The 57,671-nt window shown below is 33.0% G+C and carries 56 protein-coding genes (1 of these 56 running past the window's edge); 10 read left to right on the plus strand and 46 right to left on the minus strand.

Annotated elements, in window-relative coordinates; translation table 11 throughout:
* Positions 1–12 precede the first annotated feature (12 nt).
* The 13 genes from HMPREF9402_RS04610 to HMPREF9402_RS04670 all read right to left on the minus strand — a co-directional run bounded on the left by HMPREF9402_RS04610 (position 13) and on the right by HMPREF9402_RS04670 (position 14,296).
* Positions 13–609, minus strand: coding sequence for an HD domain-containing protein (locus HMPREF9402_RS04610; RefSeq protein WP_006784848.1), 597 nt, complete (start codon positions 607–609; stop codon positions 13–15).
* A gap of 462 nt (positions 610–1,071) precedes the next feature.
* Positions 1,072–2,487 carry a 6-phospho-beta-glucosidase gene (locus tag HMPREF9402_RS04615; protein ID WP_009606673.1) on the minus strand — a complete coding sequence of 472 codons (1,416 nt, stop codon included), beginning with the start codon at positions 2,485–2,487 and terminating at the stop codon, positions 1,072–1,074.
* 19 nt (positions 2,488–2,506) lie between these two features.
* Positions 2,507–4,351, minus strand: coding sequence for a beta-glucoside-specific PTS transporter subunit IIABC (locus HMPREF9402_RS04620; RefSeq protein WP_039930835.1), 1,845 nt, complete (start codon positions 4,349–4,351; stop codon positions 2,507–2,509).
* Between the two features lie 102 nt (positions 4,352–4,453).
* Positions 4,454–5,350, minus strand: coding sequence for an ROK family protein (locus HMPREF9402_RS04625; RefSeq protein ID WP_009606680.1), 897 nt, complete (start codon positions 5,348–5,350; stop codon positions 4,454–4,456).
* Positions 5,351–5,582: 232 nt separating this feature from the next.
* Positions 5,583–6,422: a BglG family transcription antiterminator LicT gene (gene licT / locus HMPREF9402_RS04630; RefSeq protein ID WP_009606675.1), complete on the minus strand. Its 840-nt coding sequence runs from the start codon at positions 6,420–6,422 to the stop codon at positions 5,583–5,585.
* Positions 6,423–6,505: 83 nt separating this feature from the next.
* Positions 6,506–7,894 carry a sensor histidine kinase gene (locus HMPREF9402_RS04635; protein ID WP_009606682.1) on the minus strand — a complete coding sequence of 463 codons (1,389 nt, stop codon included), beginning with the start codon at positions 7,892–7,894 and terminating at the stop codon, positions 6,506–6,508.
* 19 nt (positions 7,895–7,913) lie between these two features.
* Positions 7,914–8,594 (minus strand): response regulator transcription factor, encoded by a 681-nt coding sequence (locus HMPREF9402_RS04640; protein WP_006784840.1) that lies wholly within the window; start codon positions 8,592–8,594, stop codon positions 7,914–7,916.
* Between the two features lie 9 nt (positions 8,595–8,603).
* Complete coding sequence (locus HMPREF9402_RS04645; protein ID WP_009606651.1) at positions 8,604–9,377, minus strand: ABC transporter permease; 774 nt, start codon at positions 9,375–9,377, stop codon at positions 8,604–8,606.
* Between the two features lie 13 nt (positions 9,378–9,390).
* The gene (locus HMPREF9402_RS04650; RefSeq protein ID WP_006784838.1) at positions 9,391–10,215 is read right to left on the minus strand and encodes an ABC transporter permease; all 825 of its coding nucleotides are present in this window, start codon (positions 10,213–10,215) and stop codon (positions 9,391–9,393) included.
* A 9-nt stretch (positions 10,216–10,224) separates the two neighbouring features.
* Positions 10,225–10,959: an ABC transporter ATP-binding protein gene (locus tag HMPREF9402_RS04655; protein ID WP_229059740.1), complete on the minus strand. Its 735-nt coding sequence runs from the start codon at positions 10,957–10,959 to the stop codon at positions 10,225–10,227.
* A 139-nt stretch (positions 10,960–11,098) separates the two neighbouring features.
* Positions 11,099–11,401 (minus strand): hypothetical protein, encoded by a 303-nt coding sequence (locus HMPREF9402_RS04660; protein ID WP_229059741.1) that lies wholly within the window; start codon positions 11,399–11,401, stop codon positions 11,099–11,101.
* Between the two features lie 128 nt (positions 11,402–11,529).
* The gene (locus HMPREF9402_RS04665) at positions 11,530–13,539 is read right to left on the minus strand and encodes an ABC transporter permease (RefSeq protein WP_009606667.1); all 2,010 of its coding nucleotides are present in this window, start codon (positions 13,537–13,539) and stop codon (positions 11,530–11,532) included.
* Complete coding sequence (locus tag HMPREF9402_RS04670; protein WP_009606666.1) at positions 13,529–14,296, minus strand: ABC transporter ATP-binding protein; 768 nt, start codon at positions 14,294–14,296, stop codon at positions 13,529–13,531. The genes HMPREF9402_RS04665 and HMPREF9402_RS04670 overlap by 11 nt, the downstream gene beginning before the upstream one ends.
* A gap of 187 nt (positions 14,297–14,483) precedes the next feature.
* Between HMPREF9402_RS04670 and HMPREF9402_RS04675 the strand changes: the two genes are divergently transcribed.
* The gene (locus HMPREF9402_RS04675; RefSeq protein ID WP_039930836.1) at positions 14,484–14,837 is read left to right on the plus strand and encodes a DUF5658 family protein; all 354 of its coding nucleotides are present in this window, start codon (positions 14,484–14,486) and stop codon (positions 14,835–14,837) included.
* 45 nt (positions 14,838–14,882) lie between these two features.
* Here the strand turns inward: HMPREF9402_RS04675 and HMPREF9402_RS04680 are convergent, their stop codons facing one another.
* The 12 genes from HMPREF9402_RS04680 to HMPREF9402_RS04730 all read right to left on the minus strand — a co-directional run bounded on the left by HMPREF9402_RS04680 (position 14,883) and on the right by HMPREF9402_RS04730 (position 26,793).
* On the minus strand, positions 14,883–15,086 hold the full coding sequence (locus HMPREF9402_RS04680; protein ID WP_009606657.1) for a heavy-metal-associated domain-containing protein: 204 nt from the start codon (positions 15,084–15,086) through the stop codon (positions 14,883–14,885).
* Positions 15,087–15,106: 20 nt separating this feature from the next.
* Positions 15,107–17,536: a heavy metal translocating P-type ATPase gene (locus HMPREF9402_RS04685; RefSeq protein ID WP_009606661.1), complete on the minus strand. Its 2,430-nt coding sequence runs from the start codon at positions 17,534–17,536 to the stop codon at positions 15,107–15,109.
* 14 nt (positions 17,537–17,550) lie between these two features.
* Positions 17,551–17,817, minus strand: a complete 267-nt coding sequence (locus tag HMPREF9402_RS04690; RefSeq protein WP_006784829.1) for a metal-sensing transcriptional repressor — start codon at positions 17,815–17,817, stop codon at positions 17,551–17,553.
* A 115-nt stretch (positions 17,818–17,932) separates the two neighbouring features.
* On the minus strand, positions 17,933–19,195 hold the full coding sequence (locus HMPREF9402_RS04695; protein WP_009606701.1) for an urease accessory protein UreH domain-containing protein: 1,263 nt from the start codon (positions 19,193–19,195) through the stop codon (positions 17,933–17,935).
* Between the two features lie 57 nt (positions 19,196–19,252).
* Complete coding sequence (locus HMPREF9402_RS04700; protein WP_009606683.1) at positions 19,253–20,608, minus strand: sensor histidine kinase; 1,356 nt, start codon at positions 20,606–20,608, stop codon at positions 19,253–19,255.
* Positions 20,601–21,287 (minus strand): response regulator transcription factor, encoded by a 687-nt coding sequence (locus tag HMPREF9402_RS04705; protein WP_009606658.1) that lies wholly within the window; start codon positions 21,285–21,287, stop codon positions 20,601–20,603. The genes HMPREF9402_RS04700 and HMPREF9402_RS04705 overlap by 8 nt, the downstream gene beginning before the upstream one ends.
* Positions 21,288–21,598: 311 nt before the next feature.
* The gene (locus HMPREF9402_RS04710) at positions 21,599–22,864 is read right to left on the minus strand and encodes an MATE family efflux transporter (protein ID WP_009606662.1); all 1,266 of its coding nucleotides are present in this window, start codon (positions 22,862–22,864) and stop codon (positions 21,599–21,601) included.
* A gap of 71 nt (positions 22,865–22,935) precedes the next feature.
* The gene (locus HMPREF9402_RS04715) at positions 22,936–23,724 is read right to left on the minus strand and encodes a hypothetical protein (protein ID WP_009606687.1); all 789 of its coding nucleotides are present in this window, start codon (positions 23,722–23,724) and stop codon (positions 22,936–22,938) included.
* Positions 23,725–23,789: 65 nt separating this feature from the next.
* Complete coding sequence (locus HMPREF9402_RS13965) at positions 23,790–24,158, minus strand: phytoene desaturase family protein (RefSeq protein WP_050780855.1); 369 nt, start codon at positions 24,156–24,158, stop codon at positions 23,790–23,792.
* 36 nt (positions 24,159–24,194) lie between these two features.
* Positions 24,195–25,247 carry a phytoene desaturase family protein gene (locus HMPREF9402_RS04720; protein WP_009606663.1) on the minus strand — a complete coding sequence of 351 codons (1,053 nt, stop codon included), beginning with the start codon at positions 25,245–25,247 and terminating at the stop codon, positions 24,195–24,197.
* An 11-nt stretch (positions 25,248–25,258) separates the two neighbouring features.
* Complete coding sequence (locus tag HMPREF9402_RS04725; RefSeq protein WP_006784822.1) at positions 25,259–25,747, minus strand: DUF2726 domain-containing protein; 489 nt, start codon at positions 25,745–25,747, stop codon at positions 25,259–25,261.
* A 146-nt stretch (positions 25,748–25,893) separates the two neighbouring features.
* Entirely contained in the window at positions 25,894–26,793 is a 900-nt protein-coding gene (locus HMPREF9402_RS04730) for an alpha/beta hydrolase (protein WP_009606659.1), read from the minus strand.
* Between HMPREF9402_RS04730 and HMPREF9402_RS04735 the strand changes: the two genes are divergently transcribed.
* A complete protein-coding gene (locus HMPREF9402_RS04735) occupies positions 26,774–27,247 on the plus strand; it encodes a LysR family transcriptional regulator substrate-binding protein (protein ID WP_009606653.1) in 474 nt (157 codons plus the stop codon). The genes HMPREF9402_RS04730 and HMPREF9402_RS04735 overlap by 20 nt on opposite strands.
* 153 nt (positions 27,248–27,400) lie before the next feature.
* On the opposite strand, the gene HMPREF9402_RS04740 is transcribed toward HMPREF9402_RS04735, so the two are convergent.
* From HMPREF9402_RS04740 to HMPREF9402_RS04770, 7 genes are all read right to left on the minus strand, one after another.
* Entirely contained in the window at positions 27,401–27,883 is a 483-nt protein-coding gene (locus HMPREF9402_RS04740; RefSeq protein ID WP_009606691.1) for a VanZ family protein, read from the minus strand.
* Between the two features lie 12 nt (positions 27,884–27,895).
* Positions 27,896–28,774, minus strand: coding sequence for a ribokinase (locus HMPREF9402_RS04745; protein WP_009606655.1), 879 nt, complete (start codon positions 28,772–28,774; stop codon positions 27,896–27,898).
* Positions 28,771–29,895: a VanZ family protein gene (locus HMPREF9402_RS04750; RefSeq protein WP_006784816.1), complete on the minus strand. Its 1,125-nt coding sequence runs from the start codon at positions 29,893–29,895 to the stop codon at positions 28,771–28,773. Before HMPREF9402_RS04750 ends, HMPREF9402_RS04745 begins: the two co-directional genes overlap by 4 nt.
* 83 nt (positions 29,896–29,978) lie before the next feature.
* Positions 29,979–32,198, minus strand: coding sequence for a sensor histidine kinase (locus HMPREF9402_RS04755; protein WP_009606652.1), 2,220 nt, complete (start codon positions 32,196–32,198; stop codon positions 29,979–29,981).
* Positions 32,173–32,871 (minus strand): response regulator transcription factor, encoded by a 699-nt coding sequence (locus HMPREF9402_RS04760; protein WP_006784814.1) that lies wholly within the window; start codon positions 32,869–32,871, stop codon positions 32,173–32,175. Before HMPREF9402_RS04760 ends, HMPREF9402_RS04755 begins: the two co-directional genes overlap by 26 nt.
* 577 nt (positions 32,872–33,448) lie before the next feature.
* Complete coding sequence (locus HMPREF9402_RS04765) at positions 33,449–35,884, minus strand: heavy metal translocating P-type ATPase (RefSeq protein ID WP_009606678.1); 2,436 nt, start codon at positions 35,882–35,884, stop codon at positions 33,449–33,451.
* 111 nt (positions 35,885–35,995) lie between these two features.
* Positions 35,996–36,634: a Crp/Fnr family transcriptional regulator gene (locus HMPREF9402_RS04770; RefSeq protein ID WP_006784812.1), complete on the minus strand. Its 639-nt coding sequence runs from the start codon at positions 36,632–36,634 to the stop codon at positions 35,996–35,998.
* 92 nt (positions 36,635–36,726) lie between these two features.
* Between HMPREF9402_RS04770 and HMPREF9402_RS04775 the strand changes: the two genes are divergently transcribed.
* From HMPREF9402_RS04775 to HMPREF9402_RS04790, 4 genes are all read left to right on the plus strand, one after another.
* Positions 36,727–38,067, plus strand: a complete 1,341-nt coding sequence (locus tag HMPREF9402_RS04775) for an MATE family efflux transporter (RefSeq protein WP_006784811.1) — start codon at positions 36,727–36,729, stop codon at positions 38,065–38,067.
* A gap of 214 nt (positions 38,068–38,281) precedes the next feature.
* A complete protein-coding gene (locus HMPREF9402_RS04780) occupies positions 38,282–39,442 on the plus strand; it encodes an AI-2E family transporter (protein ID WP_009606693.1) in 1,161 nt (386 codons plus the stop codon).
* Positions 39,443–39,650: 208 nt separating this feature from the next.
* The gene (fba, locus tag HMPREF9402_RS04785) at positions 39,651–40,514 is read left to right on the plus strand and encodes a class II fructose-1,6-bisphosphate aldolase (protein ID WP_006784809.1); all 864 of its coding nucleotides are present in this window, start codon (positions 39,651–39,653) and stop codon (positions 40,512–40,514) included.
* Between the two features lie 112 nt (positions 40,515–40,626).
* Entirely contained in the window at positions 40,627–41,199 is a 573-nt protein-coding gene (locus tag HMPREF9402_RS04790) for a lipofamily protein (RefSeq protein ID WP_229040185.1), read from the plus strand.
* 27 nt (positions 41,200–41,226) lie between these two features.
* Here the strand turns inward: HMPREF9402_RS04790 and HMPREF9402_RS04795 are convergent, their stop codons facing one another.
* From HMPREF9402_RS04795 to HMPREF9402_RS04805, 3 genes are all read right to left on the minus strand, one after another.
* On the minus strand, positions 41,227–42,633 hold the full coding sequence (locus tag HMPREF9402_RS04795) for a flotillin family protein (RefSeq protein ID WP_006784807.1): 1,407 nt from the start codon (positions 42,631–42,633) through the stop codon (positions 41,227–41,229).
* Between the two features lie 99 nt (positions 42,634–42,732).
* Positions 42,733–44,013 (minus strand): L-cysteine desulfidase family protein, encoded by a 1,281-nt coding sequence (locus HMPREF9402_RS04800; RefSeq protein ID WP_006784806.1) that lies wholly within the window; start codon positions 44,011–44,013, stop codon positions 42,733–42,735.
* A gap of 323 nt (positions 44,014–44,336) precedes the next feature.
* Complete coding sequence (locus HMPREF9402_RS04805; protein WP_009606665.1) at positions 44,337–44,912, minus strand: DUF1836 domain-containing protein; 576 nt, start codon at positions 44,910–44,912, stop codon at positions 44,337–44,339.
* Positions 44,913–45,079: 167 nt separating this feature from the next.
* Between HMPREF9402_RS04805 and trhA the strand changes: the two genes are divergently transcribed.
* The gene (gene trhA, locus HMPREF9402_RS04810) at positions 45,080–45,727 is read left to right on the plus strand and encodes a PAQR family membrane homeostasis protein TrhA (RefSeq protein WP_009606654.1); all 648 of its coding nucleotides are present in this window, start codon (positions 45,080–45,082) and stop codon (positions 45,725–45,727) included.
* A gap of 101 nt (positions 45,728–45,828) precedes the next feature.
* Here the strand turns inward: trhA and HMPREF9402_RS04815 are convergent, their stop codons facing one another.
* The 3 genes from HMPREF9402_RS04815 to HMPREF9402_RS14865 form a co-directional block, all read right to left on the minus strand.
* A complete protein-coding gene (locus HMPREF9402_RS04815; RefSeq protein ID WP_009606697.1) occupies positions 45,829–46,509 on the minus strand; it encodes a hypothetical protein in 681 nt (226 codons plus the stop codon).
* Between the two features lie 50 nt (positions 46,510–46,559).
* On the minus strand, positions 46,560–46,820 hold the full coding sequence (locus HMPREF9402_RS04820; protein ID WP_009606699.1) for a hypothetical protein: 261 nt from the start codon (positions 46,818–46,820) through the stop codon (positions 46,560–46,562).
* Between the two features lie 224 nt (positions 46,821–47,044).
* Positions 47,045–47,176 carry a hypothetical protein gene (locus HMPREF9402_RS14865; protein WP_006785225.1) on the minus strand — a complete coding sequence of 44 codons (132 nt, stop codon included), beginning with the start codon at positions 47,174–47,176 and terminating at the stop codon, positions 47,045–47,047.
* Between the two features lie 150 nt (positions 47,177–47,326).
* Here HMPREF9402_RS14865 and HMPREF9402_RS04825 point away from each other — a divergent pair, with 150 nt between their 5' ends.
* On the plus strand, positions 47,327–48,235 hold the full coding sequence (locus HMPREF9402_RS04825; protein WP_006785224.1) for a helix-turn-helix domain-containing protein: 909 nt from the start codon (positions 47,327–47,329) through the stop codon (positions 48,233–48,235).
* Positions 48,236–48,256: 21 nt separating this feature from the next.
* Here HMPREF9402_RS04825 and HMPREF9402_RS04830 read toward each other — a convergent pair whose 3' ends face one another.
* From HMPREF9402_RS04830 to pdxS, 3 genes are all read right to left on the minus strand, one after another.
* Positions 48,257–48,655 carry a rhodanese-like domain-containing protein gene (locus HMPREF9402_RS04830; protein ID WP_006785223.1) on the minus strand — a complete coding sequence of 133 codons (399 nt, stop codon included), beginning with the start codon at positions 48,653–48,655 and terminating at the stop codon, positions 48,257–48,259.
* 85 nt (positions 48,656–48,740) lie between these two features.
* Positions 48,741–49,316 (minus strand): pyridoxal 5'-phosphate synthase glutaminase subunit PdxT, encoded by a 576-nt coding sequence (gene pdxT / locus HMPREF9402_RS04835; RefSeq protein ID WP_006785222.1) that lies wholly within the window; start codon positions 49,314–49,316, stop codon positions 48,741–48,743.
* Position 49,317: 1 nt separating this feature from the next.
* Positions 49,318–50,196, minus strand: a complete 879-nt coding sequence (pdxS, locus tag HMPREF9402_RS04840) for a pyridoxal 5'-phosphate synthase lyase subunit PdxS (RefSeq protein ID WP_006785221.1) — start codon at positions 50,194–50,196, stop codon at positions 49,318–49,320.
* Positions 50,197–50,337: 141 nt separating this feature from the next.
* On the opposite strand from pdxS, the gene pdxR reads away from it, so the two are divergent.
* Positions 50,338–51,810, plus strand: coding sequence for a MocR-like pyridoxine biosynthesis transcription factor PdxR (gene pdxR, locus HMPREF9402_RS04845; RefSeq protein ID WP_009606671.1), 1,473 nt, complete (start codon positions 50,338–50,340; stop codon positions 51,808–51,810).
* A gap of 304 nt (positions 51,811–52,114) precedes the next feature.
* Here the strand turns inward: pdxR and HMPREF9402_RS04850 are convergent, their stop codons facing one another.
* Positions 52,115–52,513 (minus strand): GtrA family protein, encoded by a 399-nt coding sequence (locus HMPREF9402_RS04850; protein ID WP_006785219.1) that lies wholly within the window; start codon positions 52,511–52,513, stop codon positions 52,115–52,117.
* A 158-nt stretch (positions 52,514–52,671) separates the two neighbouring features.
* Between HMPREF9402_RS04850 and HMPREF9402_RS04855 the strand changes: the two genes are divergently transcribed.
* Positions 52,672–53,922, plus strand: a complete 1,251-nt coding sequence (locus tag HMPREF9402_RS04855; RefSeq protein ID WP_009606664.1) for an HD domain-containing phosphohydrolase — start codon at positions 52,672–52,674, stop codon at positions 53,920–53,922.
* 38 nt (positions 53,923–53,960) lie between these two features.
* Here HMPREF9402_RS04855 and surE read toward each other — a convergent pair whose 3' ends face one another.
* The 4 genes from surE to HMPREF9402_RS04875 form a co-directional block, all read right to left on the minus strand.
* Positions 53,961–54,677, minus strand: coding sequence for a 5'/3'-nucleotidase SurE (surE, locus tag HMPREF9402_RS04860; protein ID WP_006785217.1), 717 nt, complete (start codon positions 54,675–54,677; stop codon positions 53,961–53,963).
* 12 nt (positions 54,678–54,689) lie between these two features.
* A complete protein-coding gene (locus tag HMPREF9402_RS04865; protein ID WP_006785216.1) occupies positions 54,690–55,631 on the minus strand; it encodes a DHH family phosphoesterase in 942 nt (313 codons plus the stop codon).
* A 117-nt stretch (positions 55,632–55,748) separates the two neighbouring features.
* Positions 55,749–57,068, minus strand: coding sequence for an ABC transporter substrate-binding protein (locus tag HMPREF9402_RS04870; protein ID WP_006785215.1), 1,320 nt, complete (start codon positions 57,066–57,068; stop codon positions 55,749–55,751).
* A 111-nt stretch (positions 57,069–57,179) separates the two neighbouring features.
* Positions 57,180–57,671, minus strand: partial view of a carbohydrate ABC transporter permease gene (locus tag HMPREF9402_RS04875; RefSeq protein WP_006785214.1) — the 3' portion only. Its footprint extends 351 nt past the window's final position; only the last 492 of its 843 coding nucleotides appear in the window; its start codon lies beyond the right edge, outside the window; its stop codon occupies positions 57,180–57,182.

Below are 57,671 nucleotides of genomic sequence, written 5' to 3' on the forward strand. Positions count from 1 at the left end.
CTATCATTTTTTTTATTTGGTTGACTTAATATAACCTTTTTCAACAAAGTCAGTGACAACTTCATGAATAAAATCAATAAACTCTTGTGGGCCTTTATCTAATGTAATCTGATTACGTTTATAAACTTGCTCATCTGTAATTTGGTGCACCTTCCAGGTCCCACCTTCATGAAGATAATTCATAATAAAAGGATGTAAACGATCAAGCATGGCAGCATACTGTGCTTCCTCTGTTTCACAAGCCTCAAATTCATCCCATAAACGACGTAACTCTTGACCTTGGTCTGATTCTAAAATTCCAAAAATTTTATCTGCAGATAACTGTTCTCTTTCTTCCTTATCCTCATACCCAGTTTCATCAAATGCAAATGTATCTCCTGCATAGATTTCAACTAAATCGTGAATTAGAACCATCTTAATTACCTTCAAAATATCTGTGTGAGGCATATATTCGTGAAATAATAAGGCCATCATTGCAAGTGACCATGAATGCTCAGCATCATTTTCACGACGGCTTCCATCTGCAATGGATGTCATACGTAAAATATTTTTAACTTTATCAATTTCAATTAAAAAATCTAACTGCTTCTTAAAGCGATTTGACGTCATAAAAAATATCCTCCTTCTCAATACTTTTAAAAAGTATAACATAAATTGGTCCTCTCTTACAGAACCGCGGCCTTTTTGTAAGATATAAAAATGACATTCTTATATTCTAATTAATATAATGCAACTATAATTAAGGTTTATCCTAGAGAAGTAATAATGAAAAACACTTTTTAACTTTTAATATAATTGTATTCTTCCTTCTTGACCTATTTATTATGTTAATTAAAGTTTCACCTATTGCTAGAGACAGATATACTATGCATAAAGAAGCTATACTGGCTCAAATTCTTGAAGATAAAATCAAAGAAGTAAAAAATGATAAACACTATATATAAGTTCAGATATGTCGTTCACACTAGTATAAAAAAACTATATCAAAAGAGATAGTTCTACAGGCGAACTATCTCTTTTTTGTTTGAAAGATATTAGAAGTTTAATTTATATACGTTTAATGAAGATATTTTATAGTTCCTCTCCATTCGTTGCGATGACTTTTTTGTACCACTCAAAGCTTTTTTTCTTAGAACGTTCTAGTGTTCCGTTACCTTCATTATCACGGTCAACATAAATAAATCCATAACGTTTTTTCATCTCACCTGTTCCGTTACTAATAAGATCAATACATCCCCAAGGTGTATATCCAATTAATTCAACACCATCAATTTCAACTGCTTTTTTCATTTCAATGATATGTTGTTTTAAGTATTCAATACGATAATCGTCGTTAATTGAACCATCTTCTTCAATCACATCATGTGCTCCAAATCCATTTTCAACAATGAATAATGGAATTTGGTAACGATCATGTAATAACTTTAGGGTTAAGCGTAGCCCTACTGGATCAATTTGCCATCCCCAGTCACTGGCTTTTAAATATGGATTCTTAACTGATGCGATTCCATTTCCACTTACCGTTTCTCCTGCTTCTGATGAGGCAACAAATGACATGTAATAGCTAAATCCAATATAATCCATTGTTCCTTCTTTAATAACCTCTAAATCGCCATCTTCCATGACAACATTAATTCCCTCGCGTTCATAGCGAAGTAAGGCTGATTTTGGATAATAACCTCGAACGACAACATCTGTAAACATTAATGTCTCATCCATGAATGCTTCACGTTCAATCGAATCTAATGGATTACATGTATTCGGATATGTATATCCCATGATAACCATACATCCCATTTTCATTTCTGGATTGATTTCACGTGCCATTTTTACCGTTTTAGCACTCGCGACAAATTGATGATGCGCTGCTTGAGCAAAGACTTGCTTTTTATCCTCTCCATCTTGGATTTGAATTCCTGCTGTGACCCAAGGCATATGAGGAATTCCGTTCATTTCATTGAAAGTCATCCAATACTTTACTTTATCTTTATAACGTTTCAAAACAGCCTCTGCATAACGTGTATAGAAATCAACTAATTGACGGTTACGCCATGAACCATATTCTTTTACTAAATGATATGGCATTTCATAATGAGATAATGTAATAACAGGCTCAATTCCATATTTTAATAATTCATCAAATAAATCATCATAAAATTGTAATCCCGCTTCATTTGGCTCTAACTCATCACCCTGTGGAAAAATTCGTGTCCACGCAATAGACGTACGGAAACATTTGAATCCCATTTCAGCAAATAACTTAATATCCTCTTTATAACGGTGATAGAAATCAATCCCGACATGGTTTGGATAGTATACTCCATCTAAAACTCCATCTGTAACTTCACGAAATTTATCTACAGCTCCTGCCGTATAAACATCTGCGATGCTAACTCCTTTTCCATCTTCATTCCAAGCTCCCTCTAATTGATTCGCCGCAACTGCGCCTCCCCATAAGAACTCTTTTTGAAATACACCTGATAACATAAAAACTCATCCTTTCTACCTATAATATAGTTAATAACTCCTCACCTTTTAAAATTAAGCCTTCTTTCATTGGAATAATATCACTATAAGTAGGTGTATTAGTGATGATTACCGGTGTTACCACTTCGTATCCAGCAACCTTAATCGCTTCAATATCAAATTCCACTAATAAATCACCTGCTTTGATTTTATCGCCATTTTGGATATACGCTTTATAATGTTCTCCATTTAATTGAACTGTGTCGATTCCAACATGAATTAATACTTCTACACCCTCATCAGATGTTAATCCAATCGCATGTTTCGTGTGAAATAGAGCAGTAACAGTTCCATCGAATGGTGCTACGACTTGACCAACAGTCGGTTCAATTGCAATTCCTTTTCCCATAATTTCTTGTGAGAATGTTGCATCATTAACGTCTGATAACGGTACAATATTTCCTTCCATTGGACTCATCACTTTTACTTTTTTATTTAATGGTACAATTTCTTTTTCTTCTTCGGCTGCTTCTACTTCAACCGGTTCATCCTCAAATCCAATCATCCATGTTGCAATGAATGAAACAACTAACGCAATGACTAATGTAATGATGGCATGTAAAATATTTTTAGAGAATTGCCCTTCTCCAATAAACATTGCAAGTGAAGCTAATCCTGGTGTTGCCATTGCGAATGCTTTTAAAACAACAACTCCAGCATAAATAGCAGCAACCGTCGCTCCAATTGTCGCTCCTAACATTGGTTTTTTAAATCTTAAGTTAACCCCAAATAACGCTGGTTCTGTTACACCAAATACCGCTGTAATCCCTGCTGATGTCGCTAACTGCTTAATCTCAGGATTTTTAGATTTAAACCCTACGGCTAAGGCTGCTCCACCTTGTGCAATATTTGAACATAAACTTGCAGGGAAAGTAATTGGATCATATCCATATTTAGCAAAAGCAGACATTGTTAACGGTGTAAATCCATGGTGCATACCTGTCATGACAATCCAAGGACAAAGTGCCGCCATAACCGGTAAAGCTAACCAACCTAAGTTTTCTGACATCCATAAGAACACATAGGCTAATCCATTACCAATCATCATGCCTAGAGGGCCGATAACCATTAATGTAATTGGTGCAACAATTAAAATTGTTAATAATGGCTTCACAAAGAAGCTAACGACTTTAGGCGTCACTTTTTCAGCAAATTTTTCAACATAAGACATTAACCACACAGCTAAAATAATCGGAATAACAGATGTTCCGTATCCCACTAACTGAACTGGTAATCCAATGAATGAGAAGGGCTCTCCCGCTCCAACAATTCCTGCAAATGTTGGATGTAATAAAACTCCCGCAATTGTAATGGCTAAGAAGGCATTTGTATTAAATTTCTTAGCTGATGTGACGGCTAACATCATAGGTAAGAAGTAAAAGGCAGCATCTGCAATAAATTCTAAGGCAATATACGTTTGACTCGTTGGGGAAACAACGTTTAAAGCTGTTAGTAAAACTAACAGAGCTTTCATCATTCCTGCTCCCGTAATAGCTGGTAAAATCGGATTAAAGATACCTGATATTGTATCTAAAACTTTTCCTTTTTCCTTCTTTGAAGCCCCAGCTCCCATTCCAGCGAAGTTTCCTAATTTCAATAATTCACGGTGTGCTTTCGCAACATCTTGACCGATAATGACTTGGAATTGCCCACCTTTGTTAGACACTCCCATGACACCTTTTACTTTTTTTACTTTTGCTTCATCTACGATTGAATCATCTTTTAAATTAAATCGTAAACGTGTTGCACAATGAGTGACATCCTTAACATTTTGCTTTCCACCCATTAAATCCAATAATTCTTTTGCAAGTTTTGCATAATCCATCATTTTTTCCTCCATTGTTTTGAAATTTAACATGAAGGTCTTGCCTGCTTTACCAGTAACAATCCAATATATATCTAAAGGCATTTAGCCTAGATAACGTCATTAATTATTTTTTGTTAAGAAACTATATAATGCTCCAATTAAGTTTGCATCATTTCTAAATTCACAAGGTACCACTCTAACTGAAGGCTTGTAGAATCCGAAGTTTTCTTCCATTGAGTCTAGATGCTTTTGAATCAATTCAATTAACAATGGCTGAGCACTAATTCCTCCACCAATTGCTACTAACTCAGGATCAATTAGACACTGAATATCAATAATTTGCATCGCAATCCATCTTGTGAACTCATCTAAGACTGTTAATATTTTTGCATCTCCTGAATTCGCCAATTCAAAAATGAACAATCCGTTCACCTCTTCAACAGGTATACCTTTGATGTTAGCCACTGTTTCTGCTAGTGCAGGCGCACCATTTTTCAAACCCCAAACGTGGTTCATCGCATCAATCTCGTTGCAATTCATACGCATAAAACTAAATTCTCCTGCAAATGAATGACTCCCTTTGTGAACTTTACCATCAATGATAATCCCACCACCAACACCAGTTCCTAGTACAATAACTGCCGCATCCTTACATCCCTTTAAGCTTCCAAAACCAAGTTCAGCCGATGCTGCACATTTCGCATCATTCTCAATAGCAATCACTGTGTTACAACGTTTTTTTAATACTTCAATAATATTTTGTCCACTATTGTATTTTAACCATCCACCGCTATACGCATAACCTGTATCTGAATCTAAAACACCTGGCATACTAATAGCCATTCCTTCAATCTCAAATTTATAATCATCATAAATTTGACCAATGATTTCAACTAAACTTTCAATACAATCAAGCGGTGTTTTAACACTGCCTTTACTTAAAAACTCCGCCGATTCATTCATCATAGCATATTTAATTGAGCTTCCACCTATATCAAGGACTAAATATTTTTTCATTTAGATTCATCTCCCTTTTAAGTAACAAAAAAGACCTAAAATGAGCATACGGGGTCCAATGGATAGTTTCGTCCCATATAACTCAAATTAGGTCTTGCCTGCTTTACCAGTCACAATCCTGATTATTTTGAACATAAATAACAAAAAGACCTAAGAAGGGCATACTAATAGCTATACTCATAGCGTATTTCCCAAACTTAGGTCTTGCCTGCCTTACCAGTCACAATCCTGATTATTTATGTTTTTCTACCACCCGTTCAATGTGGATGATGAGATAAAGTTCTTCTTCATGTGTCAGTTTGTAATTATACTCAAGTTCTAAAAACTTGTCAATTTTTTTTGCGCATTCATAAGCATCCTTGTATTTTAACTTCACAATATTATACAATTCATCATCTTCTTGACTCACATATTTTTTATTGTTAAAAAGGCGTTGTGCAAAAAATTTTAAGTGTGTTACAAATCGACTGTAAGCTAAAGATTCCTCGTCCAACTCCATTCGATAATGGTATTTAACGATGTTCAAAATCTCTTGCGTCATTTTCGTCATATTCATGACAATTGGGATTTCTTCATTAAGTCTTGCATTGACAATATGAGTCGCAATATAAGCTGCCTCATCTTCAGGGAATTCAATGCCAACTTCTTCTTGAATCACTTTTAATGCATATAACCCTACTTCAAATTCCTCTTTATACAGACGTTTAATGTCCCAAAGCAATCCGTTTTTAAGGACAACTCCACCTTTAAATCTTAACGCAGAGTTATAGATATGATCCGTAATTGACAGATAGACAATATCCTTAATCGGTTTGTTAAACTTCTCTTCTGTATACTTAATAATTCGATCCGTAATGGTCATATATTCCATTGGAACTTCATCTAAAAGTTGTTGGAACTTTCCAATCATCATCTGATCTTCTAGTACAAAAACCTTCTCAACTTTAGACTTATTAACGATATCATTAGGTTTCTTTTGAAAGGCAATACCACAGCCCATTACAATAATTTCTTGTCCTTTTCCATCAAGAGAAACGACAACATTATTGTTTAATACTCGTTTTATCTTCATAGCTGGCCCCTTAATGTATACGTTTTATAAAACCTATAATACCACTCGCATTTTTTATTGTCAACCAAGCAATCTAAATAAAATCAATCCTGTAACGGTAAATAAACTACAACTTTGGCGCCCCCACTTTCTTGATTAGAAAGCACGATTTCTCCTCCATGCAACTTCATAATTCGTTGACAAATATAAAGCCCTAGACCCGAGCCTCCATCTTTAGAACGGGCTTTATTTCCTCGATAAAACTTTTCAAGTCCATACTTTAAATCCTCCTCCGAAAATCCATTTCCTTGATCTGTAATCTCACAAATCACTGCCTTATTTTTCTGATACACTAAGACACCAATATCAGAGGACGTAGGCGCATATCGACAGGCATTCATCAGAATATTATCGAGCACTCTTGATAATCTAAGCGGATCACACTTCATTATGAGTGTTGGATTTAACAAATCTAAATCAGTCCTCAAGTTTAATTGATATTTCAGACAAATATCCTCATATGATTCAAGTTCAGTTGAAAAATATTGAAGCACATTAACATTTTCTTGTTGGAAAATAAAATCTAGTTGATCAAGTTGAGATAATAAATTTAAATCCTCTACTAACACGATTGATCGATTCGTTGCCCCTTCTAAGACATTTAAATACTTTAAACATCTCGCTTCATTTTGATAAGCACCATCTTGCAATAATTCAACATGACCTTTTATAACAGTCAAAGGACTTCTTAAATCATGGGCAAGTGCTGAAATTAATTCTTTTTGTTGCTGTTCAATTTGCCATTGTTTTGTTAACGTTTCTTTTAATGTTTTTCTCATTTTTTCAAATGAGACGATTACTTCATTAAACTCATTATTATAGTCTTCATGCAACTCAAAATCTAAATCTTGATTCTCAATTTTTTGCGATGCCCATTTCAACTTTTGAAGAGGAATCATCACATTAATTTTTAACTTTTTCCCGAAGAACCACATATAAAAAATCAAAAATAGAAATGGTAAACTAAAGACTCCGATAAACATGATTAAATAGACAAACTGCCGATTTTCTAATGGCATTAATCGAAGGGGATATGTATAGCTAAGGCATCCTTTTAACGTTCCTTTACTATCCGTAAGCGGAATATACTTTGTATAATTTCCATTTCCATCAGATTGTGTTGTATTTAATTTTGAGATTAAATCTGATTCACCTTCCGTATCAAAGTTAACGATTTGATACGTGACTTTACTCAAATCAAAGGTCCTTTCAAATTCTTCTTTTCCTTCCCCTATTAACAATGAACTTGAATGTTGATTCACATAATCCACAATCATTGGAAGTTGTTGTTCATAATGATTAGCAGGATACGCTACATACTGAGCTACTACTAAAAATAAAAAAATTATCACAACGGTACTCACAAAGGTGCAACTCAAAATCCCAAGAAAACTTAAATTAATTTGAGTTGATAATGAACGTTCTTTTAGCATCTAATTTTGCTCCTTCTTATTACACATCCCACTTATATCCGACACCCCAAACAGTTTTTAAATAATTGAAATCAGTTTGAATTGTTTGAAATTTAGAACGAACTTTCTTAACATGTTCTGCTACCGTCGCACAATCACCTTCAGCATCTAACCCCCATACCAATTCATAGATTTGTTCCTTTGAAAAAACCTGATTTTTATTTAAGGCTAGCAATTCCACAATCTCATATTCTCGCTTCGTCAGCGGTACGCATTCATCGAAATATAAAACAGTTCTGCTCTGTAAATTAATTTTTAAATGTTGAAAAATTAAAAAACTTTGCTCCCTTGAACTTTGACGTTCATTTCGGCGAAGATGCGCCGCAACTCGCGCCCTTAATTCTCGTAAACTAAATGGCTTTGTTAGATAATCATCTCCCCCAATGGCGAATCCCTGAATTAAATCTGATTCTGAAACTTTCGCCGTTAGAAAAATAATGGGGCAACTCACGACTGAGCGAATTTCCTTACAAAACTCAAATCCATCCTGACCTGGCATCATGACGTCCAAAATCATCAAATCAGGATTTACTTTGAGCTGACTTCTAGCCTCAAAACTATTTGATGCTTTATACACAAGATAACCTTCATCATTTAACGCATCATATAACATTTCCAAAATTTCTAAATCATCGTCTACCACTAATATTTTTTGACTCATCGTTCACCTCTAAGATAAATAGTCGTTACGTCTAAACAATGCATAGGAACCTCCAATTCCAATTCCTAAAATAACCAATACATATAGTATAACATTTCCGCTACTTCCCATTCCAAGTAATAAATCAAAAATAGAGCGTGTTGAACTTACTAAAAACTCAAATACTGGCATTCCGAATCCAACAAGACATAACACGAACACTGATCCTAAGAATGCTAAAATCGTATTTGGTAATAGAAGTGAGATCAGACTGATGACTCCCATCACACTGATTAAGATAACATATTCTACAATGTAAAATTTTAGACTAAATAGGATTGCTTCAGTGCTCGTATATAAGGTCTGTGATTCAAAGAATGACGTGTTCATTACCTTAGGTAACATCAGCTGAGCAAATATATTTGCCATCATCCACAATATGATTGAAAATACCCCCATAACAATCGCAAGCGTCAATATTTTAGCAACATAAAGTTGCACTCTTGAATAAGGACGAATCATCACCATTCGGTACTCTCCACTATAACGTTCACGATTAAACGTTTCTACCACTAATAGCGGGCACAAAATCAGAACTAAATAAAAATGATAGTCACGTAAAATAAAAGGTGTAAAATTTAAAGAATCTAAATTAGCGGTCACGAATGGATCATAAAATCCAACTCCAAACGTTGAATTAAAAAATGCTATAAATATAAATGCTAATAGACTGATGATTAAAATAATAGCTGTTCGACGTCTCATCACAAGACGCGATAGCTCGCTTTGAATTAATTGTTTCATTCTCTTCACCTCATTAAATAAATTGGTCCTGACGACCTGTCAGATAATAACTTGATCCCATAAACAATATAAAATAGCTTCCTAAAATCGTAAGGCTCTGATGCAGGCTAGTCGTATGTCCCGCTACAATTTGATAAGCCCCCTTTAATTGCATCAGTGGTAACGCAAGTAAATTTAATTGATTGATATCTATTCCACTGATGTACCGTCCCACTAATTGTGTGACCATATAAAATCCAAATGATGCCACGACTATTAATAATCCAATGACTGTTGTACTAATAACTGACTTTGTAAACATCGCAAAAAAAGCAATGACCATAGCAAAGACTGCTAAAATTAAAAATAGGAGCCCATAGTACTTAAGGGTCATCAGAAACACTTGAACTGACGTTAAATCGTCAAAACTTAAAAAGCTTGAAATAACAGTCTGATGTTCAAATATCACGGATGCTACTAAATAGGAACAGGCAACATAGCCGACGATAAAAATAAATAGCGCCAATACGATCATCATGAGTTTCACGAAAAAGACTTGTCGTGTACTATATCCTCTAATGAGTACCATTCGAATTTCACTTTTTTCATACTCACTTGCGATTGTCGTTACAACAAGTAAGATGACCACTGCAAATAAATAAAACGTAAAAATTTTATGCAGTGGCGTGTATAAAGCAAACGTATTAAAACTTGCCACTCTATCCAGTGTCACGATTTGGTTTGCTTTAAGGCTTTGTGAAGCCATCAAAGCAATCATAAATGGAATTGAACCTAAAACACCCAACCATGATTTTTTAGAAAAGTATCGTTTGAATTCACTGTGAATTAATTGTTTCATGTCATCCTCCTACTGAATTAACTTAATGAAGACTTCTTCAAGCGTTGCGTCTTGATTACCTAGGGCTAAGAAATCGTCTTTAGCCCCCTGCCAAGCGATAGTCCCGCTTTTAATAATGACAAGCTTGTTACAAATTTTTTGAAGTTCATCTAGTAGATGACTTGAGATAAAGAACGTAATCCCCTGCTCCGTATTTAGTTTCAAGATTAATTCACGGAGTTCTACCATTCCAAGTGGATCGAGTCCATTCGCAGGCTCATCTAAAATAATGATTTGAGGGTCATTAAGTAAAGCCTGTGCAATCCCTAGTCGTTGCTTCATTCCAAGAGAATACGTTGAAACTTTATCTTTTTTCCGATCACTTAGTCCTACAACCTCTAGCACTTCTAAAACCTTTGCAAGGCGCTCTGACTTTGTTTTATTTGGGATTAATAACGCTAGGTTCATCAAGACTTCCTCCCCACTCATATGGGAAAAGAATATTGGCGACTCAACAATTGCTCCAAGATTTTGCAAAGCCTCTTTACGCTGTGTGACGACATCATAACCATTTAATTGAATCTGTCCCGATGTCGGTTTAACAAGTGAGGTTAACATTCTAATAATCGTTGTTTTTCCCGCTCCATTAGGACCGATAAATCCACAAATATCACCTTTACCTACCGTAAAACTCACATCCTTTATAATCTCACGTCGTCTGATTTTTTTATTTAAGTTATCCACAAACAATACGGTTTCCATCATTTATCGCACTCCTTTAATTTCTTAACTGAGTGTATCTTATGATAAAATTTTAAAGATTTTATAAAGATTTTAATACTTATCAAAAAAGCGACCTTCCTCTCTACCTAATCGAGAATAAAAGTCGCTTTTTTATAAACTATTACTTCTTACTCATTAATTCTAAATAATTCTTTTTCAAAGCCACCTTGACGATGACGAATTCAAGAACCATCATTGCTGTTACAAGTAACCACATGAAATTAATATCAAGAATTCCTATGATTGCTATAACGAATAATAAAATACTCACTTGATAAATTCGAATTATCGGATACAAACTAGTATCTTTCACTTGATATGAATGATTACTAATATAAAATAACTTATTATTTTTATTTATCATAAGATAAATAAAATCAACACACACAATCATTAAAATTAAACATTTATAAAAAATAATCATTCCCCTACCATCCCTCTCAATATAACTTAAATTATATAAGATATCTTTATCAAAATCATATGTTAATTTCAAAAAGGATGCCTTTTTGCATCCTTTTCTTAGTGATGAATCATTGTAAACAACTTTAATTATTTAGCATTTTTGATGATTGATTTGTAACCCACATACGTTGTGAGGAAATACCCTCCATAAATAACGATAATCCCCATCATCGTCATAATCGATGAAACTAATATATCGGACTGCCCATATAGTGATGTTAAATCTTTATTAACTACATAAATACCAAATACTGCATGAATCATTCCCAGTACAAGTGGTAAGGCGAAGTAGATTAATGTTTGAATAAAGATTGTTTTATTAATCATTTTTTGAGTGGCGCCGATTTTTCGTAATGATTTGTAACGTTCGATACTATCACTAGCTTCCGATAATTGTTGCAGTGCTAAGACTGCTGCACTAGATAATAAAAAGACAATTCCTAAATAAAGTCCTACATATAAAACTACTGTCGACGTTGCACGACTATTTTCATAGATTTGTTGTTTTGTATAACCGATGAGAAAAATCCCATCTTTACTACCTTCTTCAAAAAAACTATTTAAGTAATCACCAAAATAAGACTCAGCTTCTACTTTATCTTGTGCTGTATACTGAATGTTCATATAAGTCATAGTTGGCTCTAGGCTAGAAACTACCTTATCTGGAACAATCAAAGTTAATATATTATCAGCTAAAGCAGAATTATAAGTTGCGTCAGTCATTACGTCTTTATTTTTGATTTCGAATGTTTCACCATTTATTTTAATCTCTGAATTATTTTTCAAATACACCTTTAGCGGTTCTAGGAATTTTGAGAAATTTGAAGTCACTAAAATTTGATGATCATTTAAGGTAATTGAATCCTTTCCTAATAAATGTTGAATTTTATTATAGTCTGAAATTTTAATAGCATTAATAGAATTCCAATAACCATTCTCTAATTGATCTTTTAATGTTCCCGTTACGTAAGGTAAAATAAGGTCTCCTGTAGATATCCCCTCTAATCTATATGCTTCAAAAAACATATGCTCATTTCCCTTAAAATCAAAATTTAGTTTTTCAACAACTTGTTGCATGGTTTTGATTTCATCTTCATCATCCACATACATATAGGCCGAAGCATCAAAAGGAGCCACAATTCCATTTTCAATAGATGTCTTCATACTTAAACCTGTTGATAACCCACCGATTGTAATAAATAACATTAAACAGATGAGCGAAACAGATAGGAAATTTGTATTGATATTACTATGGATTTGACGAACTACAAAGATATTTAATTTCTTTAAGTAGATATTTTGACTACGTTGGATCATCGCTAATAAAAATCCTGCTCCACCATAGAAAAATCCTAAGGTCCCAATAATTCCAAGTACAATTGAAAGATTAAAGAGACTGCTCATCTCATTTAGTCCGACTTTTAGCACAATGCCATACGCAGTTATTAGCATAATAACTGCTACTAAAAAGATGAGAAGTGAAAGGATTGGATTTTTAACTTTAATTGTTTCTGATTTTTTAGAAGCATTTAATAAGTCAATCAATTTATATTTTGAAATAATGATTGTATTAAAAAACATCACAAATAAGAAAATCAACCCAAAATAAATGATTGTTTTTATAATCGCACTAAATGAAATAACAAATCGAAATTGTGTCATACCTACTTCGAATAATTTTGCAGTAAACACAGAAAGTCCTTGTGATAAAAGAATTCCTACTCCTAGTCCAACGACTAATGATAAAATTCCAACAATAAAAGTTTCTAAGACTAATATTTTCGAAATTTTACTTTTCCCCATTCCCAGCGTCATGTAAACACCTAGTTCTTTTTTACGCTTTTTGATGAGGAAGTTGTTCGCATATAGAATAAGTCCACCTAATATAAACACAACGAAAACAGAGACCATTGATAGAAGTTGATTAATACTTTCCATATAACCGGCTTGTGAGGCACTCATATCAAGAACTGCTTTTTGTGACTCAATCGAATTAAAACAATAAAAAATACAGACTGCAAAAGTTAAGGTTAGGAAATAAATAGCGTAATCTTTAAAACTTTTGCGGACATTTCCAAGCGCAATTTTAGAATACATTATTGATGTCACCTCCGAGAATGGTCATGACTTCAATAATTCGATTAAAGAATTCTTTACGTGAATCATTGCCTCGAATTAACTCATTAAAGATTTTACCATCTTTAATAAATAAAATACGATGTGCATAACTTGCTGTAAACGCATCATGCGTCACCATTAAAATAGTTGCTTCTAATTCTTGATTTAATTTTTCAAATGATTCAAGCAATAGACGAGAAGATTTTGAATCAAGTGCACCTGTCGGTTCATCCGCTAAAATAATCGATGGGTCTGTGACAATTGCCCTTGCTGAAGCTACACGTTGCTTTTGTCCCCCTGACATTTGATATGGATATTTTGATAGGACTTGGGTAATTTCAAGTTTGCTAGCAACTGCTTGAATAAGCGGATCAATTTCTTTTACTTTACATCCTTGGATTGTTAATGCGAGTGCAATATTTTCATAAGCTGTTAGCGTGTCAAGAAGATTGAAATCTTGGAAAATGAATCCTAATTCATCACGACGAAAATTTTCTAATACTTTAGATTTCATCGTCGTGATATCTTGATTATTAATTAAAATATGACCTGTTGTTACTTTATCAATCGTAGAAATACAATTTAATAAAGTTGTTTTTCCACTTCCTGATGGTCCCATGATGCCAACAAATTCTCCTTTATCAACTTTAAAACTAATTTGATCAATAGCTTTTGTGACATTATCTTTATTTCCATAATACTTTTCTACTTTTTCAACACTTAAAATGGTACTCATCTATAACAACTCCTTTATCTTTAATACCTATTCAAATATTATTATTGTTAATCCAACCTTACTCATTATACAAAGTCCGTCTTACATTACCTATTGAACTGTCTTACAAATTTGTAAGATACAAGAATATAACATCCCTTACCGTCCTATATTAAAGATAGAAGGACCTTGAAAGGTAGGGAGATACATGTTTCAATTTATTAAACAAACTAGTTTAAGTCATATTAAAGTCAAGCTTATCCTTTTATACATTTTAAATGTTAGTGATATTCTTCTAACGTTACTTTTAATTCGAACTGGACTCATTTTAGAAGCTAATCCTTTGATGGCATCTATGATAAAAAACAACTTTGCTACTTTTTGGGTAAAGGGAATTATTCCAGCTCTTTTATTTATCTATCTTTATTACCGACTTCAATCAGCAACTCCTAAAATGATAAAGTTAACAAATCGGTGTATTTTTGTCTTATTGGGGTTCTATTTCATTATTAATTGTCTGCATCTTCTATGGTTTATCTTATTACCTTATTTCGGATATTAAAAAAGCTATGCACACAAAGTGTGCATAGCTTTTTATTAATTCCTATTAGTCAATTGATACAACTGTATAACCAGCATCATCAATCGCTTGACGAATTAATTCATCAGTTGCTCCTGTTTCAACAAGTACTGACTGTGTTCCTAATTCAACTTGGATATCTGTTGTATTTTCTAATGTTTCTAATGCTTCTTTAACATGTGCCACACAATGTCCACAGCTCATACCATCTAATTGAATTTTCTTTTTCATCTTTAATTCCTCCTTAACTTTTAAGCATTAAAATTACGTAATCTTAATGCATTTAATAAAACTGAAACAGAACTTAAACTCATGGCAGCCGCTGCAATCATTGGATTTAATAACGGCCCTCCAAAGATATGTAATATTCCCATCGCAACTGGAATTCCTAAAATATTATATCCAAATGCCCAGAATAAGTTCTGTTTAATATTACGAATCGTTGCTTTACTTAATTTAATCGCTGTCGAAACGTCCATTAAGTCGCTTCTCATTAAGACGATATCTGCTGATTCAATTGCAACGTCAGTTCCACTTCCAATCGCAATTCCAACATTAGCTTGTGCTAAAGCCGGTGCATCATTAATTCCATCACCAACCATGGCAACTAAATCACCATTAGCTTGAAGTTTTTTTACTTCATTTGCTTTATCAGCAGGTAAAACATCTGCTAAAACAATGTCTATTTTCACTTGCTTGGCAATAGCTTCGGCCGTTTTTTTATTATCACCTGTAATCATCGCTACTTTGATTCCCATCGCATGTAGCGTTTCAATTGCCTTTTGGCTACTTGGTTTCACCGTATCAGCTACAGCAATAATTCCGGCTAACTTATTATCAACTGCAATATACATGGGTGTTTTTCCATCTGTTGCTAATTGATCTGCTTGGAGATTAACAGAACTAATATCAATATTTTTCTCATTCATTAATTTTTTATTACCTAATAAAATATCTCTTTTATCAATTAAAACTTCAATCCCGTGTCCTGGAATCGCATTAAATTGACTAATACTTCTAAATGATAAGTTACGTTCTTCTGCTGCGCGTACAATAGCTTCTCCAAGTGGATGTTCTGATCCTTTTTCCGCGCTTGCTGCTAACGCTAAAATCTCATCTTCTAATGTATCAATAGTAATAATATCTGTTACTTTTGGTTTACCTTCTGTAATTGTTCCTGTTTTATCAAAGACAACGGTATTTAATTTATACGTTGTCTCTAATGCTTCTCCACCTTTGATTAAGACCCCATATTCAGCACCTTTTCCGGTTCCAACCATAATGGCAGTTGGGGTTGCCAGTCCTAAAGCACAAGGACAGGCAATAACTAAAACAGCAATGAAGATTGATAATGCAAAGACTCCTGTTTCTCCGGCAAATAACCAAGCTAACGAGGAGATAATGGCAAGTCCAATAACAATCGGCACGAAGTATGACGAAATAATATCTGCCATTTTAGCAATTGGTGCTTTTTGTCCCTGAGCATCTTCCACAAGTTTTACGATTTGAGAGAGAGCTGTATCTTTCCCAACCTTTGTCGCTTGATATTTGATGTATCCTGTCTTGTTGAGACTAGCACCAATGACTAAGCTACCTTCAGACTTCTCGACCGGAATACTTTCACCTGTTAACATCGATTCATCCACGGCACTGCTTCCTTCTATTACCACGCCATCTACCGGTAATTTTTCACCTGGTTTTACAATTACGATATCTCCAACTAATACTTCTTCAATCGGTAACACTAACTCTTGGCCACGACGTTCAATGGTTGCAGTCTTTGGAGCCAATCCCATTAAAGCTTGAATAGCTTGAGATGTTTTTCCTTTCGAAACAGCTTCTAAATATTTACCTAGCGTAATTAACGTTAAGATAACGGCTGCTGACTCAAAATATAAGTGCATAGCGTACGATGTATCACCTTTTGTAATCATATAAATTCCGAATACACTGTAGAAAAATGCTGTTAATGTTCCTATAGCAATTAAAGAATCCATGTTAGGGCTTAGTTTAATTAAATTTTTTAATCCAATTTTATAGAACTTATACCCTGCAATCACAACAGGTAACGTTAAAACAAGTTGGATGAGTGCAAAGTTTAAAGGATTCATCATCGGATCAATCATTTTTGGAAGAGGCATTCCTACCATGTGTCCCATTGAAATAATTAATAATGGGACTGCAAAAATTAAAGAAACAATGAAACGAGTTAATAATTTTGATGATTCATCTTTTGTTTTCACTTCTGTTTCTTTTTGTTCTTCTTTAATTATCTCGTACCCTGCTTTTTCTACGGCTGCTTTAATTTGACCGTATGTCACTTGATTTTCATCAAGCGTAACTGTTAATTTTTCGGTTGCAAAGTTGACGGTTGAATTTTCAACACCTAAAATTTTTCCGGTTACTTTTTCAATGCGATTTGCGCAAGCAGAACAAGTCATTCCCTTAACATCTACTGTATAGGTCTTCATATTCTTATGAATTTTATACCCTGCTTTTTCTACTGCTTCTTGAATGTTTTGCTCCGTTACTTTTCTAGTCTTGTATTCAACACTCAAAGTTTCAGTTGCGAAGTTTACAGAGGCTTTATTTATGCCATCTAATTTAGAAACAACTTTTTCAACCCGATTTGCGCAAGCAGAACAGGTCATTCCTTCAATTTTCATTGACTTACTTTCCATAATATCACCTCACTTTATTTAGACATTGCTTTTTCGAGTATGGTCATAATTTCATCTATTTTCTCGTCGCTTTCACCGTTTATAACAGCCTGTTTCACACAATGATTTAAATGTTGTTTTAAAATTAAAAGATTCGAACGTTTTAGTAACGCTTGCGCTGCTACAATTTGATTTGAAATATCCATGCAGTAACGTTCTTCTTCAATCATTTTAATAATTCCATCTATTTGACCTTTAGCTGTTTTTAATGATTGTAGTGCTTTTTTTCGTTCTTCGTTCATTAACTATACCTCCCTCCCCCGGGGTGGGGGTCTATGGTTATATTATAATGCCATTCTTATTATTGTCAACCAAAAACTTATTATAAAAAATTGGGATTTAAAAAATCCCAATTTTTTAATCAATTACTTTAATTGTATTTCGAATCATTCCCATCCAACATGAATAGGTAAAGGTCCCTGTTTTAGTTGGCATAAATTTAATTACATTCTCTCCAACTTTTAAATCTGATTTCAAATTAAAATCTTTTAAAATAAGTGTACGATTACAACCATTGAGCGTTCCTTGACTGGCGTTGATTATTAGCTCAACAGGCACTCCTTTTTGAACAACAATCTCTTCGTAATTACGACGACCTAGATCAAATTCGACGACCTGCTTCCCCTCCATCATTTCTGCTTCAATTCGAGATTCAGTTTGCAAACTTAAAGTTGAACCGAAGCCAATCGTTGTTAATCCATTTAATGTCATATTGATTCCTAAAAAGATAATTAGGATAGCTCCTAGTTTAAAGACAAATGTCCGCGAAAAAGCAGATAGTTTATTTAAAAACAAACCAAGCCCTAGCATTAACGGAACTGTTCCAAGACTAAAGGAAAACATCGCTAATGCCCCTTGTATAAAAGTACCAGTTCCTAATGCATACAACTGCATGAGTTGTAATGGCCCACATGGCATTAGTCCATTAGCAAGACCTAAAATAAAAGGTCCTTGACATTGGAACTTTGATTTATATCGTCCTAATTTAAACATTGGTATTTTTAATTCTCTAATTAATCCGAATTTACTTAATCCCATGACAATCATAATAATCCCTAAAATAATTGGCATCAAATTAAAGAATGGAATATCCGTTGTGACAACCCCTCCAAGCAATCCAATGATACCCCCTAGTAGGGTATACGAAATAATACGTCCTAAATTATAAAGAATGTTTCGTTTAACTTGATTTTCATGATGAATCACTTGTGAAAGAGCAAGACTTCCACACATAGAGACACAGTGAAAAGAAGTCGTAATCCCAATAATAAATAAAATAATATAACTTAGGTTTTGATTTGAGGTTAATAATCCACTAAAATCTGGAGTAACTCGTTCAAATAAAAAATAGATAATTGCTATTAAAATAATGGCTAATAGGATTAATTTTTTATCTTCTCTTGCCTCTTTTTCAGTTTTTAATTGATACCCTAATAACTCTAACTCTAATTTTAAGTGTTCTATAGAAATTAAAGATTCGTCAAATGTAATATTCAACCGTTTTGCTTCATAGTTAATTCCCACTTTTTTGATTCCATTTTGCTTTTTTAATCGTTTTTCAATCGTTTGCTTGCAGCTCATACAACTCATACCTTCAATTACAAAGGTCATTTTTTTCATCTTCAACACCTCTTCCCCAACACAATAACAAAAAGATATAAAGATAATATGAAGAAATTAAATAACTTTTAAAAAATGAATTTCAACAATTGTTCCTGCCCCTACTTCACTTTTAATTTCAACCTTTGCATCATGTAAATCAATAATTTTTTTTACAATACTTAAGCCGATGCCGCTACCCTCTGTTTGATGACGAATCTGATCTGAGCGATAAAATCGTTCAAATAGATAGGGTATTTCATCTTCTTTAATCCCTATTCCATTATCTTCAACATGTAAAATAATTTCATCTGATGTTTTGGATAACTTAATTAAAACAACCCCATATTCTTTGGTAAATTTAAAACTATTTGAAACTAAATTTAAGATAACCTGTTTAATTTGATTTGAATTTCCAATAATAAGATCTGTTTCTAGAAGACTTGAATTAAATTCATACTGAATATATTTTTGGGATAATAGAGCTTTTATTTCTGATTCCATCCCGTTAATCAGCTCAAATAAAGATAATGGGGCATACATCGATTTTTCATCTCCCGAATCGAATCTCTTCAACACTTCTAGATTTTTTAATAATTCTCCAAAGCGAATGACCTCACTATTAAGCGATTGTAATCGTTCTTGATTTAATGGCAATACTCCATCAATCATCGCCTCAAAATTAGTTTGTAGAATATTTAATGGCGTTCTTAACTCATGTGATACATCAGAGATTAATTGTTTTCTTAATGTATCCTGTTGTTGTAACTTATCTGCTAATTCATTAATACTATTATTTAAAATTTGTATTTCTCTAATTTTACTTTTACGTTGAATCCGTAAATCAAATACTCCCTTTGAGATTCTAAATGCCATATTTGAAACGTCATGAATTGCCTTTGATAAAGGTTTAGAGAATAGAATACTCAATCCTAAAATAATCACAATTGCGACTAGCGTACTTAATATCATACTTCGATTAATCGATTCTTTAAAATCAAGATCTTGTTGAGATAATAATAATGGGGTATGCTGACCAATTTCTAAATATCCAATTAGCTCATCATCTACTTTTAGTTCGTATATCTTTGCCTGATAGTCCCCAGATATTGGAGCCATACTATCTCCTTTTATTGAATCGGGACTCATCCCCCAAATGACATTTTGATTTGAATCCATTAAAATCAAACAAAATTGATTCATATAAGCTTCGTGCATTAGTTCGGAACCTGCATCAGATGAGAACTGCTTATTTTTCTGATAATAATCTTCAAAATAGGTGACCAAGCGTTCATTACGTTTTTCCTGATTTTCCATCATATACTCATCTATTTGAGAACAAATGGTTACATTGACAAAATAATAAATTAAAATAGCGGTTAAACTAGCACATCCAAAAAACATGACAGTTAATTGTCTTCTAATACTAACCATTAAAAGTGCCCCCAAATTTATATCCCACTTTCATAACAGTCACTATATAGCGGGGCTGTTTTGTATCTTGTTCAATTTTTTTACGAATATTTTTGATATGCACATCAATTGTGCGATCATAGCCATTAAAATCAAAACCGAGTATCTGATTAATCAATTGTTCTCGCGTCAAAACTTTACCTTTATTATCCATTAACAAAACGAGCAAATTAAATTCGGTTGTTGTAAAGGGAACGATTTCTTCTTGAACTTTAACGATTCTTTTGGATTGATCAATCAGTAAATAACCATCATCATATAGGTTTATATTTTGTAAAGGTCCATTTATTCTTCTAACCACTGTTTTAATCCGCGCGACTAGTTCACGAGGACTAAATGGTTTAACTAGATAATCATCAGCTCCTAAATTTAATCCTAAAATTCGATGTTCAAGACTCCCTTTAGCTGTTAACATGAACAAGTAAACATCCGAAATAGCACGAATTTGTTGGCAAATCTCTTCCCCTTTCATATCGGGTAGCATGAGGTCTAAAATAACGAGATCTATTTTTTCTTTTTCAAAAATAGTCAATCCTTCATTTCCTGTTGTTGCTACAAATACTCGATATTGCTCACGTTCAAGGTAAGCTTTTAATGCATCTAAAACCAGCACTTCATCTTCAATTAATAAAATATTCACCCAAACAACTCCTTTTTTAGTCACTTCATCATTTTATCAAATAAATATAAAGAAGATATGAAGAATAAATCCTTTATAGTTTCTGAATTTAGAAATTATTTTAATCCCTCTAAAAATGAGATGAGCATAATCTCTATTTCATCGTGCTTTATTCTTGATTTAAAAGATTTCATAAACTGTAATTTAAGCATTTACCTACTTTATATATAATCCTTACTCTAATATCATTTTTCATCAAATATATTTAAAAATTTGATAGTAACCCACTAAAAAAATCACTCATCAAATAAGAAGAGTGATTTTTAAATTTATTAAACTTTAAACGAATGGCTTCTAAATAGAAATAGACAAATACAATAGGCACTCCCTAGTCCAATATAAATACTAAGTAATCGTTGAGTAATTAAACCCAATAAAAATGCAACTAAAAGACCTATAGTATAACTAATTAAAGTATCAGCAATGACTCTTTTCGTGGAACCAATGGCTTGTAATTTAAATTTATACAACGTCATTGGAATGAATAAAACTGAGATGAGGTATACAAACGGTAAGTAGCTACTTGCTGTCTCAATCATCACAGACTGATTTGTGATAAACCCTAATAATGATTCACGATTTATCATAAAACAAGTAGCGAAAATAAAGTAAAAAAGAAGCGCCCTTATAATTCCCTGATACAAAATTTTAGACGAATTTTCTATCCCTTCTCCAATGAGGGTCAATACTCCTTGCCCATACGCATACGTAGGCATCAATGTAATCTCAATAATCATCGTCAATAGCTGATAAACCGCCACTTCAAGTAATCCAATTCTGGCAACTAATGCCCCTATAATTAGCACAATAACCGTACTTTCAAGGAATTCTTGAATCATTAATGGCATGGATAATTTTAATGAACACTTAAGATGTTCTAAATTTAGCGCCTTAGGTTTCTTACGTATTCTCATTTTTAAAACAAAGAAATAGATACATAGATTAACAAGAAGTGCTAATACAGAACCCATCGCATTTCCAATAATCCCAAGTGGCTTCAATCCAAACAAACCAAAAATTAAAATATAATCAAAGATAACATTTAAAATAGCCGCTGTTAAGTTACTAATTAAAATATACTTTGTTTGATTCATTATTTTAAAATAGGCTGCACCCGTAAATAGAAGTAAGTTTAATCCAAGTGTCATGCTAAAAATAAAGGCATAACTCATGGCTTCATCTAATACTTTTCCTTCTAGTTGATAAACAATTTGAAGAATAGGTTTTCCAAAAAGAAAAACAAAACTAGTAAAGATGAGGCCAATCATTAAACTTTGTATCAGATGAATTTGGTAATATGATTCCAATAATTCATCATCCTCAACACCTTTCGCACGAGCCCCTAAAATATTAAAAGTGATAGATATGCTCCCTAACACACCAGATAAACTATTAATAATTCCTGCTACAATTCCAACAGCTGCAAACCCTGTTATTGAAACATGTCCAATCATTGCCTGATCACAAAGTCCAATTAATAGGCCTAACACATTATTTAACATTAATGGAATTGCTAATTGATTCAATTTATCTTTCAAATAAGTCCCCTTCTTTTCTTTAAAATTTTAGAAAAGAAGGGATAATCCATCCAGCAACATAAATCCGCCTCCTAGATTTCTTTAATAACTTTTGAGAATGGTCTTATCACATCAAAAAAAGTAATCCCGATAATGATTGCTATAATAACATTGCTGAATATGTCAAAGTGAAGCATGATTTTTTGAGGAGGATAAATAAAGATTTCCTCAAAAAATTCGGGATTAAAAACTGATTGATTCATTATAATGAAGCAAAGCAGCAGACAAACTCCTGCTTTATAAACAAAATGTAAAATAGCTAAACCAAGCGACCATCTTCTTATCAATAATTTTCCAATTGATAAAATAAAACCAACGCTATAAACAGCTATGATCATGGGATGATAAAAAATTAATACACTACTATTAAACAAGGGAGTTAATGGAATCAAGCGATTGTCCTTTATACTATAGCTTGAAATATACTCAGGGTTAAAATAAAGAAGCCAAACTAAAAAGATAATCCCTAACATTTCTAAAATCGTTTCAATCATTGAAATTGAACTTGACGTTTTCGAACGTTTAAAAAGATGTTCTAGTGATTCAATTTTCTCTTCACCTATTTCAACATGACATATCTTTAATAAAACAAAGACTGCACTAACCCAAAAAATACATGAAATAACAACACTAATCCAATTTCTAAGAATAGCAAGTAAAATCATTAAAAAAAATTGAATCGAATTAACCTGATAATCATTTTGATAGAAAAATAGATTTAGAACGACTAAAACAATCGAAATTGTTGGGACAATTGTTAAAACTAACTTTAAAACCACAAGGTAAAATCGATACGTATAATCCCCCAAAAAATGCTTCATAAAATCCCCTCCTATACAGGGGTATTATAGCATCCCTTGAAGCTTATAAAATCATTTCGTCAAAATTATTTATAATTCATTAAATGAATTCGTCTAGCCGTCATTATTCCCGAGGAAATAACACCTTCATAACCACCACCTGGATTATTCCAAGCACTACTCATAAATAAATTTGAAATATTTGTTTGATTTTTCAATCTATATCTTCCTGATTGTTTCACTGTTTGGGCATATCCATAAACAGCACCTTTAGGATTTTTAGTGTATCGCTCCATCGTTTTAGGCGTTCCTAATTCCTTAACCACGATATGAGATGTGATGCCAGGATACATTTTTTCTAACCTTGCTAACATCATTTGAGTAACTTCTTCTTTTTTCAACTTATATTGTGTTTTTTCGCTTGGCCACCTCTCATAATTATCTAAATACGTCATAGTCAAGATTCCTTCGAAATTTGAATCAATTGAACCCTAATTCGTCAACAAAAATCCACATGTATCAAATTGTTGATTTAAGGTTATTTCATAATCTTGTTCAGGTGTGTCTCCTCCTAAGAAGAAAACTTCCTCTTCTGGAATTTTCAACTTAGATGGATGGCAGTCTAAGACTAAGTAAAGTTGACTTAAACTGCATCCGATTTCTTGAGGTTTTATTTTCAAATGATTAGTCGGTAATAAAGTACTTAACGTGATCGGATTAACATTTGAAACAATGATATCAGCTTCATACTGCGTTCCATCTTTCAACTTGATGCCACTTGCTTGTCGATGCTTTAAAGTAATTTTGACTACCTCTGATTTTAAGAAGACTTTTCCTCCATGCTCATGAATAACGTCTACAAAAGCATTTGATAGTTTTCCACCGCCACCCTGAATATAAAACTTTCCATGATGGTGATAGCTAACCCATGGAATGAAAAAATAAATGGCACTAAGTTGCTTAGGGGGCAACCCATAGTACGACCATAGAGTCGTGAAGAAGCGTATAAATTCATCATCGTTAACGTATTTTCTGATGACTTCATCCGTTGTTTTCATCGACCAACTCATAGATAGCGCTGCATCAGGATGCACTTTATTCAATACTCCTTTATGACTTTGTAAAATGAATCGATTAAATCCATTTTCAAACCGTGTAATCGCCTTAAATAAGTTCATAATTTCTTTTTCATATTCTTTAAACAACTCAATCAAGAGTTCTTGATATTTCTTTAAATCATTCGGAATTTCAATGAGCTTTCCTTTCCATTCAACCTGATAAGCTAATTTATTTTTTATCGGTTTTATTTTATCTAGTACGTGACATGCTTGTAAAATACTATAAACATTTCCTCCTGGTTGTAAACCACCAATTCCATGTAGTGAAACATCAAATTCATATCCATGTCGCTTAAAATTTGTCGCATATCCTCCTACTAAAAAATGTTGTTCAAAAACTGCCACTTTGTAACCTAGTACTGATAGATGAGAAGCACATGTTAATCCGCCAAGTCCTGATCCAATTACAATAACATCATACTTCATCTTTATCTCACCTACTTGATTAAACTTTTCATATCAATATTTAACTCCATTATTTGAATTAATTCAATTACATTGTATTCTTCTTTCTCTTCGACATGAGCGATATTAATCTCGAATTCTTCGAATAATCCCTCGATAAATTTCATTTCATCTAAATTATGTTTGCCTAAAAAGATTGCTAATAATGGGATCATTGTTTCTTCATCACAAACTAAGAAATCAATGTAATAATTTTTTAATCTTTCTAAATGAATTTGATTATGATTCAGAAAGCTGTCTTTAATATCAAATATATCTTTTAATGCTACTTTCACTAATGGTCGAAGTGGAAATCTTTCTGTTACTAATTCTAGCTTTGAATAAAAGGCACGCTCACTATCTGTGAAGACACCACCTTTTACGACAAAATCACCATGCTTTTTTCTTTCTAAATACTCACTGTATTCAGAATGTCGAACGCCCCCTACTCTTTTTAATTTACCGTCAAAAATTTTACTCATAACTTCTCTCTCCTTTCATTTCCTTCCTATATTTTACATTTTATGATAGCGTTTTACAACAAAAAGCAGAATGTAAATTCACACATTCTGCTTTCATAATTTTTATTTAGTTTCCCAAGGACTTTTTCCTAAGGATATCTGTTACTTTATTTTAAAACTGAATCTAAAAATACAAATACTTTTTCTAAATTTTCTGAAGCTGTAAAATACAGTTTGTCTGAGAAGACCCCATCTCCATGTCCTGCTCCCTCAAGTAATTCAAAGTAGACCTTATTTTCGCCTATCACTTCTTTTAATTTATTTGAGAAATACACCGATTGAAGATATGGAATATTCCCATCTGCTGTTCCGTGTTGAATAAAGAATGGTGGATTAGAAGCATCAATGTAAGTTTCAGGATTACTTTTTTGAACTAAGTCAGGTACTTCTGTAATTAACGTTCCAATATACTCAGATTCTGGTGAATTAATAGAACAAGTGATACCTAATTTAGGATTAACCTCAAGTTCTTTAAACTGCTCATCCATCGTTAAAAAGTTAATCGGTCCAAACCAATCTACAACTGCTTGAACAGCCGATGATTGCTCTATATTCCCTAATTGTGGATGTTCAAATAGACTTAGATGTGAAGTTACTCCAACCATTGCTGATAAATGTCCACCTGCAGAACCATCCCATACTGCAATTTTATTCGGATTCAACTGATACTTTTTGGCATTTGCTTTAATAAAACGAATAGCTGCTTTTACATCCTCGACCGCTGCTGGAAACTTTGCTTCTTGGCTTAATCGGTAATTAACTGATACAATGGCATATCCTCGTTTAAGCCCTAATAAAATACTCGTTAATTGTTCATCACGCTTATTTCCCATTTTGAATGCTCCACCATGAATATGAACAATAACGGGGAACGGCCCCTCATCAACACTTGGTAAATAGATATCTAGCTTTTGTCTTTCACTTAATGTCGCATATGAAATATCCAAATATTTAGGCTCAATGTTTGTTACGTCTAATAAATTTTCTTTGAATGGACGTGGAAGCATTAAATTAGCCACTTTACCTGTTTTAGCACCCTATCATCTATTGGCACCTCTACAAAAGTTTAAAAATCAGTATCCAAATCTGAATCTCTCTATTCAAGAACTTGAAGAAGAAGCAATTATTACGGGCCTAAAACATCGAGTCTATGATCTTGGAATTATTAGAAAAGAATATATAGATGAGAAGGAATTTGACTTTTATAAAATTGCAGAAGATGAACTGGTCGCTCTATTACCTATCCATCATCCATTTTCTAATACCACAGAAATTTCTTTAACAGATTTAAAAGATGCATCATTTATTTTTATGAATAAACATACGGGAATTTATACACTCTGTTTAAAATCTTGCCAAGATGCAGGATTTTACCCTAAAATACTTCAAACAGCAAGAATTGAAACCATTTTAAGTTCCGTCATCAATGGGGACATGATTAGTTTACTAATGAGCCAATAGTTAAATAGTTTTAATCAACATGGAATTGTTGTTATCCCGATTAAACCAACAATTAAAAGTGAACTTGGAATCATTCGATATAAAAAATCTCCTCTACGCAGAAATCAAAAAGAACTAATACACTTCTTATCAAACTCCAAATAAAAAGCAGGATTATCTCCTGCTTTTTATTTGCCTTATTTTTAATATAAGTTGAACGAATGAAATTCCAATAACCCCACCAACAAAATCTACCGTGACATCAAAAATCCTAGCACTTCTTCCTTCAACAAATAACTGATGAAATTCATCACTCATTGCATAAAGCAACACAGCTAGTAGTGTCATAACAGTAACTTTCCATCCTGAAATATGATATTCTATCAAAACCCAAGCTAATAAAATAGCTAAAATAAAAAACTCAAACGCGTGGGCACTTTTGCGAATAAACACGTTAACTTGTTCGAAGCTCCATTTACTTTCCTGTATCACCATTGATTCAGGTGTTTCAACTTTCGTTTCTTCTTTTTGTTGGCTACCAATATAATTGACAATTTCATGACTCAGTTCATTTGATTGTTGTGAAGTTTGTGAAGATTGATAAAAAATAAATGCCATCCAAAGCAAACAAACAATCACTGCTAACTTTCTTCTCATCCATACTCCCCTTTATAACTGTCTCACTTCCTCTATTGTTGGAATAGAAGAGGATGATCCTTTTCTCGTCACCGTTATTGCAGAAGCACGAGCTGCTAATTCTAAACACTCTTTAATCTCATATCCTTCAACTAATCCAGCAATAAAATATCCAATGAACGTATCTCCCGCTGCTGTTGTATCCACAGCTTCTACTTTGTATGCTTCTTGTTTAATAACCATTTCTCCCTGTGTATAAAGGCACCCCTTACTTCCAAGTGTTAATAAAATATGTGTCTGTGGATACATGGATTTTAAAGTATCTATTACCTTTGGCTCATCTTCCTCATTTGCCAAATCACATCCCTCTATTTCATTAACGACAAGATAATCAATCAAAGATAAATCAATTGCTTTCACTTTATCGTTAAATGGAGCAGGATTAAGTACGATTTTCAAACCACGTTCATGAGCTGATTTGACGATATAATCCATTAAATTAATCTCATTTTGTAACAGTAATAAATCACCTTCATTAAAATCTGATAAAATCTCATCAACTTTTGCTTCTGTAAAACAATGATTAGCTCCCGGATAAACTAAGATACAGTTTTCTCCACGACGATCAATTTGAATAATCGCATGTCCCGACTTCTCATCCACTTCTTTTAAATACTCACAATTGGCTCCGTGAGATGCTAATGTTTCTTTTAAAATTCCACCGTCTGCTCCAATTAATCCGGCATGATAAACGTTAACGCCTGCTTTAGCAAGAGCAATCGATTGATTTAATCCTTTACCACCACTAACAACTTGCAGTGAACTTACAGACTGCGTTTCACCGGGTTTAACCATATGGTCAACTTCATAAATATAATCAATGTTACATGAACCCATATTTAATACTTTCATAAACTATTCACCACTTCTCCATTTTCACTTAAAAATTCAACTTCAAAATTTTTCGACTCTTTACTGTCATACAACTGATACAAGCTATCGTCATCCATTAAAATAATTTTTGGATAAACAACTAAGAAATTTCCAGGCGAAAGTTCTTCTATATATTCTTCTTCTAAATACGTGATTTTAATCTGAGTTGCTGCTTCATTTTTTCCAAATATCACAAAGATTGCTTCATCATCAACTCTAAAATCATCAGTCAAAAACATAAATTCATAATTCATTTCATTATATTCAGGATGCCACTGACTCCCACCAATCATGCGGACACGATTAAGCGGTAGCTCTTGATAAATATCTAAGTCTAAATACTCACCATCATCCTTTAAAATTAGACGATAATCCTCCAAAGATGTTGAAATAATTTCACCCTCATAAGATAAATGGGCTGTTACTAGTTCTTCATCACTTAAACTAGCACACAGTGTAGATTCATAATAAGCCAATATCGATGCCAAACAGGAGATCAAAACCATAATACTAATTGGAACACTCGCGACTCTAATAATAGGCTTTTTCAACGGAACCTCAAACTTTTCCACAACATTCATCAACTTGAAATACTTAACTAGCTTTATAAATAGTAGATACACACCGTATCCAATCATAGCTCCCAATGTATTAAAAATTAAATCATCCACATCTACAACATTTTGAGGCGTTAAGATTTGGAATACTTCGATTAATAATGAGGTACTACATCCAACAATTAAAATATGCCACCACTTAGTTAACGATTTAAATAAGATTGGCGTTAAAAAGCCCAGCGGTATTAATACTAAAATATTCGCAATCACTTGGTACCAAGAATACGCCACAATCCAACCATCAGTTAACATTTTATAAGTTTCTACAAGTGGAACCAAATTCACCCTATCTATCAACTGCTGTATAGAAATTGGATACTCAAAAACGCCGTGCTTAAACAAAGTTAAATTCGCTACAACAACCAAGTAAATAAAAAATATCCAGATCGCTACTTCACGCCATACATTAAATGTCTTAAATTTCAAACTACAACTAATTCGATAAACTAAAAATCCAAAGATAAATAATATTCCTAAAATCACCCTAATTCCCCACTTCCGTTAACAAAACAAATTCTATCATAATTCACATTAAAAAGCACCGAGAAGAATCTCGATGCCTTTAGTTATTTACTAAACGTGATGATGACTTTAAACAAGTCTCCATCGACCTGAACCACAAATTGTCCACCTTGTAATTCCACAAAACTTTTTGCAATCGCAAGTCCAAGACCTGATCCCTCTGTATGACGAGATTGATCTCCTCTTACAAATCGTTCCACTAGTTCATCGACATTAACATTGATTTCCTCAGCCGACATATTTTTAAAAATAATTTGAACTATTTCTTCATCATCCACAATATCAATATAAGCACGTGTTCTAGCCATTGCATACTTTGTCATATTTGAAATTAAGTTTTCAAACACACGGAATGTACGCTCACTATCAAGTGATATCATTACCTTATGTTCTGGAAATTGACGGCGAATCATAAGTCCCGCTTCTTCAATTTTATCCTCTGTTTCAAGCAACGTTTGTTTCATTAAAGAAACCACGTCCACCATCTGTAAATTCATTGTGATATTACCACTACTTGCCTTACTCATCTCAAATAAATCTTCAATTAAAATTTTTAGTCGCTGCGATTTTTGGTCTAATGTTTCAAGGTACTGTGTTCGTTTTTCATGAGTTAAATTTTCATCTTTAAGTAAATCAACATATGTAATAATTGACGTCAGAGGTGTTTTTAAATCATGTGAAACATTCGCTATTAAATCTGTTTTCATGCGCTGACTCTTCACTTCATTTTGAACTGCCTTTTTTAATCCACTTTGAATATTAACAACTTCATCTTTAAATGAATTAAAAATTCCTAAGTCTTCATCAATGACCACATCTAGGTTTCCTTCTGCAACTTCATTTGTGACTTCAAATAACCTTGAATAATCTGATTCTATTTTTTTAATCTTTTTATTCAAGTAAACAAATAGGAAACCTGTGTAAATGATAGCAATAAATAAACCAAAAAACCAAGTTAAACACATGATACTAATCATAACAAATTGAATTCCTAAAAATAGTGCTAACTTTTTGGTATTAGCATTTTTCAAATCAATATTAGCTAAATTTTGATAAATTAATCGTCCTTTTCTTACAAACCCTCTCATGAGATTAATACTGATAAATTTTGTTTTTATTGTTGCTTTCCATCCTATTTTAAATAGATTTTTAAGATAGACACAATCTAGGAAAAACCAGTATAAAACGATAGTCCACATCACGATATTAAATGTTGGAGCAATTAAATGATGGACACTCTCAGGGAAGATTAAATAACTAGTATTCATAAACTCCATCTCTTCAAGTGTAGATTGAACTAGACTTGGTATTGCCTCAATAAAAATCGGAAACAAAAAGATGGATAAAAAGAGCATGATTTCAAACGGAATTTTTAATATCCATGTAAATAACTTACTTTGTTTAAAAGCGTTAATGGGTAAAATAATAGCTGTTATCGCTGTTAAGGCAATCGCAATCCAACTAAAATAGCCTACAACAGATTGTATACTCCACCAATCATATCTATAATTCATCTGCCAGATATAATCTGTATAGGTTAAGATTTTAGGGACCCCATAAACAATCGTCATGTTTTTAATGGGAGCTAATTTATAGCCATCTTGATACTCAAAGTGATTATACACGTTAGTCGAAGAATCGAATTCATAGTTATTTATCACGGTTAAATTTCCATTTGCATCATAATTTAAAACAACAAATGACTGATATTGATTCTTTAAATTTTCTAATTGTGAAGCAGTTAAATTTGCATTGTTCAATGTTTCAAGATTAAGATTCCCATATTTATAGTTCGAACCCTCTGTTTGATCAATGACTAAGTACTCCATATTTTGTAGCTGATTAAAAATCCAGTTAGAATCAATTAAGTTATTTTTAACGTATGAGCCGATAGATTTCATCAGAACTTTATATTGCTCATCTGTTGATAAATAATAAAAATCTACATTTTCTATCGATGTTTCATGATAGTACCTATCATATAAATACTCTAAATCATTTGTCGTTATCTGAATTAATTCCTCATTACTAATTTCTTTATTTTCCTGTTTTAAGGTATCAAAGTATAAGGTATAACTTAATTCAGATAAATATGTATAAAACTCATGATCAGTGTATATAGTTCCAGATTGTTGTTTAGCGATTTTCCCCATGTTCTCATACTGTGAATAAAGCCAACCTGAAATCATTCCTATTATTAAAACGGAGATGATGCCAACAATCCATTTACTTATTTTATTACTGCTTTTCGAGTTTGTATCCAACTCCCCACACCACCTTTAAATATTTTGGATTTTTCGGATTTATTTCTATTTTTTCTCGAATGTTTCGAATATGAACCATAATCGTATCGGTATTTATGGCAGTTTCATTCCAAATGCGCTCATAAATTTCTTCCGTAGGAAAAACACGACCTGGATGTTTCATTAACAAGTTCAAAATTTTGTACTCAATAGGCGTTAATTTAACTGCATTTCCGTCTACAGTAAATTCCTTTGTTTCAGTATTTAATTCAAGTCCACCAATCGTAATAACATTTGAACTTTCTTCATTTAAAAGATTTGAAAACCTTTTATAACGACGAAGTTGAGAGTTGACACGAGCCAGTAATTCTAATGGACGAAATGGCTTCGTCACATAATCATCAGCCCCCATATTTAATCCCATAATTTGATCGACCTCTTCCGATTTTGCTGAGAGCATAATCACTGGAAAATGATGATGTTCACGTAATTTCATCGTAAACGTAATACCATCCATTTTAGGCATCATGACATCAACAATGGCTAAATCAATTGGCGTTGCTTCCACAATTTCTAATGCTTCAATTCCATTACCTGCAATACTAACCTTATATCCTTGATTTGTTAAATAAGCTTCAATTGCTAATGCAATATCTTTTTCATCCTCAACAATTAAAATATGTGACTGACTCATAAAAACCCTCTTTCTAAGCATGTGTTTCCATTATTATATAACAAACTTAGAAAACTTCTCACCTCACTTTATTAATTTAAAAACTTATCCTATCAACAATAACTTAAGAATGGGGACCCCGGCTGTGAGCCATGTAGGTTCCCTACGCTACGTGGCTCACTTAAAAAGTGAGATCGTAGCTTTCTTCCGCCAGTAAGTTATACCATCCTCAATTGCTAGGATAATACCTAATTAAAGATTGACTATTCCTACATCTTTAAGACACTTATATCTTAACAATAATAAATAAAGAAATACCTTATATAAAACTTAAGAAATTCTAAAGATATTCAAACAACTCACAATTAAAACTCTATAAATATAAAATTAGATACAAAAATATATCCAATAATGTATCTTTTTATATAGGCATATTATTGCAATTTTAGAAACCTAATTTTCTTTTTACTATTTCGTTGTTAACATTAGAAACCAACATTGAAAATTTAAAACGTAAGAAGTGAGCGTTATCAAACAATCAACCATTACTATAAATAAATTAAAAGGTATCTCCAAATGATGAGATACCTTTTAATTATTATTTTCTTTTTAAAGCGCGTGTACTATTCATAACAGCGAGAATAGTAACCCCAACATCTGCAAACACAGCTGCCCACATCGTTGCAAATCCCAAAGCTCCAAGTATCATAACTAGAATTTTAACACCTAAAGCAAAGATAATATTTTGATATAAAATACGGCTTGTTTGTTTTGCTTTAACAATCGCATCAACCAATGCCATTGGATCATCTTTCATTAGGACCACATCTGCTGCTTCAATGGCTGCATCAGATCCAATTCCCCCCATTGCAACTCCGATATCAGCACGAGCAAGAACAGGTGCGTCATTCATTCCATCTCCAACAAAGACTAAATTTTGATCTGATGATTTTTTAGCGAGCAATGCTTCAACATGTTCTACTTTTTGATGAGGTAATAATTGTGAATAAACTTCATCAATCCCTAATTCTTTAGCTACTTTATCAGCCACTGATTTGTGATCACCTGTTAACATCACAACTTTAGAAACACCACGTTTTTTTAGTTCTGCAATAGCCGCTTTAGAACTTTCCTTAATCTCATCTGCAATAACCATGTATCCTTTGTACTCACCATTAATCGCCATGTGAATAATGGTTCCAATTGCATCGACTTCTGAAACTTCTAAATTAGCACTTTGCATTAAAGTCGCATTTCCAATTAAAACTTGTTGATCATCAACTTTAACTTTAATCCCCTGACCTGCGATATCTTCATAATTGGTTAAACGATCTGTGCTTAACTCTTTCCCATATGCAACTACAATCGATTTTGCAATCGGATGAGTTGAATGACTTTCAGCATGAGCAGCAACTTGAATAAAATCTTCTTCAGTCATGTTGACTGAGTGAATCTGTGTTACTTTAAAAACACCTTTTGTTAACGTTCCTGTTTTATCAAAAACGACTGTCTCCACATGATTTAATGCTTCTAAATAGTTTCCGCCTTTAATAAGAACACCAAGACTTGAAGCACCACCAAGTCCTGCAAAGAATCCTAACGGAATCGAAACAACTAAAGCACAAGGACATGAAACAACTAAGAACACTAACGCACGATATAGCCATGTTGAAAAATCTGCCCCAAAAATTAAACTTGGAATAATCGCAATCGCCACTGCCAATAACACAACTATTGGTGTATAAACACGAGCAAATTTCGTAATAAATTTTTCAGTTTGAGCTTTTTTAGATGACGCATTTTCAACTAGCTCCAAAATACGAGCAACCGTTGAGTCACCATAAGTTGCGCTGACGCGAACACGTACTAAAGCATTCGTATTAATACATCCAGCTAAAATCTCCTCCCCCACATGCACAAGACGTGGCACTGACTCGCCTGTTAAAGCCGATGTATCTAAGTAACTTTCACCCTCAACCACGATTCCATCTAGTGGTACACGTTCACCAGGTTTTACGATAATCACGTCATCAATCGATACCTCTTCCGGCGAAACTTCCTTTACCCCCTCAGTTGTCACTAAATTAGCATGATCTGCACGAATATCAAGTAAAGAACTAATTGATTTACGTGAACGATTGACCGCATAACCTTGGAACAATTCACCAATTTCATAAAATAACATAACGGCGATGGCCTCAGGGTATTCTCCAATGGCAAAAGCTCCAACAGTGGCAACCATCATCAAGAAGTTTTCATCAAAAAATTCACCACGCATTATATTTTTAAATGCTGTCGTCAACACATTTCCTCCGATTAATAAATAACTAATCGCATATAACAGCACTTCAGCTGGCCAATTACCAACACTCGTGATAATGAACACAATAACTCCAAGTAGCAAGGCGATATTTTCCTTAATAAAGCCTTTAAACCCTGACTCGGCATCAAAATGTTCGTGACTATGCTCATGTGTATCATGATCGTGTGTTGAACAAGAACTATCTTGGCATGAACTGATTTTACCAGTAACAGTTGATACTTTTTCTGATACCACTACATCAGGCTCTAATTTATTAATAATACTTTTTATCTCAACGAGTGTTTCTTCTTTGATTGCTCCATCCTCGAGTGTAACACTTAATTGGCTTGTGGAAAAATTCAAATTAGCACTTTCAACTGACGCTAATTGATTAACACGGTCTTCAATTTTATTTGCACAGTTTGCACAGTTCAACCCTTCTAATAAAAGTTTAATCTCTTTATTTTGTGACTGTTTCACTTGTGTAACTAATTGAGTTTTTTCTGATACTACTACATCAGGCTCTAATTGTTTCACAATACTTTTAATCTCTTCAATAGCTTGTGATTTCATTGACTCATCATATAATTTCACAATTAATTGAGTTGTGGAAAAGTTTAAATTAGCCTCCTCTACCAATTCTAATCGATTCACACGCTCTTCAATTTTATTAGCACAATTCGCACAATTTAATCCCTCTAACATTAATTTAAATGGATTTGATTTCCCCATAGGAATGACCTCCTAAACTTTGTCATATGAATATTTATTCATATGTTCATGTAATTAGTATATGCACAACCTCCGTAAAAGTCAACCAAATGAACTTAGCTTTCTAAAATTTTATGATTCATATTGACTAACTAATTGAACCACTTTTGAAAATTCATGAACGATAATTTCGCCACTTAAATTATCTAAAATACCATCCTCATCTAATTCTTTAATAATACGATTGATGCTTCTTGTGTTAGAACCTAAAGCCTCAACAACAAGTTCTTTCTTTATGACCATTTCCTTGGTTTCACAAATATGCCGCCAGATAAAAAACAACACTTGATATTTAAGTGGATATAAAACAACTGACTTCATCACGGTTGCACTACGATATAATTTTTCTGCTAATTGCTTCATGATATAAAGTGAAACATCCGAATCCTCTTTTATCCAATCAAAAAATAAAGACTGTGAAATCCACATCATCTCACACGTTTCTAATGCCTCCACATAATGAAAGACAGTTCTTCCAGTGAGAATTTCCATCTCACCTAGCAATTCTCCCGCTTCATAAATTTTAATCATATGAGTCGATCCATTTTCAGCAAGAGAATATACTTTAGCTTTTCCCTTTTTGACAATTAAAACACCCTTAATTTCATCTTCTGCAGATAAAATTGTCATCCCTTTTTCGTATCTTTTCATAACTATGCCATCTTTTAAACTCTGACTTCCATTCTCAATTCGTGATGTTAACCAATTCATATCTTTCTCCCTATGGACAAATGTCCTCGAATTTCTAAAAATCTTTTGATATTATAAGCTACAATTTCAACTTGAACAAGGAGGAGTATCTATTGCATCACTCACTACAAACCACAAACATTTCTAAATTACTACTCAAATATTGTATCCCAGCTATCATTAGTATGATGACCGTTTCCTTATACAATGCCGTTGATCGTATCTTTATTGGTCATATTCAAGGTGCCGGTTCCTTAGCTTTAACTGGACTTGGAACCTTAATTCCTTTTACAACGATTATATTAGCCTGTGAACTTTTAATTACGTACGGAGCTATCGCTAACCTCTCACTAAGACTTGGCGAACAAAAGAAGGAAGAAGCAGAGGATTTTTTGAATCAAGTTCCGCTTCTTGGACTCATAATTAGCATTTTCTTAATGATTGTCTTCTATCTATTTAATGAACCCCTTCTTTACCTATTCGGAGCTACATCAGATACGATTGGCTATGCCAAAGATTATCTCAATATTTTAACAATCGGTATTCCATTTTATATTATGGGCTTTTCTTTAATGGGAATTATCCGCTCTGAAGGAGATCCAAAACGAGCGGCTTTAATTTTAATGGCAAGCTGTCTCATTAATATTATTTTGGATCCGCTCTTTATTTTTGGACTTAATCTCGGGATTAGCGGAGCTGCGCTTGCTACCATCTTATCGCAGGCCACTGTCTTTCTTTATGTTGTGTACTATTACACACGAGGTGCCTCTAACTTAAAACTTGATTTTAAAAAATTAAAAATTCAACATCATTTAGTAAAACCTATCATTACCTTTGGATTATCCACAGCGCTTATCCAGCTCATTTCTGCTTTCGTTCAAATTTTATTAAATCAGTCTCTAAAACACTATGGAACCGCTCTATCCATCGGATCTTTCACAACCATTAGCACTATTTATAATCTCGTCATGATGCCGGTCGTCGGAATTAATCAAGGAATGATTCCAATTATTGGGTATAACTTTGGTCAACGAAACTATACCCGTGTCAAAAAAACATTTTTACAAGGAACTATTGCTTCAACTGTTATTTTCACACTCGGATTTTTACTTATCTATATTCTTCCCACGCCGCTTGTGAGCTTTTTTAATCCTGATAAAACCTTCATTAACACAACTGTAACTGAACTTAAACTCTACGCCTTCAGTCTTCCATTATGTGCTTTATCTTTGACTGCCCCAAACTTCTTCCAATCAATTGGGAATTCAAAACTCTCTATTTGGCTTGTGATTATTCGTCAGATGATTATTTTGATTCCCGCTCTCATCATTCTTCCTAGATTAATAGGACTGAATGGAGTCTGGCTAGCTCAGCCAATCACAGATTTAAGTGTTTCATTACTCTGTTTCTTCTTAATAAAAAAAGAGTTTAAACGACTATCTTCTGTCAATTAACCAAGGGTTTCCTATAGGAATTTTTATGGCAAAATGGATTATACTAACGGTATATCTCTATTGAAACAGAACTATTTTCAATCATGTTAACCTAATCTTAGTTGTTAGAATTTTTTTACAAAACTTATCTAGCCTATCTATTCACTATTATTTATTTGATATTCAAACTAAAATATGACATAATAAACGACATCAAGAGAAAGTAGGGATTATTTTGTTTGATAAAGTTAAAATTAGCAAAAAATATTTGAATATTGCCATGATTACGTTAGTCATCGGAATCATTTTATTATTCGTTTATCAATTATCTTTAAAATCATCGGATATCGTTCTTTGGACAAAAAGTTTTTTAACCAATTTTTTATCCGTCATCTCACCTATTTTATATGCCTTTGTTATTTCATATATTTTATATCGCCCTCTCATGTTTATTGAGCGTAATTTTAAAAAAGGATTTAAAAAGATAAGTAAAAAAGGGATTTCAAATGGAATGGCACGCACCATCAGTATTTTATTACTAGCTATCCTTGTCTTCTTCGCTATCTATACGTTGATTAATTCAATCTTTCCTCCTCTCATTGAAAATATCGATACCGTTATGCAATCACTTCCTAACTTCCAAACCATTATTACGGAATGGATTAATAATTTAACGCCATATATTAAAGCAGTTTCTATTACTAACGAACAAATTCAAGAGTTTACGTTATTCTTAACAAACCTTTTAAAAGGTTTATTAACAAATGCTTTAAATATTGGAACAGGTGTTGTAACAAATTTAACAGGACTTGTAATCAATACATTAGCGACTATCATCTTAACCTTCTACTTCCTTAAAGATAAAGAAACGATTTTTGCAGGTATTGATAAATTAGGAACTGTTATTTTTAAGCCACAGATAAAAGCAAAAATTAAACATTTCTTACATGACTTACATGAGGTCTTTGGTAATTTTATTGTTGGACAATTAATTGATGCCGCTATTGTTGGCGTTGCATCTAGTCTTTTATTACTCATTATCGGTCATCCGTTTGCTTTATTAATTGGATTAATCGCCGGGGTTACTAATATCATCCCTTATGTTGGGCCTATCATCGGTGCTGCACTTGCTTTAATTCTTGGGTTATTTACAAGTGTTAAACTTGGTATTTTAGGATTTATCTTATTAATTGCCTATCAGCAAATAGACGGATACTTTATTCAACCTAAAATATTAGGAGATAGCGTCGGTCTTGCACCCGTTTGGATTTTTATTGTCATTTTAATTGGTGGGAATTATTTAGGAGCTCCTGGTATGATTCTTTCTGTTCCAATTGCCGCTTTATGCAAAGTATACATTGATCGTAGATTTCAAAAATTAGAAACGCGTGCTTAATGCTATGAAACGAGGCTATCGAATGATAGCCTTTTCATTATTTCTTACTTAATATTCGACTTTAAACCATATTTTCCGTTCAAATTCATCAAAGTGAAAGTAAAACATTTTTATTTATTTTTTTCACAAATTCCGTTATAATAACTTTTAGGACGAGAAAAAAGTAAAATCTCAATCCAATAATAATTGAATCGATGGAGGTTACAACATGTTAGTTTCTGCTAAAGATATGTTACAAAAAGCCTATGAAGGTAAATACGCTGTTGGTCAATTCAACATCAACAACTTAGAGTGGACTAAAGCTATTTTATTAACTGCTCAAGAAAATAACTCACCAGTTATCTTAGGTGTATCTGAAGGTGCTGCAAAATATATGTGCGGTTATAATACAATCGTAGGTATGGTTGAAGGAATGATGAAAACATTAAACATCACTGTTCCTGTAGCATTACACTTAGACCACGGAAGCTACCAAGGTGCTTTAGACGCTATGGAAGCTGGATTCTCTTCAATCATGTTCGATGGTTCTCATTACTCAATCGAAGAAAACATCGCTAAAACAACTGAAATGGTTAAATTAACTGCTGAAAAAGGATTATCTTTAGAAGCTGAAGTTGGATCAATCGGTGGAGAAGAAGACGGTGTAGTTGGTAAAGGTGAAGTTGCTGACCCAGCTGAATGTAAATTAATCGCTGACTTAGGAGTAACTATGTTAGCTGCTGGAATCGGAAACATCCATGGTAAATACCCAGAAAACTGGGCTGGATTAGCATTCGATGCTTTAGAAGAAATCAATGCTGCAACTGGAAACACTCCATTAGTATTACACGGTGGAACAGGAATTAACGAAGAAATGATTAAAAAAGCGATCTCTTTAGGAGTTGCTAAAATCAACGTTAATACTGAATGCCAATTAGCATTCCAAGAAGCTACACGTAAATACATCGAAGCTGGAAAAGATTTAGAAGGTAAAGGATTCGACCCTCGTAAATTATTAAACCCAGGATTCGAAGCTATTAAAGCTTGCGTTAAAGAAAAAATGGAATTATTCGGATCAGTTAACAAAGCATAATTTTAACTTTCATCTAAAAAACATCCACTTTTGTGGATGTTTTTTTTATATTTCTCATGAATCTGGATACATTAATATTGGATTTAAATTTTAAATGATTGGGACGATTTATATGAAAAAGAAAACAGTTATTTTATCCTTATTCACGTTAGCCACTTTAATAAGTGGATGTGGTAGTAAAGCAGATAACACTAATACTAATGAGACAACTAATAATTCTACCACTCAATCTCCAACAACAAATCCAAATACAGGTGAGCTAGCAGATGCAACAACTGGACCTTCTTGGGTAACAGATGAAGCAACACTAGAAAAAGCTGTTAAAGAAAGTTGGATTGTTATCATTACTAAAGATATGAATACAACAAAAGATTTAACATTTGAAGGTGGATTAAAAAAAGATGGCGTTGAAACACCTCGTTTATTAGCTCTGTATAATCAAGATGAAAACCGTAATAAAACAGCAAGCTATACTCTAACTGCACCTAAAATGACATTCAAAGAAGATGGTTCTCGTATTAAAGGTGGGACTGTAGCGGGTGATATTTACGTTGACTGTAACAACTTTGAATTAGTTGATGCAACAGTTAATGGAAATATTTATTTCAAAGACCAAGCAGCTAAAGATAGCTTTAAAATGGATGATACTTCAAAAGTGACAGGTGCTATGGAACTTCAAAAATAAAGAAAAAGAGCCTATTGGCTCTTTTTCTTATGCTTCATTTAATTCTTCCGTTTCATCACTTTCAGATTTATGTTGAATAGAAGAAATTAAGTCAATTAAATTGATTCCCGTTAAAGATTCCACAACTTCTGGAACCTCAGCAATCATCTTCGTTACATTTTGTGAGACTTTTGCAGCCCCACCGCCACCACCATTATCAATGATAACCATTTTTTCAGTTTGTGCGAGCGGAGCTGAAATATGTTGCGCAATTTCTGGTAGCCTTTCTACTACCATTTGAATCACCGCAGCTTCGCCGTATTGTTTATAAGCTTCAGCTTTTTCACGCATCGCCTCCGCCTCTGCTTTCATCGCATCTGCTAATGCCTGTCCTTTAACACGTGTTGCTTCCGCTTCTGCAGCTCCCTTTATCCGAATTGACTCTGCTTCAGCCTCTGCCTTTTTAATCAACTTATAACGCTCTGCTTCGGCCTCTTGTTCTGCTTTATACTTCTGTGCTTCCGCTACCTTTTTAACGGTTGCCTCTAATTCTTTTTCTTGTTTTAAAGCTTGTTGCATTGCAATCTCAGTCTGACGTTGCTCTTCAAATAACTGAGTATTTTTTAATGCTTCAATCACATTTTTCTTTACAATATTTTGTTCTACTTCATAAGCAAAATCGGCTTTTGCTTGCGCTTTTTGTTCTTCTTCTTTAAAAGACTGAATTTGTAATTCTTTTTCTTTCTTTGCACGAGCAATTTCAGTTTCAGCCCTTAACTGTGCTTCCGTTCCTAAGCGTTTAGCTTCTGAAGTTTTTTGCATTTGATCACGCTCAGCTTCCGCTTCTGCAATCGCTGCATTCTTTTTTACTTCCGCAATTTGTTTCGCTCCAAGTGCAGTTAAATAGCCTTTTGTATCATCAATATCTCGAATTGTAAATGTTTTAATTTCAAGCCCCATCTTTTCTAAATCATCTTTTGCCACATTCTCAACTTCATTTGCAAACATTTCTCGATCTCTATAAATTTCCTCAATCGACATCTTAGAAACAATTTCACGTAACTTTCCTTCAAGAACATCTTGGACGGTTTCTTTAATAACATTAATCGTTTCTTTTTCACGACCCGTATTAAATTGTTCCATTGCAAGTAAAACACACTTAGGATCTGAATTAACCTTAATAATTGCAACTCCATCTGTATCAATTGGAACTCCATTACTATCTAATGATTCATGGGTCTTAACTTCCACTTTCATATTTTCAAGTGAAATTCGTGAAATTTGTTCTAAATAAGGAATCACAATTCCACCACTACCACTAATAACACGACGTTTTAACCCTGTTACAACAATTGCCTTATCCTGCGGTGCCTTTTTCCAAACCATGCATAAAAGAATTAAAATTACCACAATTAAAATAACCCACTTTAACATTGGCATTATCGATTCTAACATCCCTCATCCCCCTCACACTTACTCTGTTATAACCATATTAATAATCCCTATTAAATAGAACAAAAGGGCCCAAAATATAAGATTTTGAGCCCTTTTCACTTATTTTGCTAACATAATATTTAAAACTTCAATATCCGTTTGTTTCATTCCTTCACGGCCTAGACGTCCGTAAGCTTCAATTGTACTTTCGATATTAGATTGCACCATTCCACATGTTTCGTCAAATGCCACGCCTCTTAAAGCTAAATAATGTGCCATAATAGCCGCATCTAAACTTGACGCAATTTTAGCCGCACATGATGCTTTAGCTCCGTCACAAACAATTCCTGCAATATTAGCTAATGTATTTGTAATCGTCATTTCAATTTGTTCAAGAGTTCCACCTTTTAAATACGTTAAGGCTGCACCACTACCGCAGGCTGCACTTACAGCACCACAGTAAGCTGATAAACGTCCAATAAACGTTTTTTGATGAATGGTCACAAGACTCGCCAAAATTAATCCACGATACATTTGTTCTTCTGTTAATCCTTTTTCACGAGCGTAAATAATAATAGGTAATGATGCCGTCATTCCTTGATTTCCACTTCCAGATGTCGTCATAACTGGTAAGCTACATCCACACATACGAGCATCAGATCCCGCTGCCGCATAAGCTTTCATTTTGGTTTTAACATCATCACCATAACATTCTAAAATCATTTTCCCAACATTAACACCATACTGATTAGATAAACCTTCTTTGGCAATACTTAAATTATATTTAACTTGCTTAGCAAGCATTTCATTCAAATCAGATAAATCCACTGTATTGGCAAACTCATAAATATCCGCTACATTTAAAACCGAACGATCGGCTAACGCAGAATTAAAGTCATCTTTGTTAAATTGTTTAGATAATAAAACTTCACCATTTTTTTCAATACGGCACACATTTGTATGCGTATGAATTAATTCTACTAACGAAGATTGATCACCGGCAACCATCTCCATAATAATATGTAAATTTGCATCATTCTCGATTAGTTCAACTATACATAAATTTTGGCGCAGTTGCTTCCCTACCTCTTGAATTTGACTTTCATTTACACATTCAATCACTTCAAGACCTTTACTTGAATCACCTGCAATTGCACCAGTAATAGCACTTGCCTCAATTCCTGTTAAGTTGCCTGTATTAGGGACTACAACCGATTTAGCATTTTTAATAATATTTCCACTGCATCTAACTATAATTTTTTCAGGAAATATCCCCAATACCTCACGTGCTTTAGCTGCTGCATAAGCAATGGCAATTGGTTCTGTACATCCAAGAGCAGGTACAAGTTCTTCTTTTAAAATAGCAAGAAATGCATGATACGATTGTTTAGTTAAAGACATAGTCGCCCTCTCCCTACTAATTAAATTTTCTCAAAATCTTACTCTCACATTCTATCAAATTAAGACTTCAATAACCATCCATATGAATCAGAAATGTTTTTACCTAGCAGTTGAAGATGGACTTATATGAAAAAACTAGAGAACCCAAATCTTCAGAATCTGTCTGAATTCATAGAACTTTTTAAAACTAGTTACCTATCCCACATCATAAGTTTGTGGATTCGTAGTTTTCTTTCACCATTAGATAAAGTGGATTTTTTTAAATCATAAAAAACTTATCTGGATTTATCTATTCTATCCACACAATCCCTAGTATACGATAGCTAATTTTCTTCCTTTTTCATATCATCAATTAATGATTCAGCTAACCGTCTGTACATATTACTCATATTCACAAGAGAAGATAATAGTAGAAATTTTTCCATTGATTCTAGATGAATTCCCTCTAATTGATTAATCTCATGTGAAACTTCATCTACGCTCTGTAAAACATTCTGTTTGAATATTTCGACATTCTTGTCTACCAACTTCAAATATGTTTCATAAATTGATGTTAATGGAAATTCATCTTGTTCAATAACTTTTTCATTAATTTCATCTAAAGATGTCTTAATATCACTGATTGATAAACCGCCTTTTAGTTGATAAATAAAACTCATTAAAATTAAATGTTCATTAGTGTATTTTTTATTTTGAATTGGAAATAATAATTTTCCCTTAGAGTAATTATTAATCATTGTTTTTGTCAAAACTTTTTCTGAGTCATTTCGAAGTGTTTCACCGTAAACATTTTGAAATAATTGAATAACTTGATCCATATATAAATCGACTTGAGGTAAATCTTCTAATTTCAACTGTCTTTCTAAATGAAGTTGCTTAATTTTCTCATCAAAATTCATTTTTATCACCTGTTATATAGTATCTAAAACTACTTTTTATTATATACATAAATTATATCATAGTTTCACATAATGTAAATGTTGACAACATTACTTAATAGCCATATAATATAGACAAAAGTAGATATAGTTTTAAAAACCACATAACGAAGTAAGGAGGATAAAAAATGAGTAATTATATGCGCGAACCTATTAATGCAATAACTCACCTAATTGGTGCCATTCTATCATTTATTGCTCTTATTGCTATGATTATCAAAGTAGCTTACGAAAATCCAAATGCTATTGGCATCACAGCAGTGATTATTTTTGGAATCAGTATGATCTTGTTATATGCTACCTCAGCCACTTATCACATGATCATTTCATCTGATCGCGTCATTAACTTTTTACAACGTCTCGATCATAGTATGATTTTCATTCTTATTGCAGGATCTTATACACCGTTTTGTTTGATCGCACTTAATGGATGGTCTGGATGGGTATTATTCTTTGTCATTATAGCTATTGCTATTTGCGGAATTACCTTTAAAATGGCCTGGTTCAATTGTCCTCGCATTCTTTCTACATCTATTTACATCATTATGGGGTGGATGGCCATTTTTGTCTTTAAACCACTTTTAGCGTCTTTAAGTGCAACCGGTCTTAGCTTATTAATTGCTGGAGGGATTCTTTACACTGTTGGTGGAATTATTTATGCGCTTAAACCCAAATGCTTGGAATTTAAATACCTTGGGTTCCATGAAATCTTTCATATTTTTATCTTACTCGGTAGTCTTTGTCATTTTTTATGCATTTATTTATTTGTTATATAAGTTCGATATACATTAAAAGGTATCTTAAAAGTAAAGATACCTTTTTTATATAAAAAGGCTAAGATTGACTCAATCTTAACCTCATCACTTCATAACCTATTTTATTCTTCGCAACCGCAATCATCTTTATGATTGTTGCAGCATCCGGCAACTTTACACCAATCTTCATCACGTTTTCCATGATCATAATGATGTTCTTTTTTGATAACTTCTTTTTTGATAATATATTCATGATTATAGTGATGGTTTTCGACTTTTTTACAAATAACAGGAATAATATGTTTTACTTTATGATAATAATTTTTTTCTTCTTTACAATAAACAGGTTTTTCTCGAATGACTTTGCAATCTTCATGATGATGACAAGGTTCCGGATGTTTTTTACCTTCACATCCTTTCTCTTCATTCAACATTTCATGTTCTTCATCCTCTTGACCTTCCCAAAGAGAATCTGTTACAGCACTTTGATCTTCTTCACTACATTGACTTTCATTTTCCCAAAGATGTTCTAATTCCATTTCTTCATCCCTACCTGGCCAAAGAGGTTCTGCTTTATCTTCTTCCCCTTCCCAAAAATGGTGTGACTCAATAGTTTCGGCATTGTCGTCCCAAAGATTATGTTTACCACCTTTAACATCCGCAGGATACCATTTAGCGTTAGATGTTCTTTCTAATTCATCTCTCCCAAATAATTTTTCATCTGAGAAAAATTTTTCTTCATCAAACAAAGATGGTTTACTTTCTTGTTGGTGTTTAGCCTGACAACGTGGATATTGTTTCATAAGCTCTATCTCCTTTAACTTGAATAATTATAAAAATTACATCACTATTTCTACTCGTCATTCAAATTATAACTATTACCATCTCGCTTTCCATGATGATAACAATGTAACTCTTTTACGTCTATATATTCATAAATGTATTCATGTTCATAATAGTGATTTTCAACGTTTGTGACGATAACAGAAATATTATCCAATGAACAAAATTCTTTAAAATCTCGTTTATCAAATGTAAATGTTTGCGTCGTTGGCTCAAATAATTTAACTGGATTATCCGTATCTTGAGGGTAATAAGAACGTTTAATAGTCATTTCTATCCCCCCCCTTCAAATTCGAGCTACACTATAATATATTAAACGGAAGGATTTTTGGTCATGTAAATCACACAAATTTGGGGTATTATTATTGATTTTTAACCTATTCTATTCCTCTAAAGAGTTTATATTTTTTAATTAAATATAAAAAAAAGATGTGAATCATGATTCACATCTTTTCCCCTCTATCTCATATCCCCAATTTAATTTTTAATTATTGATTATAACCACCAAGGAAGTTCGATTGATGCACGAGTTGAAGGTTGTTGACTACCTTGTACTGTAGTAACTCCTTGAACTAATACTAATCCTAATACAAATGCAACAACTAATTGTTTTAAATTTTTTTTCATTGTCTTTGTCTCTCCTCTCAACTTTTGCTATTTTCATGATATAATAAATTAAATAAGACGTAAAGTGACTATTTTTTCACTTTCTACTTTTTAGCACATGATGTTTATTTATTATAAGAATAATAAATACTGGGGGTTAGGAGGACGCTCATGAACGAAATTTATTTCGGAAATGTATTGAAAGAGTTAAGATTAAAAAAACAATTGAGTCAAGAAAAGTTAGCTGATGGTATTTGTACAAAGCGCCAGCTTATTCGAATTGAGCAAAATGAGAATTTACCAACGGGATTTTTACTCAGTGCATTATCAAAAAAATTAAATGAGAACCTAGAACCTTTTCTGCTTTTTGCCAACCACGAAAATCCGATGGAAGTCATTGAATTAAAGCAACAATTAGATTATTATTTCTACGAGAAAGACTTTGTTCCGTTAATGGAATTAATCGATCAATACCGTTCTCTTCATCCTAATCCACCAGTAGACTTTCAACAATATTTAGGATGGTATGAAGGTGCTGCTAAATTTCATCTTCCCCAATATGAAAGTCCAACTATTGAATACTACATTGATTTGTTAAAACTAACTATGAACTTTACAAATTTAGAAGAAGCTTGTGTGGGATTCCGTACCCTAAATGAATTAAATATTATTCATACTATTATTATTCTATTCTATATTATCAATAATAAATTAGTTGAAGCTTCTCAATTATTACCCTTAATCATTGAGAACTATTTAAAATATTATCATAAATACGATATTAATTTACTAGGCCGTATGTATTATAACCTAGCCAATGTTTATTATCGACTAGATTACTATGATAAAGCACTTGAAGTCTGTGAAATAGGAATTAAAACTTGTTTACAGGAACGTTCTTTTGCGGTTGTTGCCGATTTATTTATGTGCAAGGGAAGCATTCTAGCGGATCAAGGTTTAATGGAAGAAGCAACAACATGTGCTAAATTTTTCGTGACTTTATATGAAATGCAAGGGAAACGTAATCAAATTGAGCGCGTTATTGAACAATATAAAGCACTTGGAATTGATATTGCTTAAACCTACTATTGTAGGTTTTTTTTAATCCATTTTATCTTCTATCACATAAACTTTAGTAAATCCAAGTTCCTCTAATTTTTCACCAGCTATCTTACTACGGTTACCACTTTGACAGTAAATAATAATCGGTGTATCTTGATAGGCCATAAGTTCATCAAGATGTTGCTCTAATTGATTATATGGTATGTTTATGGCATTGCGAATATGACCTTTCTCGTATTCATCTGCATCACGGACATCAATAATAAGGATTTCTTTTGTATTATCCATTAGCTCTTCTGCCGACTCTCTTTGAATAATTTGGGGACTAGTCTGTTGCATCAAAGCAGCAGATTGAGTTGATTCATAATCTAAAATAGCTACTGTCATTAAAAATATAAAAACTAAACAAAATAATAATTTTCCGATTGCTTTTCTCATGTTGATTCCTTCTCTTTTAAAATATTTTTATTTTCTTTTAGTATTCTCTATCTAAATAAAAAAATGACCGAAATGGTCATTTTTTTTATTTATCAATCATATTTAAAAAATACTGATGAAAACTTAAATCGTTCGTTAATTCAGGATGAAATGAAGTAACAAGCATATTATCTTGTTTACATGCTACGATATGATTATTAAGTTCTAGTATGACTGAAACCTCTGGTCCTACCTTAGTAACATATGGCGCTCTTATGAACACTAATGGAATTTTAGAGGACGATACTGTCTCAATTTCCACTTCCGTTTTAAAACTTCCTAATTGTCGCCCATAAGCATTACGCTCAACTTCAATATCCATTAATCCTAAATGAACTGTTGAATCTTTAGCAAGTTCTTTAGCCAGGATAATCATTCCAGCACATGTCCCCCAAACAGGTAAACCATCTTTAATTTTTTTCCGCAGTGGTTTTAATAAATTAAAATCACGTAATAGCCGTCCGATAGCGGTACTTTCTCCTCCTGGAATAATTAAACCATCGATTTTTTCCAACTCATCTTCATATTTTACTAGAAGTGGATTTACATCGTCTAGTTGGCTTAAAAGGTTCATATGCTCTTGTACGGCACCTTGGACAGCTAAGACTCCAATGTTTTTCATACTACCATCCTCGTTTTGCGTATTGTTCATTTTCAGGTAATTGACGAATGTCAATTCCACTCATCGCTTCTCCTAATCCTTCTGAAACCTGTGCAATGATGTTTGGATCATTATAATAAGTAGTAGCTTTAACGATTGCTTCAGCACGTTTTTGTGGATTATCTGATTTAAAAATTCCAGATCCTACGAATACCCCATCACATCCAAGTTGCATCATTAAGGCAGCATCAGCTGGTGTCGCAATTCCACCTGCAGCAAAGTTTACAACTGGTAATTTTCCATGCTCATGAACATAGCACACTAAGTCATATGGAGCTCCCATATTTTTCGCTATTGTCATTAACTCTTGTTTGCTTGCTGCTTGGATTTCACGAATTTCTTTATTCATCGTACGCATATGGCGAACTGCCTCTACAACATTTCCTGTTCCCGCTTCTCCTTTCGTACGAATCATTGAGGCTCCTTCCCCAATACGACGAAGTGCTTCCCCTAAGTTTTTAGCCCCACATACAAATGGTACGTTAAACTCTGTTTTATCAATATGGAATTCATCATCAGCTGGAGTTAATACTTCACTTTCATCAATATAATCAATTTCAAGTGCTTCAAGCACTTGAGCTTCTACTAAATGACCAATGCGCACTTTAGCCATTACTGGGATACTAACTGCTTCTTGAATTTCTTTAATCATTTTAGGATCAGACATACGAGCTACTCCGCCTTTCGCACGAATATCAGACGGTACTCGTTCAAGTGCCATAACAGCAACTGCGCCCGCAGCTTCTGCAATTTTGGCTTCCTCAACATTTACGACGTCCATAATAACGCCACCTTTTAGCATTTGAGCTAGATTCTTATTTAATTCATAACGTTCACTCATTTTCCTCACTCCTTTACATTTTTACTCATCTTCAATATAATAATTGTATCGAAACAATTATTATTAAAATGATTTCTAACAATTATTTTATACCAAATAATCCCTAATAAATCAATACAATTACTTAAAAGGAGTAATACAATGTTACCTGTACCCATACAATTAGATAAGAATAAATCTGAAGCCATGTATTTACAAATCGCTAATCAAGTAGCAACTATGATTCAACATCAACAATTAGAAGGTGGTCGCTCTCTTCCTTCTATTCGAAAATTAGCTACTCTACTCGAAGTTAATAATGTAACGATTGTTTCTGCGTATAAACACCTTGAAACACTTGGACTTGTCATTGCAAAAAAAGGGAGCGGTTATTACGTTAAAGAAAAACAAATCATTCCTCCCTCAATTCCCTCACCTAAATTATCAATGCAACAAATTACAAGTCAGCATCTGCATTTAGAACACAACCAAATTAACTTTGCGAGTGCCACACCTGAACCAAGCATCTTCCCAATTGCCTCATTTAAACATTATCTAAATTATGTTCTCGATCGAGATCAGGGATACGCCTTTGGATATCAAGAAAGTAATGGATATGAACCTCTTCGTGAAAGTTTATGCCAATACCTAAAACGCCATCAAAAACTTGAGGTTTCACCTAACTCAATTCAAATTGTATCAGGTGCCCAACAAGGAATTGATATTATTGGTAAAACACTTCTTGGAAGCGGTGACTGTGTATTCGTTGAAGACCCAACCTATACAGGAGCTTTAGCTGTTTTCAAATCTCGAGATGTTTTAATTAAAGGAATCAGCTTAGAAGAGGATGGCCTTAATTTTTCTGAATTAGAAGCAGCACTACTAACTGTTCGACCAAAACTTTTATATGTCATGACTAAATATCAAAACCCTAGTACCGTGACTTATTCCTTAAAAAAAATGAAACGTTTAATAGAACTCGCGCAACTATACGACTTCTATATTGTTGAGGATGATTCAATGTCTGAGCTAAATTATGAACCTGATGCTAGCAATATCAGTTTCAAAAGTCTAGATCAAAATGAACGTGTTATTTATATAAAAAGTTTCTCTAAAATTATGATGCCTGGTCTTCGTATTGGATTTATCCTTGTTCCCTCTCCCCTCTCTACAGATATTATGAATGCCAAACATCATACAGATATTTCATCATCTGGATTAATCCAACGTACAGTAGATTTATATTTACGTGAAGGTCAATGGGATGAACATATTAATCAAATGCGAATTATTTATAAGAAAAAATACGATATCATGGTTCAAGAATTAAATAAATTAAAAGCATATGATGTCAAATTTCATATTCCACATGGTGGCCTTCATTTTTGGATTCAACTGCCGCCACATCTTAATGCTAATGAACTTTATGATCTTTGTTTATCTCATTCACTAATTACGACCCCAGGAAAACTATTCAGTCCAACGGAAGATACTCATCTAAATCAATATATGCGTTTAAGTTTTGCAGCATGTACAGAAGCGGACATCATCAAAGGAATTGATATTTTAAAACAGTGTCTTCATCTAATGAACAATAAGAAAAAACAGTCTACCTATATTTCGCCATTAATTTAAAAGAGTCACCTTAATACAAAAAAATTTACGTCGACTTATCGATTAATAAAAAAGTCCCTATCTTAAATGCAAAGATAGAGACTTTTTTTATTGTTTCATTATATTTAGAAATAGAAAAGAGCTATTACTTATTATCCCCCATCAATTATGGACACCTAACTTCGCATTTTTAAAAGTTATTTGTATCAGGCTATAATCCTTTATAGACTCAGCAGCGATGGATTGTTCGCTCCCCCGAGGACTCCCTGCCCACCAGTTGAGGATAGCTACGAGCTCGCCTGAGGCTTACTACGTAGCCGGGTCCCTACTTCTTAAGTGCGAATCGTACCATGAAGAAGTTGATGATCATGGCGATTGGGAATACGAGAATTGGTGCAAATGATTGGTTGATTCCGATTGCAAGGAATATGTTTAGTAAGATCATTTGAACAAAATAGTTGATTAAATGTGCGCCAGCAAATTTGATTCCATTTGATGCACTTGCTTCTGTTTTGAATGTAAAGGCTGTTGAAGCAAAGTAGTTAAAGATAAAGCTGATAATATATCCTATTGTAAAGGCAATATTGGCATTTACAGAAATTCCATATTCAAGTGCTAAATACACTCCGTAATGAATAACTGTTGCAAAACCACCAACGATTACAAACTTAATAAATTGAAAAATCTTTTCATTTTGTTGTAACTTATCTAATACAGTTTTCATTATAATTTCCTCCTGCTTATCATTTCATAATAATTTTACACGTTAATTTTAAATTTGAAAAGAAAGAAAAATCCCCTTATCTGCATACTATACATTTTTTTACATTTAAAATACAAATTATGATAAAATATTTACATGAATAGACGCGGAGGATACAGATGAACAACTTTACATTTAAAGACATTATGTTAGTTTTTCAAAAATGTTTTAACTACATTGATACTAGATTAGACCGACACTGTGAACAAGTAGCTTTTCTTTACTGGAAAACTCTTCAACATACAGGAAAATATACTGAGGAAGAGCTCGTTAACCTTACTCTCATTGCTTTATTCCATGATATTGGTACTTATAAAAAAAAAGATTTTAGTGAATTTCTTTATAATACTTCACCAAATCCACATCTGCATTCAATCTGTGGTTCTTTATTTATTAAATATTTTTCACCTTTATCTCATTTATCAGATATTATCCTCCATCATCACGATTCTATAATAGAATATGAAAAACTAGATTTTCCTTATAAAGATGAGACTATTCTCTTAAATCTCCTAGATAAGATATCATTATTTATTCATCGTAAATCATATATCACAGATGAAGCCTTGAAAAAGATTTTACATTCTCCTCTAAACTCTTCCCTTCTCGACTATTTTAAAGAAGTTAATCAATCAGAAGAATTAATAAGCAAAGTAATAGATGGGCGATATTTAAAGGAATTATATCATTTTTTAAATCATTTCGAGCCCTCTAAAGAAACAACGATGGAATACGTTAGAATGATGATGTATATGATTGATTTTAGAAGTGAGAGTACGCTCATCCATACTATAACAGTGACTAGTTTATCAAAGATTATCGCAATAAAACTAGGACTTGATGATGAAGTGGTAACGAATCTTGCATTTGCAGCGACGATGCATGATATTGGAAAAATCGCTACTCCCATCGAAATTTTAGAAAAACCAACAAAACTTACTTCTAGTGAGATGGAAATTATGAAACAACATGTTACGATTACATATGACATTTTAAATTGTATCTGTTCTAAAGATATCGTTGAAATGGCAGCTTATCATCATGAGAAATTAGATGGTAGCGGTTATCCTTTTGGTTTAAAGGATCATCAACTTTCAATTCCGGTTCGCATTATTAGTATTGCTGATATTATGAGTGCTCTCCTTGGCGTGAGAAGCTATAAACAAGAATTTCCAAAAGAGAAAATTATCAATATTTTAGAGAACTTAGCACGTGACTATAAAATTGATGCTGATATTGTAGAATTTATCGTTACTCATTACGATACTTTAGTTTACGAATTAAGTATTGATTCTAAACCTTATCTGGACCGCTATACAGATTTAAAAAAAGAATATCAAGCTTTATTTAAACAAAAAATAGCATGTTAAAAATCCTGAGAAAAAATCTCAGGATTTTTTATATTAAATTAAAATAATTTTTGTAATTCTTTTATTTTATCATCATCATCTAGCTTAATTTTTAACGGAGTAATAGTAATATAACCTTTTTGAATAGATTTTACATCTGTATCCTCAGATTGTTCAATATCGATAAATGGACCTGATAATTTATGGCCACCATCTTCTTCAACATAAACTTCATCATAACGTGTAACTCCTAAACTTGCAACTTTAATTCCTTTAGGTTCCGTTAATGAAGGGAAATTAATATTAAATGTAATATTTGATTCTAATTTTTGAGAAAATAGCTTTTCAAATAGTTGAGGCAAATATTTTTTTACTACCTCAAAGTTTGACTCTGTTGTTGATACAGCAATAGAAGGATATCCACAAAGATTTGCTTCAAGCGCACCCGATACTGTTCCTGAATATAAAACATCAGTCCCAACATTACGTTCATCATTAATACCTGATAAAACCAAATCGGGTTGAATCTTCAAATGACCAAGGGCATATTTCACGCAATCAGCTGGTGTCCCATCAATTCCATAAGCCAGTTTGGTATAAGGAATTGATTCAATATAAGCTTTTAAGGGACGGCGCATTGTAATTCCATGTCCTACTGCACTATTATTTTGATGAGGAGCAATCACATAAATATCACCAAATTTTGATGCAATTTCAGCTAAGGCTGCAATTCCTGGCGCTTTTATTCCATCATCATTTGTAATTAAAATTTTCATGACATCATCTCCTTAGTTATTTTGAGCTAATTCATCCAAGTCAGCAATCATCGCATCAACAGTTTCCCAATCCATTACACGAGCACCTGCTGCTTGCACATGACCACCTCCGCCATATTTTTTAGCAATTTCATTAACGGCTGCCCCACTTGAACGTAAATTAACGCGAATATCATTTCCTTCAGCATTTTCAACAAAAAATGCCCAAATTTTAATTCCTTCAATGTTTGCCAACGTATTAACGTTAGCTGAAGCTGCTAATTCATTTACGTTTAAAGATTGTAATAATTCATCTGTTAATTTTAAATACCCAACACCATGAGCCGTTTCTTCAAAGTTACAAACCGCATAACCTTTAAAACGTGCTAATTCTTTAGATTGTGTATACATTTTTGAGTATAACTCTACCATATCAAAATTATATTTTAATAATTCTGATGCATAACGGAATGTTTGCTCACTTACTCCACGGAATAAGAAGCGTCCTGTATCTGATACAATTCCATTGAATAAGCAACGAGCACCGTTATCATTTGTTTTTAAATTATTCTTAACTAATAAATCTGTAATCATTTCACAAGTTGATGTATAACTTGTATCAATCCACTCAATATCTGCATATTCATCGCTAAATGGATGATGATCGATTTTAATTTTGAAAGCACCTAATTTCCAACGTTCATCTGAAATACGTGCTGCGTTCGATGTATCTGTAATGATAACTAAAGCATTGTTATATAGTTCATCTTCAATTTCTTCTGTATGACCAATGTAATTTAAATAAGCTACTTCCTCGCCTACAAGGTAAACTTTCTTCCCCTCAAAACTTTCACGAATGATTTCAGCTAATCCAAATGATGAACCATATGCATCTCCATCTGGAATGACGTGACGGTGAATAATAATTGTTTCAAATTCTTCAATTTTCTTTAAAATCTCTTGTTGAATTGACATATTGAACCTCCTAATATAAAAATGATTACCTACTTTAATTATACGTCAAATTATGACACTCTATCAAATTATAAAGAAAAAATAGAGGTAGAAATTCTACCTCTATTCATAATCAAATTATTTTAATTGATTTAAGGCATCTTGAACTGCTTGTTCAGGAGATACTCCATTTAATACAACTTGCTCAACAGCTTGACCAACTGCTGTACGTACATTGTAAGAAGAGAATGTATCAGTGAAGAATGATGGATCATAGAAGAAAGCACTATCTTGAGATGGTCCTACAATTTTCGTTTGATCATTAGACTCTGTTACATATGCTTGATAATCTGCTGAATCAATAACTGATTGGCGGATTGGTAAGTAAGAAGTATGAGTTGCGAAGTATAAATTTCCTTCATATGAAGATAAGTATTTTGCAAATTCATATGCTGCATAAACTTCTTCAGGAGTTTTATTTTGGTTAAATACTACAACGTTAGTTCCTTGTTGAATAACAGCTTCAGTTTCTTTAGAAACTTGAGGAATTGGTGCTACCCCAACTTCGAATTCAGCTGAAGCAATATGAGAATAACCAGCAGAAGAACCAATATACATTTGAACTAAATTACTCATGAATGGACCAGACATGTATTTATCTTCTCCAGCTAAACGCCAGTATCCAGCATCAGTATTACGTTGCATTAATGTTAAAGCTTCAATAGCTGCTTGTGCATTATCTTCTGAGAATAAAATGTCACCTTTAGAATTTGTATATTCTCCACCAAATTGCTGAACCATTGTAATGAAGTAGTTTTGTGATGAATCATGACCGAATGCTGGTTTACCAGTTAATTCAGTAATTTTAGCTGAAACAGCTTCAACTTCTTCCCAAGTTGTTGGAACTTCTAATCCATTTTCTTCGAAGAATGTTTTGTTATAGTATAAAACTTCTGTTGATTTGTTGAAAGGTAAAGAATAGAATTTTCCACCTTCATATTGGCTATTTTCTGCACGATAAGCTTCAATAATATCATCAAAATCAGAAATTCCAACTTCTTTATCATTAATATAATCATCTAATGCTACAACTGCACCTGATTGTAAATATTCTGCAACCCAATCAGGATATGCTTGTGAAATTGCTGGAGCTGAACCAGATTTTAAAGCAGCTGTTGTTTTAGTTTTTAAATCATTGTAAGCACCTTGATAAACTGATTTTACAGTAATTCCTTTTTCAGCCCCAACTGTCGTATTGAATTGCTCTACTAATGCATCTACTGCTTCTTGATTTGTTCCTGACATTGCATGCCAGAATTCGATTGTTACAGGTGATTCAATTGTAGTCACTAATTCAGCTGTAGATTCATTAGTTGTTCCTGTGTCTTTCCCACTTGAACAAGCTACTAAAGTTGTTACACCAGCTAAAAGTGATAATGATGTAAATAATTTTTTCACTTTGTAGTCCTCCTACTCACAATTCATTGAGTTATTTATCTATGTATAAAAGGATTATCTCCTTTAATACCCCATTTAATACCTACTTCATAATAATTTAGTATACAAGGACTATCCTTTTAATCCTCCACGAGTTACCCCACTGATAATGTATTTCTGTAAGAATAAGTAAATAATCACAACTGGAACAATAATGATTGTTGCAGCAGCCATTTGTAAATGAACTTGTGATCCTGATTCATTTGTAAAGTGAGTTAACCCGATTGTTAAAACACGCATACTATCTTTATTTGTAATTAATAATGGCCATAAGAATGCATTCCAGCTTGCGATAAAGTTTAAAATACCAATTGTTGCGACAGCACTAATCGTATTTGGAATAATGATTTTCCATAAGTATTTCCAATCGCTACATCCATCAATTTTTGCTGCTTTATATAATTGTTCTGGAATTTGCATAAAGTATTGTCTTAATAAGAAGATATAGAAGACATTCGCAATATATGGAAGAATTAATCCTTTGAATGAATCAATCCATCCTAATGCTGATACAGTTTGATAGTTTTGGATAATTAACATTTCACCTGGAACCATCATCGTTGC

The sequence above is a fragment of the Turicibacter sp. HGF1 genome (assembly GCF_000191865.1).
In the GTDB taxonomy this organism is placed as follows: domain Bacteria; phylum Bacillota_I; class Bacilli_A; order MOL361; family Turicibacteraceae; genus Turicibacter; species Turicibacter sanguinis.

What these genes read in the sequence shown, in the direction of transcription:
- HMPREF9402_RS04665 (WP_009606667.1), bottom strand. Translation starts at nt 13,539, where the DNA reads ATGTATTCTAAAATTGCGCTTGGAAATGTCCGCAAAAGTTTTAAAGAT.
- HMPREF9402_RS04765 (WP_009606678.1), bottom strand. Translation starts at nt 35,884, where the DNA reads ATGGGGAAATCAAATCCATTTAAATTAATGTTAGAGGGATTAAATTGT.
- HMPREF9402_RS04635 (WP_009606682.1), bottom strand. Translation starts at nt 7,894, where the DNA reads ATGCTAAAAGAACGTTCATTATCAACTCAAATTAATTTAAGTTTTCTT.
- HMPREF9402_RS04720 (WP_009606663.1), bottom strand. Translation starts at nt 25,247, where the DNA reads ATGAAGTATGATGTTATTGTAATTGGATCAGGACTTGGCGGATTAACA.
- HMPREF9402_RS04660 (WP_229059741.1), bottom strand. Translation starts at nt 11,401, where the DNA reads ATGATTATTTTTTATAAATGTTTAATTTTAATGATTGTGTGTGTTGAT.
- surE (WP_006785217.1), bottom strand. Translation starts at nt 54,677, where the DNA reads ATGAAAATTTTAATTACAAATGATGATGGAATAAAAGCGCCAGGAATT.
- HMPREF9402_RS04740 (WP_009606691.1), bottom strand. Translation starts at nt 27,883, where the DNA reads ATGAGAAGAAAGTTAGCAGTGATTGTTTGTTTGCTTTGGATGGCATTT.
- HMPREF9402_RS04620 (WP_039930835.1), bottom strand. Translation starts at nt 4,351, where the DNA reads ATGGATTATGCAAAACTTGCAAAAGAATTATTGGATTTAATGGGTGGA.
- HMPREF9402_RS04680 (WP_009606657.1), bottom strand. Translation starts at nt 15,086, where the DNA reads ATGAAAAAGAAAATTCAATTAGATGGTATGAGCTGTGGACATTGTGTG.
- pdxT (WP_006785222.1), bottom strand. Translation starts at nt 49,316, where the DNA reads ATGAAAAACATTGGAGTCTTAGCTGTCCAAGGTGCCGTACAAGAGCAT.
- HMPREF9402_RS13965 (WP_050780855.1), bottom strand. Translation starts at nt 24,158, where the DNA reads ATGACGTATTTAGATAATTATGAGAGGTGGCCAAGCGAAAAAACACAA.
- HMPREF9402_RS04645 (WP_009606651.1), bottom strand. Translation starts at nt 9,377, where the DNA reads ATGAAACAATTAATTCAAAGCGAGCTATCGCGTCTTGTGATGAGACGT.
- HMPREF9402_RS04640 (WP_006784840.1), bottom strand. Translation starts at nt 8,594, where the DNA reads ATGAGTCAAAAAATATTAGTGGTAGACGATGATTTAGAAATTTTGGAA.
- HMPREF9402_RS04625 (WP_009606680.1), bottom strand. Translation starts at nt 5,350, where the DNA reads ATGAAAAAATATTTAGTCCTTGATATAGGTGGAAGCTCAATTAAATAT.
- HMPREF9402_RS04715 (WP_009606687.1), bottom strand. Translation starts at nt 23,724, where the DNA reads ATGAAGCATTTTTTGGGGGATTATACGTATCGATTTTACCTTGTGGTT.
- HMPREF9402_RS04855 (WP_009606664.1), top strand. Translation starts at nt 52,672, where the DNA reads ATGAACAACTTTACATTTAAAGACATTATGTTAGTTTTTCAAAAATGT.
- HMPREF9402_RS04790 (WP_229040185.1), top strand. Translation starts at nt 40,627, where the DNA reads ATGAAAAAGAAAACAGTTATTTTATCCTTATTCACGTTAGCCACTTTA.
- HMPREF9402_RS14865 (WP_006785225.1), bottom strand. Translation starts at nt 47,176, where the DNA reads ATGAAAAAAAATTTAAAACAATTAGTTGTTGCATTTGTATTAGGATTA.
- HMPREF9402_RS04820 (WP_009606699.1), bottom strand. Translation starts at nt 46,820, where the DNA reads ATGACTATTAAACGTTCTTATTACCCTCAAGATACGGATAATCCAGTT.
- HMPREF9402_RS04865 (WP_006785216.1), bottom strand. Translation starts at nt 55,631, where the DNA reads ATGTCAATTCAACAAGAGATTTTAAAGAAAATTGAAGAATTTGAAACA.
- HMPREF9402_RS04700 (WP_009606683.1), bottom strand. Translation starts at nt 20,608, where the DNA reads ATGGTTAGTATTAGAAGACAATTAACTGTCATGTTTTTTGGATGTGCT.
- pdxR (WP_009606671.1), top strand. Translation starts at nt 50,338, where the DNA reads ATGTTACCTGTACCCATACAATTAGATAAGAATAAATCTGAAGCCATG.
- HMPREF9402_RS04805 (WP_009606665.1), bottom strand. Translation starts at nt 44,912, where the DNA reads ATGAATTTTGATGAGAAAATTAAGCAACTTCATTTAGAAAGACAGTTG.
- HMPREF9402_RS04670 (WP_009606666.1), bottom strand. Translation starts at nt 14,296, where the DNA reads ATGAGTACCATTTTAAGTGTTGAAAAAGTAGAAAAGTATTATGGAAAT.
- HMPREF9402_RS04795 (WP_006784807.1), bottom strand. Translation starts at nt 42,633, where the DNA reads ATGTTAGAATCGATAATGCCAATGTTAAAGTGGGTTATTTTAATTGTG.
- HMPREF9402_RS04615 (WP_009606673.1), bottom strand. Translation starts at nt 2,487, where the DNA reads ATGTTATCAGGTGTATTTCAAAAAGAGTTCTTATGGGGAGGCGCAGTT.
- HMPREF9402_RS04690 (WP_006784829.1), bottom strand. Translation starts at nt 17,817, where the DNA reads ATGAACGAAGAACGAAAAAAAGCACTACAATCATTAAAAACAGCTAAA.
- HMPREF9402_RS04760 (WP_006784814.1), bottom strand. Translation starts at nt 32,871, where the DNA reads ATGAGTCAGTCACATATTTTAATTGTTGAGGATGAAAAAGATATTGCA.
- HMPREF9402_RS04815 (WP_009606697.1), bottom strand. Translation starts at nt 46,509, where the DNA reads ATGAAACAATATCCACGTTGTCAGGCTAAACACCAACAAGAAAGTAAA.
- HMPREF9402_RS04745 (WP_009606655.1), bottom strand. Translation starts at nt 28,774, where the DNA reads ATGAAAGTATTAAATATGGGTTCATGTAACATTGATTATATTTATGAA.
- pdxS (WP_006785221.1), bottom strand. Translation starts at nt 50,196, where the DNA reads ATGAGTGAACGTTATGAATTAAATAAGAATCTAGCTCAAATGCTAAAA.
- HMPREF9402_RS04655 (WP_229059740.1), bottom strand. Translation starts at nt 10,959, where the DNA reads ATGATGGAAACCGTATTGTTTGTGGATAACTTAAATAAAAAAATCAGA.
- HMPREF9402_RS04850 (WP_006785219.1), bottom strand. Translation starts at nt 52,513, where the DNA reads ATGAAAACTGTATTAGATAAGTTACAACAAAATGAAAAGATTTTTCAA.
- HMPREF9402_RS04770 (WP_006784812.1), bottom strand. Translation starts at nt 36,634, where the DNA reads ATGAATTGGTTAACATCACGAATTGAGAATGGAAGTCAGAGTTTAAAA.
- HMPREF9402_RS04725 (WP_006784822.1), bottom strand. Translation starts at nt 25,747, where the DNA reads ATGAGTAAAATTTTTGACGGTAAATTAAAAAGAGTAGGGGGCGTTCGA.
- HMPREF9402_RS04650 (WP_006784838.1), bottom strand. Translation starts at nt 10,215, where the DNA reads ATGAAACAATTAATTCACAGTGAATTCAAACGATACTTTTCTAAAAAA.
- HMPREF9402_RS04830 (WP_006785223.1), bottom strand. Translation starts at nt 48,655, where the DNA reads ATGAGAAAAGCAATCGGAAAATTATTATTTTGTTTAGTTTTTATATTT.
- HMPREF9402_RS04675 (WP_039930836.1), top strand. Translation starts at nt 14,484, where the DNA reads ATGTTTCAATTTATTAAACAAACTAGTTTAAGTCATATTAAAGTCAAG.
- HMPREF9402_RS04730 (WP_009606659.1), bottom strand. Translation starts at nt 26,793, where the DNA reads ATGCTTCCACGTCCATTCAAAGAAAATTTATTAGACGTAACAAACATT.
- trhA (WP_009606654.1), top strand. Translation starts at nt 45,080, where the DNA reads ATGAGTAATTATATGCGCGAACCTATTAATGCAATAACTCACCTAATT.
- HMPREF9402_RS04825 (WP_006785224.1), top strand. Translation starts at nt 47,327, where the DNA reads ATGAACGAAATTTATTTCGGAAATGTATTGAAAGAGTTAAGATTAAAA.
- HMPREF9402_RS04610 (WP_006784848.1), bottom strand. Translation starts at nt 609, where the DNA reads ATGACGTCAAATCGCTTTAAGAAGCAGTTAGATTTTTTAATTGAAATT.
- HMPREF9402_RS04800 (WP_006784806.1), bottom strand. Translation starts at nt 44,013, where the DNA reads ATGTCTTTAACTAAACAATCGTATCATGCATTTCTTGCTATTTTAAAA.
- HMPREF9402_RS04685 (WP_009606661.1), bottom strand. Translation starts at nt 17,536, where the DNA reads ATGGAAAGTAAGTCAATGAAAATTGAAGGAATGACCTGTTCTGCTTGC.
- licT (WP_009606675.1), bottom strand. Translation starts at nt 6,422, where the DNA reads ATGAAGATAAAACGAGTATTAAACAATAATGTTGTCGTTTCTCTTGAT.
- fba (WP_006784809.1), top strand. Translation starts at nt 39,651, where the DNA reads ATGTTAGTTTCTGCTAAAGATATGTTACAAAAAGCCTATGAAGGTAAA.
- HMPREF9402_RS04695 (WP_009606701.1), bottom strand. Translation starts at nt 19,195, where the DNA reads ATGAAAAAAATGACCTTTGTAATTGAAGGTATGAGTTGTATGAGCTGC.